This is a genomic window from Streptomyces sp. NPDC023157, from assembly GCF_055560575.1.
On the sequence record NZ_JBVHIL010000002.1, the window covers coordinates 57,672 to 115,342 of the forward strand.

Sequence of the window (57,671 nt, forward strand, 5' to 3'; positions counted from 1 at the left end):
CCTGCTGGCGGATGCCCCGGCCCAACTGCTGCCGGCCCGGGAGCTCATGGCCTTCACTCTGGCGTCCCACATCATCCTGGTGCCGCTGGGCGTGGCCTTCCCCTTCATCACCCTTGTCATGCACTACCGTGGGCTGCGCCGCAAGGACGCCACCGCCCTGCTCCTGGCGCGGCGCTGGTCGGCCGTCATGGCGGTGCAGTTCGCGGTCGGCATCGTCACCGGCACCGTGCTCTCCTTCGAGTTCGGCCTGCTCTGGCCCGGCATGATGGGCAGGTGGGGTGATGTCTTCGGCATCGGATTCGGCGTCGAGGCCTGGGCGTTCTTCCTGGAGGCGGTGCTCATCGCCATCTATCTGTACGGATGGCGGCGGCTGAAGCCCCGGACGCACTTCCTGCTCGCGCTGCCGCTCCCGGCCGCCGCGCTGCTCGGAGCGTTCGGCATCCTGGCCGCCAACTCCTGGATGAACACGCCGCAGGGCTTCTCCCTCGACTCCGACGGCACCCCGGTCGACGTGAACGTCTGGAAAGCGATCTTCACGCCGATGTTCGGGCCGCAGTACTGGCACTTCGTCGTGGGGATGATTCTCACGGCGGGCTTCGTGGTGTCCGGTGTCTACGCCGTGGGCTGGCTGCGCGGCCGCCGGGACCACTACCACCGGCTCGGATTCGCCGTTCCGTTCACGGTCGCCGCGGTGGCCACGCCGGTGCAGTTCGTCCTGGGCGACTCCATCGCCCGGTCGGTGTTCCACAAGCAGCCGGTGAAGTTCGCCGCGATGGAGATCGTCTGGAAGACCGACACCCGTGTGCCGGAGTACCTCTTCGGGCGCCTGCAGGAGGACGGGAGCGTCAAGGGCGGCATCAAGATCCCGCTGCTCGACTCGTTCCTGGCCGGATTCAGCGCGGACACCGAGGTGGTGGGACTGACCTCCGTCCCGGCGGACCAGCGGCCGACGGCCACTCAGGCGACCATCGCCCACTGGGCCTTCGACATCATGGTCCTGATCGGGTCCGCCCTGGTGCTGCTCGCCCTCTGGTACGGCCTGGTCTGGCTGCGGCACCGTCGACTTCCCGCCTCGAAGTGGTTCTACGGCCCGGCTGCCTGCGCGGGCGTCGCCTCCGTCGTGGCCGTCGAGTCGGGTTGGATCGCCACCGAGGTGGGCCGTCAGCCCTGGATCGTCTACCAGAACATGCGGGTCGCGGAGGCTGTGACGTCGACCCGCTCCACCAGTCTCTGGATCATGCTCGGCGTGGTGATGGTCGTGTACGTGTTCCTCTTCGGCTCGTTCCTCGTCATCCTGCTCAAGATGCGCACGCGCTGGCGCCTCGCCGACGAGGAACGGGCTGCCGGCGGGCCACCCCACACGCCGGAGGCGGACACCCCCTACGGGCCGCGGGCCCCCGTCCCCGCGAGTGACATCTCCGCCGCCGGCGGCGCCCGGGCAGAGGACGGCCGCCCGTGACCGCCGACCTCATCGCCGTGGTACTGCTCCTCGCCGTGGCCGCGTACGCCTGCGCGGGCGGCACGGACTACGGGGCAGGCTTCTGGGATCTGACAGCGGGGGGAACGGAGCGCGGCCGACGGCCCCGGTGGCTCATCGACCACGCCATGGCCCCCGTGTGGGAGGTCAACAACGTCTGGCTGATCTTCGTTCTCGTCATCATGTGGACCGGCTTCCCCATCCTGTTCCAGACCGTGTTCTCCGCGATGTGGCTCCCCCTGGCGCTGGCCGCCATGGGCCTGGTGCTGCGCGGCGCCGGCTTCGCGTTCCGCAAGCCGTCCCGGCGGCTCGCGGGCCGGCGGCTGTACGGTGCCGTGTTCGCCGTGGCCTCGGTCGTCACGCCGTTCTTCCTCGGTGCCGCCGTCGGCGGGGTCGCGTCGGGACGGGTGGCGCCCGGTACCGCGGCCTCGGCGGACGCCTGGTCCAACCCCACCTCCATCATGTTCGGGCTGGTCGCCATCGCGACCAGCGCCTTCCTCGGCGCGGTCTTCCTCACGGGCGACGCCCGCCGCTTCGATGCGCCTGATCTGGTCGGCTACTTCAGGCGGCGGGCGCTGAGCACGCTCGGCGCGCTCACCGTCCTGTCAGTGATCACCGGCTTCGTCACCCACGAGGACTCCCCCTACGTCTGGCACGGACTCACCCACGGCCTGGGGCTGCTCTTCGTCGTCGTGGCCGGGGTGGCAGCGCTCGCGACAGCCTGGCTGCTCCTGCGGACGCCGGGCACGTGGGTGCGCGTCACGGCGGTCGGCGTCGTCGCGTCCGCCGTCATCGCCTGGGGCATGGCGCAGCGCCCTTACCTCGTCCCCACCTCGCTGACCGTGGCCGACGCCGCCGGCGCACCCGCCACCCTGACGTGGCTGGCGATCGTCACCCTGGTGGCCCTGGTGCTCGTCGTGCCGGCCGTCGTCTTCCTCTACTGGCTGGACACCCACAAAGAACTGGAAGAGCTCACCGACTCCGAGCTGCGCAGAGGAAGCGGCACGGACGGTGAGGGCGCGGCACCAAGCGGCTGACCATCCGGTCCCCCTCGCGCCTGGAATCCGAAGAAGGAAGCCGCTGTGACCGAAGACGAGATCCTTCTCGGACTCGCCCTGACGGTGGTGCTCGCCACCGGCTCGCAGATCCTGGCGAGCAAGCTGCGCGTCCCGGCCCTGATCATCCTGCTACCGGTCGGGTTCGCCGCCGGCGCGATCACGGACGTCGTCAATCCGGACGAGTTGCTGGGGCCGGCCTTCTCCGACCTGGTGTCGCTGTCCGTCGCGGTGATCCTCTACGACGCCGGCCTGGGGCTCGACCTGCGCAAGCTCACCGGCCGCACCCGCGGGATCGTGGGACGGCTGCTCCTGTACGGCGTGCTGCTGACGTTCCTCGTCATCGCGGCGGTGGCACCGGCGATGTTCGACATGCCGCTGCGCGTGGCCGCGATGCTCGGCGTGATCCTCGTCGTCTCGGGTCCCACCGTCGTGGGTCCGCTGCTCGACTTCGTGCGGCCGACCGACAAGGTGCGACGCATCCTGATCTGGGAGGGGACGCTGACCGACCCGATCGGCGGCATCCTCGGCGCGCTCACCTTCCACGCCATCGCCTCGACGCACCGGGTCGACATCGGCCGGGGATACCAGCTGGGTCAGTTCGCCCTCAGCATGGCCGTGGGGATGGTCGGCGGGATCGTGGGAACCGCGCTGCTGTGGTTCACTCTGCGGACCCTTCGGCTCGGCGAGACCCTCGGTACGCTGGCTCAACTCGCGACCGTGATCGCCGTATCCGCGGGCTGCGACATCGTGCGGGACGACACGGGGCTCATCGCCGCGATCGTCACGGGCCTGGCCGTCGCCAACATCCGAGGCTTCGACATGCCGGCTCGGCGTCCCTTCTTCGAGACCCTGGTCCAGCTGATCATCGGGCTGCTCTTCGTCTCCATCTCCTCCACCGTCACGCCGGCATCCCTGGTGCCGGTGCTCCTTCCCGCGCTCGCCCTCATCGCGATCCTCGTCCTGGTGGTGCGGCCGCTCGTGGCCTTCGTCGCGACGGCGCGCTCGGGTCTGACCCGGGGGGAGCGGGCCTTCATCGGATGGATGGACCCGCGCGGCATCGTCGCGGCGGCCACGGCATCTACCTTCTCCGCCAGCTTGGTCCAACGAGGGGAGAGCGGGGCCGCGAGGATCCTTCCCGTCACGTTCCTGGTGATCGTGGGAACCGTCCTGCTCTACTCGCTGACGGCCGCACCCATGGCCAGACGGCTGGGCGTCGTCAAACCGGCGGGCACGCGCATCCTCCTGGTGGGCGGGGAGCCGTGGGTGGTCGACCTGGGACGAGCCCTGCGGTCTGCGGGATTGGACGTGCTGATGTGGGCGGGGCTCGACGAGGAGCGCGAACTGATCAAGGAAGCGGGGCTCGACCTGGCCAAGGGCGATCTGCTGGCCACGGCCATCAACCCCGGGGCGCGGCTCGAGGGAGTGACGGCCGTGTTCCTGGCCACCGATGACGACGACTTCAACGCGCTCGCCTCGGTCGTGATGCAGGACAACGTCGAGGGGCCGGTCTACCGGGTCGGGCCCCCGCACGACAGCCATGGAGTGGTCGCCCCCTACACCGGCGGCGAGATCCTCTTCGGCCGTTCCCTCGTCCGTCACGTCCTGGCGGAGCGCTACGAACGGGGTGCCCGGTTCGTGGTGCAGCCGGCCTCCGACCCGCTGCCGCAGGAGCACGACGCTCTCTTCGTGGTGCGGGCCGACCAGCGGCTGGACCCGATCACCGAGCGGCAGGAGACCGTCCCGCAGGAGGGCGACACCGTCGTTCTCCTCGGTTCCGTCCTCATGACCGGCGGGCATTGAACCTCGCGGACCGGCTCCGTGCGACTACCTCCCGCCCCTGCGCGCTCCATTGAGCTTCGCGTCCAGGGTGATCGCCGCGTCGATCAGCGCCAAGTGCGTGAAAGCCTGCGGGAAGTTGCCCAGTTGCCGACCCGTCAGGCCGATCTCCTCGGAATACAGGCCCAAGTGGTTGGCGTACGAGAGCATCTTCTCCAGCACCAGCCTGGCCGTGTCGGTGCGTCCGGCCCGGGCCAGGGCGTCGACGTACATGAACGTGCACAGGGAGAAGGTTCCCTCGGAACCGCGCAGTCCGTCGGGAGACGCCTCCGGGTTGTAGCGGTAGACCAGGCTGTCGCTGACCAGCTCACGTTCCATCGCGTCCAGGGTGGACTTCCACATCGGGTCGTCCGGCGTGATGAACCCGACCGTGGGCATCCGCAGCAGCGACGAGTCGAGGACATCGTCGCCGTAATGCTGCACGAAGGCCTGCTTCTGCGGGTCCCATCCCCGGCTGAGCACCTGCGCGTAGATCTCATCGCGGGCGTCCACCCAGCGGCCACCGGCCGCGGGACGCCCGTCGTCGAAGGCAATCCGCAGGGCGCGGTCGAAGGCCACCCAGGACATCACGCGGCCGTACGTGAAGTCCTTCCGGCCGCCACGGGTCTCCCACAGCCCTTCTCCGGGCTGATCCCAGTGGTCGACCAGCCAGTCGAGCAGTGTGTGCAGCGCCTTCCAGCCCCCGTTGTCGAGGTGCATGCCGTGCCGGTGCGCGAAGTAGATGCTGTCGAGCGCCTCGCCGTAGATGTCCAGTTGCAGCTGGGTCGCTGCTCCGTTGCCGATGCGGACGGGGGCGGAGCCGCAGTACCCCTCCCAATGTTCCAGGGTCTCCTCGACCAGGTCGGAGGAGCCGTCGACGCGATACATGATGTTCAGCGGCCCGGTGGCATCCCCGTTGCCGGCCTTTTCCTTCACCCGGTCGTGCAGCCAGCTGATGAACGCCGTCGCTTCTTCCCTGAAACCCAGGCCCAGCAACGCGTACACCGAGAACGACGCATCACGGATCCAGGTGAACCGGTAGTCCCAGTTGCGCTCCCCGCCCAACTGCTCGGGCAGCGCCGCCGTGGGGGCGGCGACCAGGGCGCCGCTCGGCGCGTAGGTCATGAGCTTGAGCGTCACGGCCGAACGTTCCACCGCCTCCCTCCAGCGTCCCGAGTAGACGGACTGCCCCAGCCAGGAGCGCCAGAAACCGACTGTCTCGTCGAAGAGCCGCTCGAACTCCGCCACTCGGACCTCGTGCGGCGGCTCGCCGGGGGACGACTCCATGATCAGGCCGCGCTGCTGACCGGCCTGCAGGGTCAGACTGAAACGCAGGTCCTTGTCACCCGAGAGGACCGTCAGCAGCCGGTCGTCCTGCGGCTCACGGACGGCGTGCACAGCAAGGTCCATGCCCTCCGAAGTGAACAGGGCTCCGTGCTCCGTGATGTGCAGCTTGTGCGGCTTGCGCCCGTAGTCGAAGCGCGGAGCGATCTCCCCCTCGAACGTCATGCTGCCCCGCACACAGCGCAGCATACGGACCAGACGGTGCCGGTCCGTCGCCGTCGTGCCGGTCACCGGCATGAAGTCGACCACCTCGCCCGCCCCGGCCTCGGTCATGAAACGCGTCACCAGAACGGCGGTGTCCGGATGGTAGAGCTGCTTGGTGGTGTAGGCGTCCGCGGCCGGCCTGACGGTGAAGTGGCCGCCCTTCCGTCGGTCGAGCAGAGCACCGAAGATGCTGGGCGAATCGAAGCGCGGACAGCAGAACCAGTCGATCGTCGCATCGGTTGTCACGAGGGCCGCGGTCTGCAGATCACCGATCAGGCCGTGGTTCTCGATCAGGGGGTAGTCGTCCATATTGAGCCCCTTTCGGCCCCGTCAGACAACGTTCGGGCACCGTTACGCGACGCCCGAGGCAGTCCAGGCACCGTTCGGCCAGCTTAGGCCGATGGTGTCGTCCCGTCCTGGCGAGCGAGTCGCACCGGGCGCGGTCGGGAGCTCTGCCGCTGCGCCGCTCCGAAAAGGGCTCTACGGTGAGGGGGCAGCGCTCCCGCTGAGGGAGCCCGCGCACTCATGTGCCTCATGAGCAACGGACTCCTCCGGGTGAAGGAGGCATGGCGTGGGTGTCCGGACGTCCTGGGCAGCCAGATTCAGGCTGCGGCAATACGTCAAGGCGAGCCTGTGGATCGTGCCGTTGTTCGGTCTCTTCCTCGGCGTCCTTCTCTCTGAGCTCGCGCTCACCGCCGACAGCGCGGACTGGCCGCCGAGCGGCTGGCAGTACTCCGCGACGACGGCGAGCGGCGTACTCTCCGCCATTGTGGGGGCGATGGTGGCGTTGCTCGGATTCGTCGTCACCATCGGCGTACTCGTCGTGCAGCAGGCGACGGGAACCCTCTCCCCTCGCTATATGCGCCTGTGGTACCGGGACCGGCTGCAGAAAGCGGTGCTGGCGACTTTCACCGGGACGTTCGCGTTCGCGTTCTCCTTGATGCGCAGCGTCGAGACCGACTCCGTCCCCGACCTCGGGGTCACCCTGGCCGGCGTGGCGGTGGCCGTCAGCCTCGTGCTCCTTCTCATCTACCTCAACAGGTTCACGCACAGTCTCCGACCGGTGGCCGTCGCCGAGCTGGTCACCCGCATGGGAGAGACCGTCTTCACGAGCGGGGCCGCGGCGATCCGCGACGCGGCACCACGCGGAGAGGGAACCGTGTCGCCCGACGGTCCGGTGATGCGCATCCGCACCGGACGCGGTGGAGCCATCCAGGCATTCAACGCGGCCGGGCTGGTCGCGGAGGCGGCGCGCCACGACTGCGTCTTCGTCGCGACCCGTCTGATCGGCGACTTCGTACCGCCCGGCACTGTCCTCATCGAGGTCCACGGGGGCACGTCGCAACCGGACCCGGACCGGGTGACCGGTCTCGTCGCCCTCGGGGCCGAGCGCACCATCGATCAGGACCCCGCATTCGCCCTGAGGGTCCTCGTCGACATCGCCATCAGGGCCCTCTCCCCCGCGGTGAACGACCCTACGACCGCGGTGCAGGTGATCAATTACATCGAGTCCTTCCTGCACACGGTCGGCAGCACACGCCTCCCCGGTCGCTATGTGCTGGCCGATCGCCACGGGCACGCCCGGCTCGTGCTCCCAGGGCGTGACTGGGAGAACTTCCTTCAGCTCGCCGTATGCGAGATCCGCGAGTACGGGGGGTCGTCCGTGCAGGTCTGCCGACGGCTCCACGCCATGCTCGACGGCCTGCTCGACACCCTGCCGCCGTCTCAGCACGCCGCTGTGCGAGCGGAGATCAGCCTGCTTCAGGGGTCGATCGATCGAGAGTTCGCCGACCCGGCCCGCCGGGCCATCGCGCAACAGCCCGACCACCAGGGCATCGGTGGGTAGTACCTCTCGTAGCGGCGCACACGTCCGTCCGTCCTGCGCAGCAGAAGAACCTCGTCGCCGGTCCAACTCCAACGCTTGTGTCTCCCCCACCCCTTCGGCGCACCGACCGCGCGGGAGGCAGGAGGCGCTCATAGCGTCGGGCTCGGACCGAGTTCGCAGAAACGCCTGACGGACGCCGCCGCGTCTCTCCGCCGAGCCGCGCGTACGGGACTGTCGCGCCGAGGAGCCGTGCGAGCGCAAGGCTTCCAGGGGAGCCGGAACACATCCGGACCCTCCCTCCGGATCTCGCGAGGGACCCCGACCACGGTCGGCTTGCGGGACGGCGGCGAAGGTCGCATAGTCCGAGGTATGGACGCGCGTGAGGCGGCGCTCCGACAGGCGTACGACCATGCTGTCCGGTGGCTGGCGAGCCTGCCCGACCGCCGGATTCCCGCCCGCGCTTCGGTCGACGAGATCGTGAGCGCGCTCGGTGCCGAACTGCCTGCCGGCCCCAGCACACCTGCCGACGTCGTCGACCTGCTGGCCACGGCCTGTGAGCCGGGGCTCACGGCGTTCCCCAGCGGCCGCTTCTACGGGTTCGTGGTGGGCGGCACCGAGCCGGCCGCGCTGGCTGCTGACTGGCTGGTCAGCGCCTGGGACCAGAATTGTGTGATGCGCACGGTCTCGCCCGCGTACGCGGCGGCGGAGGAGATCGCCGGCGCCTGGTTGCTCGATCTGCTCGGCCTGCCGAGGGACAGCTCCGTGGGCTTCACCACGGGTGCGACGATGGCGAACTTCACGTGCCTCGCCGCCGGGCGGGACTCGGTGCTGCGCCGCACCGGCTGGAACGTCGCCCGCGACGGTCTCACGAGTGGCCCGCACGTGCGTGTCGTCGCCGGCGAGTCCCGGCACATGGCCATCGACCTGGCCTTGCGCTACCTCGGGCTCGGTCGGCCCGAACTGGTGGCGGCGGACGATCAGGGACGCATCGAACCCGAGGCCCTGCGCAGGGCGCTGACAACGGGCGGGCAGAGCCCCACGATCGTAGTCCTCCAGGCCGGCGACATCCATTCCGGCGCCTTCGATCCCTTCGCCGCGAGCATCCGTGCGGCGCGCGAGGCAGACGCCTGGGTCCATGTCGACGGCGCGTTCGGACTATGGGCAGCCGCCTCGCCGCGCTGCGCCCACCTCACGGCGGGCTGCGCGGACGCGGACTCCTGGGCGACGGACGCCCACAAGACGTTGAACGTCCCCTACGACTGCGGACTCGCGATCGTGCGCGACGCGTCCGCGGTCCGGGCGGCGATGGGCCAGCGTGGCGACTACCTCATCCAGCACGAGCACGGCGACCCCATCGACAAGGTGCCCGAACTCTCGCGGCGCGGCCGAGCGTTCACCGTGTGGGCCGCCCTCAGGTCCCTCGGCCGATCGGGAGTCTCCGACCTCGTCGAGCGGCTGTGTCGCCACGCCTCCGCGTTCGCCGCCGGCCTCGCCGAGATCGACGGCGCGACCGTTCTCAACGAGGTCGCGTTCACGCAGGTCTGCGCCGAGTTCGGCAGCGACGGACGCACCGACCGGGTACTCGCCCGGCTGCTCGACGACGGCACGGCATGGATCAGCGGGTCCACCTGGCACGGCAGACGCGTCATGCGGATCTCGGTGAGCAACTGGTCGACCACCGACGACGATGTGGCGCGCACACTCGACGCGATCCGGCGCGCGGCCAGAGAGCCCTGACGACAGTCGAACCTGCGGACGCAGGACACCTCACGCCGGCCTGCCGAGATCGACATCCAGTCGCGTCTCAAGGGCTGTAGCCCCAAGTCGCCTTCCTCGACACCATCCCACGCCGGTTGAACCATGGCGCAGCTCTTCCTCGCGATTCACGCTCTGCCGCGCCGCAGGAGGTCCCGAGAGAACTCCAAGATCCGGACCATTCCCAGACCATCTCGCCCATCGACGGCGTCAACGCCACCATCTCCGCAGGCCGGCGCCACCGGACATCGGGCCAGGACTCGTACGGAGCCCGGGTATCGACCACGCACCCGTCAACGCGCCGTGAAGGGCGCATGGGCGCGCATCATGAGCTGCCCGGGTGTGTAGGTTGACTGCCCGTCGCTGCCCCGCTCGACGTGTTCCCTCTCCACACCTCACCTCCAGGAGGCGACCGTGTGGGATTCCGCGACTGCCGGGCTGCTCTTCGGGAAGCCGGAGCTGGACCGGGTGCGCGAGGAACGCCCGGCCGGCGGCGAAGGGCCGGTGGAGACCGGGCTGGAGCCGTACGGGCAGGTCGTGGACGTCTTCGGTGACATCGCGGTGCTGCGCTTCTGGCTGCGGGTGGACTTCGCGCCCGACCCGTCGGGCGGTGAGCTGCGCCCCGAGCTGGTCCGAAACACCGCGGTCCTGCAGCAGGGTCTCGACGCGCAGTGGCGCATCGTTCACCTGCACGAGGACGTGCAGCAGGCGGGCGGTGTCCCCGCCGACGATCACTGAACCGTGCGCGGCGCACTGCGGCGGCCAGCCACCCATGCGCCGTGCACAGCCCTGCCCAGAAGCCTCGGGCTAACGTCCTCGGCGATCCCCTGAGAAAGCCGGGAGGCGGCATGACATACCGGGTGGCCATGGACATCGGTGGGACTTTCACCGATGTCGTCGCCTATGACGAACACAGCGGTACCTATTTCGCGGCCAAGGCGCCCACGACGCCGGGTGACCTGGCCGGGGGTACTGGCTCGGCATGGCGGCCTTCCGCTACGGCTTCCCGCTCCTGGAGATGCACCGCAGCCTGTGGGAGTGGCACGTCGACGCGTCCGCCCCGACGCACCGCGGCGCGATCAACGAGATCCACCACACCCGGCGACGCGCGGAGCCGAAGGACACGTACTTCGTCACGCCGATCGTCGACGCCCCGTACTCGCGCACGTTCGTGGACCTGTCCGGCGGCGCGGTGGTCCTCACCGTCCCGCCCGTCACCGACCGCTACTTCACCGTCCAGCTCCTGGACATGTACACCAACAGCTTCGGCTACGTCGGTACGCGCATGGGCGACACCACCGGCGGCGACTACCTGCTGGCCGGGCACGGCTGGCGCGGCACCGTCCCTGACGGCATCACCCGGGTCATCACCGCCCCCACCCCCCTGATCTGCCTCCTGGCCCGCGTCACGATCCTCGACGACGACGTCCCCGCCGCCGTGGCCCTGCAGAAGCGGATCACCCTGCGCCCCGCCGACCCCGCCACCCCCAAGCCCGACCCCGCCGCCAACCCGCCCGCCCGCGACTGGCGGGGCGAGGGCGGCGACCCCCTGGACTACTACCGCATGCTCGCCGACCGCCTGAGCGCGAGCCCGCCCCCGGCCGCCGACGCCGGCGTCCTCGGCCTGATCGCCCGCGTCGGCATCACCCCGCACCACCCCTTCGATCCCTCCCGGCTCCACCCCGCAGCCCTCGACGGCCTGCGGCGGGCCGTCGCGGACGGACTGTGCGACCTGTACGCGGACATGCCTTTCGCCGGCCCGTCCCGCAACAAGCTGGGTGATGGTCGACGTCGACACCATCGGCGACTGGGGCACCGACTACTTCTCCCGCCTGGAGATCGCCCAGGTCGGTCTGCTCGCCAACAGCGCGAAGGAGGCGTACTACATCGGCGCCATCCTCGACGGCGACGGCGACCCGCTCTCCGGCGAGCACCGCTACGAACTCCGCTTCGGCCCCGACGACTTCCCGCCCGTGGACGCCTTCTGGTCGGTGACCATGTACCTCAACCCGCAGGGCTTCCTCGTCGAGAACCCGATCGGCCGCTACCACCTCGGCAGCCTCACCAAGGACCTCACCTACGGTCCCGACGGCTCCCTCACCCTCTACCTCCAGCGCGAGAACCCCGGCCCGGACAAGGAGTCCAACTGGCTCCCCACCACCGAACCCGGCGTCCTGTTCCGCCTCATCCTGCGCCAGTACCTGCCCACCCCCGACATCCTCACCGGCCGCTACGCACCCCCGGCCGTCATCCGCGTCGACCGCTGAGCGAACGCGGTCGCTTTGTCTACGAGAACCCGTTCTAGCGAACAGAGCCGAACGCGGCGGCGGTCATCGGACCTCCCTGCGTCGTGTCGTCGCGCCAGGCCACGAGCCGCTCCTCGAGCGGCCCGTGGCCGTCCAGTACGTGCCGGGTGAAGGCGTCCCGTTCGTGAGCCAGGACCGCCGCTTCCCACACGCAAGGGGCGAGTCCTGATCGCCCGGGTCGGAGCCGGTCGGCTCCACCGGCCGGACCGACGTAGACGGCGAGGTCGGACATGTACCCCTCGATCCACGTGCGGACGAGGACGTAGTCGCCGTCGCCACCGGCGTGGAGAAGCAGCACGGCGAGCCCGAGGGAGCCCCGGAGCTGCCCCGTCGCCAGGTGATCGGCGGCGACCCGCAGCACGGTCCGCACGTACTCGTCTGTCACGGTACGGCCCGGCGCCTCGATCACGTAGGGCTTGACCCGGTGACCGGCCACCGTTCGGCTGCCCAGTGATCGCACGGTGCGGGCGTGGTACTCGTCGGACAGTGCCAGCAACGCACCCGGATCGACGGCGGTCTACGTCTGTATGGACTGCGGTGCGCCAGGATCGATCATACGGCCATGATGTATGCCGCCGGCCGGGGCATGGGGGGTCTTGTTCTGGCTGGTCAGGTTCGGGAGAGGGGCGTCGGCGTCCGCAGGCCGGGCACCCCACTCCGAAGGGCTCGGCCGTCAGGCTTCGAGCGACTCGAAGTCACCCGGCTTCCACGACCCGTCGAACGCCGCCTGCTCCGGTCCGTAGAGGCGGAAGTACGTGAACCAGCCGCGGCCGGGGACGGTCTGGATCCACCGTCCCTCCGCGCCCGGAGGCTCGACCGGTCCGAAGTACACGTCCACGCTGTCGGCGCCGTCCGCCGGCTCCAGCATCTCGAAGAGGGACCGCAGCGCCGCCTGCCCCTGTTCGGCCACGACCTCGGACCGGGTCCGCGCGTCGTAGGCGGTCACGGACCAGAACAGGCCGGCCGGTACCGGCAGCGGAACGGTCAGCCGGTACGTACGGCCGCCGTCGAGGTAGTTCCCGGCGGCGTCCCGCAGGCCGAGCCAGTACAGCGAGCCCTGCCCCACGGCCCGGCGGAACATGGCCGGGGAAGCCACGATCGCCTGGGCGAACCACCGGTCCTTGGCCTCGACGTCCAAGGACTCCTCCCTCTCCTCGGCACGCCGGCATGCCAAGGAGCACACCCCCGCACAGGTCGTCGTCCATACCCGCGACGGGCACATCAGAGCCGCCTACGACTACGGCGACGCCCCCCGCGGCATCCCCCGATGAACGTGGCCGTAGGGCAGGGGAACGCGCGGGCCTCCTCCAGGGCAGCCTCACTCGCCGGCCGCTCCCGCTCCGGCGCCCCCGCCCTGGGCCCAGAGCCGAAGCTGTGAAGCTCGACTGCCGCGATCCGGGGGAGGCAGGTGCACATCTCTCACCGCAGCAGGACAGCGCTCACGACGCGTTGCAGCCGTGCTCACTGCGCCACGCCGACGGCGACCGACCCTGCGCGGGACGCAGAGCAGGAGCTGCTGGCCCGCGGCCCGCCCCGCTCTGGTGAAGCCAACACGTTCAAAGCAGTCGGCTGATCGGCGAGGACTCCGCAGACGGCCGCCTTGCACGGCGAACATTGAACCCTGGTTGCCGTCGGGTGGGGTGACGCCGCGGCGTCTTGATCGTTGGCGGTAGGTGATCACACTACTCAGGCGCGTCTCGTCCCCCATTGCCTTGCTGTCCCGCACTGCTACGTCCCAGACCCAGTGGTCGGGTTCCGCCCGTCGAACGTCTTTGCGGGAGCTGTGTGCGCGCGGCGGCCTGTGCGCCGGCCGCCTGGCCGGAGCGCTGCTGTGATCCCGGCGCAGAGTGCGCGGACTGTCAGGGACGTGCGAGCCGTGGTCGTCGGAGCGGGGTTCTCCGGGATCGGCGCCGCCGTTCGGCTTCGCGAGTCAGGGTTCGACGACGTCCTCGTTCTGGAGAAGGGGACACACATCGGCGGTACCTGGAGGGAGAACACCTACCCGGGGTGCGCCTGCGATGTGCCCTCGACGCTCTACAGCTACTCCTTCACCCCGGATGCCGCCTGGAGCAGGGTCTTCGCCGGACAGCAGGAGATCCTCGCCTATCTGCAGGCCACGGCCGAGCGCTACCGGCTCGGCGACGTGCTGCGCTGCGGTGTGCAGGTGCTTGCGGCACGGTGGGACAGGGCAGCCGGCCGCTGGCTGCTGGAGACCAGCGATGGACCGTACAGCGCGGCGGTACTGGTCCTGGCCACCGGCCCGTGGCACCTCCCGCGCCGCCTGGACGCCCCCGGCATCGAGGACTTCGACGGTCCCGTGTTCCACACCGCCCAGTGGGATCACAGCGTCGACCTGGCCGGCCGACGGGTGACCGTGGTGGGTACCGGCGCCTCCGCCGTCCAGATCGTCCCGGCCATCGAACGCCGGGCCGCGACCGTGAACCTCTTCCAGCGCACCGCCCAGTGGGTGCTGCCCAAGCCCGATCTGCCACTCCCCACGGCGCTCAACCGGCTCATGGACCGCTTACCCGGAGCGCGCGGCGCCCTGCGCGCCGGCCAGTACGCCTTGCAGGAGGGCTTCGGCTACGCCTTCCGCCATCCGCAGGCCACTCGCCTCCTTGAGGCGGGCGCCCGCGTGCACCTGCACGTAGCGGTCCGCGACCGGCAGCTGCGCCGGCACCTGACACCGGATTACCGGTTGGGCTGCAAGCGCCTCCTGACGTCCAGCTCCTTCTACCGGGCCCTGTCCCAGCCGCACGTGAGCCTGCATCCCACCGCAGTGAGCGCCGTACGCGCCAACGAGGTCGTCGGCGCCGACGGCACCACCGTCCCCACCGACGTGCTCATCGAAGCCACCGGCTTCCGCGTCGGCGAGCTGCCGCTGGCCAAGACCCTCCACGGCACGAACGGCCAGACACTCGACGAAGCCTGGGACGGTGAACCGCAGGCGTACCTGGGCACCACCGTGAGCGGCTTCCCCAACCTCTTCCTGCTCCTCGGACCCAACCTGCTCGGCGGCTCCACCTCCGCGATCACCGTCCTGGAAGCGCAACTGACCTACCTCACCGCCGCCCTGGCTCACCTCGACCAAGGCGGCCATCGTGCCCTGAACGTCCGACCGGCCGCGCAGGCCGCGCACCAGACCGCCGTCCAGGAGGCGCTCGCGACCACGGTCTACAACACAGGCGGCTGCACCAGCTACTACTTCACCTCCACCGGGCGCAACGCGTTCGCCTGGCCGTGGTCCACCGGACGGCTGGTACGCCGTCTGCGCCATTTCGACGCCGGCGCCTACACCTTCGACACCCCGGCCCGCCCCCTGTCTCTCCCCGCTCAGGCAAGGCCGCGGCCTGGAGACCGTACGGCAGCCGCGAACACGGAGCAGCCATGACGCGGCACTCGAAGCCGCAGCCCCGTGTTCATGCGGTACCGGGCGAAGTACTCTCTGCAACCCGGCCCCGCGGCATCACGGCCCTACGCCGCCGCTTCGTGTGGTTGTCCGCACGCCGTGGCCGTCGTCCAGCCCCTGAGCCGGCATGAATTGAGCGCTGACCGCGCTGGGTGAGCCGCGGTGAACGCAGCGGGCACGGCTGTCGCTCGGGCCGGGCCGTCCTGCTGGGGGCTTCCTTCTCCGGCCGGACCTGCGGCATGCCCGGGAGCAAGGATGAGCACCGGCCCGGCGGGCGTGTGAGCGCCCGCCGGGCCGGTGCCGGTCTCTCCCGTTACGGTGCGTCGGCCTTCGAACCGGCCTTCGGGCGGGCCGCGGCGACGGGGCTGCGGAGGTCGTCCCATGCGCAAGCCGGCCGGTCTGGGGCAGGGGTGTTCGTGACGGCCCCACAGCGGGCGGGGTCGGTTCCGCGTAGGCGGATGAGAGCGTTGCGGGCTGTGGACGGTGAGTTGTTGACCAGCCTCTTCTCGCGGCTCGTCCGGGCGGGGCGCGGCGCGGTCGTCACGGCTTCATCTTTTCGGCCTCCCGGATTTCGTGGAGGTGGATGAGAATGTCGAAGGACTTGACGAGCGCGATGTCGCGGGGCTTCTCGGGGAACTGCGTGCCGATGTTGAGCGTGGGCCGGGCGACGTTGAGCCAGGCGCGAGCGGCGGCCGGTGCCTTGCGGACGTCGAGGTAGAAGTCCTGGTGACGGACCTGGTCGAGGGTGTGCTCGTTCCTGCCGGGCTCGGCGGCGCCCACGGTGAACTTCTTCCACTCGCCGCCGAGGGCGGCGTCCTTCGACAGGAACGAGCCCTGGTTGAAGGTGAAGCCGATGGGCAGGTAGTTCTCGCCCATGGTGTCGCGCAGGAACGACCCCTGCGTCTTGGGGTACAGCTCGGGGTTGTCGGAGGCGTAGCCGACGTGGTTGTTCTGCGCCGACACCAGGATCTTGTCGCCGGTGTGCTTCTGCCACCACGTGACGTTCTGAGCCATGACCTCGTCGCGGAAGCGCTGAAGGCTCTTCATGGACTCCCGATCGGCCGGGTTCAAGGTGAGGAACTTGGCGGTTTGGGCGATCGAGCGGGCGTTCTGCTCGGCCCAGTCGAAAGCGTCTCCGCCGGAGCCCTCATGGCTGCTGACCAGTTCCAGGGCCTGCTGCGCCTTGGCGGCGAGCTGCTGCCGCTCCGTGAGCGGCTTGGCCAGGTAGGCGAAGGCGTCGTCGAGGGGCCGCAGGCCTGCGTAGAGCTCGTTGAGCCGCGGCAGGGCCTCGGGGCGGTTCTTCATCACATAGCCGGTCACTCGTTCGAAGAACGCGTCGTTCAACGAGGGGGCACCGATGTCGTCGCCCATGAAGTGCACGGGACGGTCGGGGTGGTTGCGGTTGTAGTCACGCATCCACTCGATGAGACTCACGAATTCCTCGCGTTCCCAAGGAGAGTTGGCGAGCGTCTGTGCGGCGATCTCGCGGGCGTCGCCCTTGCCGGTCTGGAGGTAGTCGTCGATCTGGAGGCCCGCGGACCAGCTCAACTCCAGGGCGAAGGTGGTGAAGCCCTTCTTCTCCACCAGGTGGCGGAAGACCCGCTCCTTCATGGTGAAGAACTCATGGGAGCCGTGGGTCGCCTCACCGAGGCCGACCACCTTGGCGTCGCCGATCATCGCGGACAGCGCTCGCAGGTCGGCCGTGCTTCCACCCGGCTCGGTCGCACGCAGCGGATGAGCAGCCCGCTCCAGTACGTGTACGGGGTCCTGCTTCCCCCTGGCCGCCGGGACCGTGTCGACGGTGGCCGCCTTGACCGCCACCGGAGCAAGGACCGCCCCTGCCGCGATCGCCACCGCCACGAGGAGCCGCGTGCGGCTGATCCGCTTCTTGTGAGTAGTCATCTGCTTGTACCTTTCGATCAACTTGCGTTCGGGTCGTGAGAAATAGGGCCCCGGGGTCCCGTTGCCGCGTCCTGAAGGCAGCCGCCGGCCCCAGAAGGTGGACGAGACCTGGTGCCGCGTGTCGCCGTCCGAGTGCTTGACCGGGCGGAGGTTGAGAGGGGGGGGTGTTCACCGCCGAGGCCGCGACCCGTACACGCGGGGCGGCGCCGCCCCGGGTGGATGCGGCCTTCATCGCCGAAGCCGGGGTATGCGGTGACGGTGGTGGCGGCTTGTGCCGGCAGCCACGCTCGCGGTGCTCGCTCGCGGCTTTGCGGGTCGTGCGGGAGTGCGAAGGCGGCGGCGCGGCGTTCAGTTCGTGCTGACGCGGTCGTACGGGACCGCAGCGGGACCCGGCTCGCCGGCCCGCCGCCCGGGCTCGTACGGCGAGGGCCGCCTGGCGGTACGGCGTGGCCGGACGGGCCACCACAGGGAGCGGCCGAGCAGGGCGGCGAGCGCCGGGATCAGCGCCACGGACAGGACGGACGCCGACAGCAGGATGCCGAGGGCCGTCGCGAAGCCGATCTGCTGGGTGGACGGGGCGGGGTTCACCGCGAGGCTGCCGAAGGAACCGGCCAGCACCAGCCCGGCGGTGGCGATGGCCGGTGCCGTATGCCGTACGGCGCGGGCCACCGCCGAGCGGGCCGGGCCCGGGCGCTCCATCTCCTCCCTGATGCGGTCGCTCATCAGGATGTTGTAGTCCGTGCCCAGGGCGACCACGAACAGGAAGAGCACCAGCGGCAGGGTGAAGTTGACGCCCGCTTCGCCGCGCACATGCTGGAACACCAGGGCGGAGGCGCCGAGCGTGGCGGCGAAGCCGAGCCCTACGGAGACCATGAGTACCACCGGCGCCAGGACGCTGCGAAGCAGGACGAGCAGGATCAGCGCGATGAGCGCGGCGGCCATGGGAAAGACCAGCTTCAGGTCCGCCGTGACGGCGGTGGAGATGTCCGCGAAGATCGCTGCCGTGCCGCCGACGTGTGCCTCGGCGCCCGTGGGTGTGTGCCGTGCGACGGCTGCCCGCACCGGCCCGGACACCAGGTCGCGTGCCTTCTGGCTCTGTGGGTCGGCGGTCAGGTAGAGGCCGATCCGAGCGGCGTCGCCCACCTTGTCGTAGACGACCGGAGTCACCCGGCCCACGCCCTGCGTGCGGCCGAGTGCCTTGGCCAGGACGTCGACGCCGTGCCGGTCGAGGGCGCCGCCGTCGCGACTGGTGACGTAGACCTCGGTAGGGTCGGACACCCCGGCGGGCAGGGCGCGGGAGATCTCTGCGGCGGTGGCCGCGGCCGGTGTGCCAGTACTGCCGCTGCCGGTGCCGTAGTCCATCTTCATGCCGGCCATCCCGGCGGCGAGCACACTCAGCAGAACGATCGCGCCGACCGTGACGGCGAGCGGTCGCCGGGCGACGGTGTCGCCGAAGCGTCCGGCCGAACCCTCGCGCGGCGTGTGCTTCAGGGCTCGGGAGGGCCAGAACATCCTGCGTCCGGAGACCGCCAGCAGGGCAGGCATGAAGGTCAGGCTGGCCGACAGCATCACCATCACAGAGATCGCGACGGCCGGGCCGAGCACGCGGAACTGCCCGAAGCTGGCGACACCGAGAGTGGCGAAGGCGGCGACGATGGTGAGCGCCGCCGAGGTGATCGCGGAGCCAACCCGCCCCGCCACCTCCCCCGCGATCTCGCGGGCGTTCCGCTCGGGCTGCGCGCGCAGCCGCTCACGGAAGCGGAACAGCAGGAACAGGAAGTAGTCGATCCCGATGCCGAGCAGCACCACACTGATCAGCTGCGGTGTGCTCGGGTCCACTTTGATCCCGGTGAGCAGCGCCGTGCCGACCACCGCGCCCGCGGCGGCGCCGCCGACGAGGCTGACCGCCAACAGCGGCAGGACGGCCGCCAGGGCGCTGCGGAACACGAGCAGGTTCAGCAGCACGATCAGGCCGATGGTCAGTGCCCCGGCCACTGTGCTGGTGGTCTTCTCCGCCTCCGCGCTGTCGACGAGGTCGGCCAGACCGCCGGCGAATCCGATGCGCAGTCCGTCCTGCGCGTACCTGTCGGAAGCGGTTTTCCGGAACTCCTTGAACACATTCTGCAGACCGGGGTCGGTCGAATTACCGGAAAGGCCGACAGAAAAGAGAGCGAAAGTGCGGTGGGGTGCGACCGTGCCCGGCGTCACCTTCGGCGTCTGGGAATATTCCTTCGCCAGAAAGTCGGGGGCGTCCTCGGACTTCGGCATGGTCACCCGCTGCCTGGCGAGCGCCGCTGCCGCTGTCTCCGCGCGCTGCTGGTCGGCCGCGCCGAGCGGCTTTCCGTCGGCCCGCTTCACCAGCATGGTCACCGCATTGGCGTCCGGCTTGATCCCGAACTTGCCCTCGGCGACGCTCAGCGCCACCGCCGAGTCGTACTTCTCCGGCAGGAAGTCACCGAGCTGGCTCTCGGTGACCCGGTACATCAGTGCCTGACCCACCATGGCCAGTCCTATTCCCAGCAGCACCCACAGGGTGATGACTTTCCATGGATTTCTCGTGGAGAATCCGGCCAGGGTGCGAATCACGGGGACTCCGGTTCGAAGGCTTTCTCGGACAGTTCCCTTCCAGCACATCACCGGAGTTCGCGCAGATCGTCGGAGTGCGGGACGAGAAGCGGTACGGGGCTCTGGACCTGGCCGTCCACCGGACCGGGACCCTGGTCCTGGTCCGATCTCGCCCCAGGGGCGGAGCCGGCGCCGCGGCAGGCAGGGACAATGGCATGAGCCAGGTGTCGATGCCGGGCGGGCCGTCCGGCATCACGGCGGGGAACAGCGAAGAAGGGACCAACATGGCGCGTCGCAGCGCTTTGCCGTCGCGCCAGGAACTGCGCGGGCGTCTCTTCCCGCCGGACGCCGACGCGTTGCCGTGGACCCGCAACGACGCCCTGCTGACCGTTGGTGCAGCCGTCGTGGACCTCGTCGGATACACCGCGTTCTCACAGGTTTCGGGCGTGCCCATGTCGAGTCTCGGCATCCTCCTCCTGACGGTGACCGCGATGCCGCTGCTCATGAGGCGCCGCTTCCCGCTCACCGTCATGGCCGTCAGCCTGGTGCTCGTTGCGCTGGTGAACCTGACGACGTCCATCAGCCATCACTTCGGCGCCGCCCTCGCGGTCGCCCTCTACTCGGCTGCCCGGACGGGCCGTCCGCGGGCGACGGCCACCCTGACGATCGGGGCGATCGGCGTCACCCTGCTCACCCCGGACCTCGCCGCCCCACACGGGTTCCTGAACGTGACCAGCGCCGGCCTCGCCGCCTGCCTCGTTGCCGCCACCGGTCTCGCAGTCAACCGGTGGCACCAGAAGACGGAGGCCAACCGCCGGCTCCTCGCCGACCGGGCGCTTGCGGAGGAACGCCGCCGCATCGCCAGGGAGCTGCATGACATCGTCGCCCACCGCATCACCATCATGCAGCTGATGGCGGGCGGCGCCCGCGCCAACCTCGACCACGACACCGGTGTCGCCCGCGACGCCCTGGTCACCTTGGAGGAGTCGGGGCGGCTGGCCCTGCGCGAGATGCGGCAGCTCCTCGACGTCTTGCGGACCGACGAGGACACGGCGACCGACCGGCATGGCACCCCGGAGTCGCCGCAGCCCGGCCTGGCCGACCTCGACCGTCTGATCAAGGAATCTCGGCAGGCCGGACAGCCCACCGAGCTGACCGTGGACGGCGAGCCCGGACGACTGCCGCCGGTGGTCGGTCTCACTCTCTACCGGGTCGTCCAGGAGGCACTGACCAATGCCCGCAAGCACGCGGGTCCCGACGTGCCGGTGAAGGTCCGCCTCACATGTCGACCCGAGCGCGTCCATGTGTCCGTCACCGACCAGGGCGCGATGGACGCGGCCGACTTTCCTTCGGGCCCCGGCATCAGGCGTGGCTCTGGATACGGTCTGGTCGGCATGCGTGAACGGGTCGCCCTGCACGGCGGCGTACTGGAGGCCGGTCCGCTGTCCGAGGTCGGCTTCCAGGTCGTGGCCAGCCTGCCGCTGGAAGCTCCGACGGGCGAGGATGAGGAGGACTGACCGGTGAGCGGGACGAACACCGAAAACGAGGCCGTGGGCGAGCGGACGATCCGGGTACTGATCGCGGACGACCAGCCGCTGGTGCGGCGCGGGCTGGCCCTGATCCTCGGCCCCTCTCCGGGCATCACCGTGGTTGCCGAGGCCGAAAACGGTGAGCAGGCTCTTGTGCTCGCCCGCGAGTACCGGCCCGATGTCGTGGTGATGGACATCCGGATGCCCGTCCTCGACGGTGTGGCCGCCACCGAGCGACTGGCTCGTGACCTTCCCGAGTGCCGGGTGCTCGCCCTCAGCACCTTCGACATGGACGAGTACGTGGTCGCCGCACTGCGCGCCGGCGCATACGGTTTCCTGCCCAAGGACAGCTCGCCCGAGGACCTCGTGGCCGCGATCCGCACCGTCCGTGCGGGCGAGGCCGCCGTCGCTCCCCGTCTGCTGACCCGGCTGATCTCCGCCTATGTCAGGAACGAGCAGGTTGCGCCCCCGTCCCGTCGGCGGCCCGCCGCAGAGGACACCCCCGGTCTCACACCGCGCGAGGTGGAGGTCTGGCGCCTGGTGGCTACCGGCCTGGACAACAACCAGATCGCACGCACCATGGAGATCAGTGTCTCCACCGTAAAGAACTACATCACCAGCATCTTTGACAAACTCGGCGTCCGTGACCGGGCGCAGGCGGTGATTGCGGCCTACGAGTCGGGCCTGGTGGCAGCCCTACGGTCCGCCGACCCGGACTGAACCGAGCCCTTCGGGCCGGGACGACGTCCTGCCGTGTCATCTGTTGCCCCGCGTCGGGCCGGAGTCGACATGCGCTCGGCGTGGCCGACCGACAGCGCGCGGAGACAGCGGCAGCGGCGCTCGGCAGGCAGGTGGACTGGCTGGTCGCGATCGACTCCACCAACGTGCGGGCCCACCAGCACGCGGCCGCCGAAGGGGGCTCGAAGAACGCGGCCTCGGACGCTCCCGCGGGGGACCGACCCGGCATCGACATGGAAATCACCGCCCGCAAGCCCGGGACCAGGGGATTCACCCCGATCCCGAAACGATGGGCGGTCGAGCGGACCTACGGCTGGCTAATGCTCCACCGCCGTCTTACCCGCGACTACGAAACCCTGCCCACCCGCTCCGAGGCCGTGATCCACATTGCCATGACCGACCTCATGGCCCGCCGCCTCACCGGCGAGAACACCACCTCCTGGCGCGACCCGATACCACAGACCAAACAGCCGATCCCGGGATAAAACATCGGGCGAAAACGACCTCTCAGCCCGCAGGGGCCTCACCTCGGCTGACGCGGTCCCACTCCTCCATGGACTGCTCGATGAGGCGGTTGGCCTGCTCCCGCACGCCGTCCAGGAACTTGGCGTAGTGGCGGAAGGGAACCTCGATGCTCTGACCCGCGCGGCGAGCGCATTCGGCTGGGTCCACACCGGAGTACAACCAGAACGAGATGCCGGCGTGCCTGAGATCGTAGGGACGCTTGGCCAGCCCGGAGCTGAGCTCCATGCGTGTCAGTACGTACTTCCGCGCCCGCGCCCACGTCGTGCCATAGGCCGCTGGGTCCACGTAGTTGCCGGCCTGGTTCCGGAACAGCCGACCGTCCGGTGCCACGCCGAAGCGGTCGATGTGTGCACGGAGGAGATGTACGAACTGCGGCGGGATGGGCACGGGCCGAGTCGCGGTAGCTGCGCGGCGCTTGAGCGAGTGCACCTCGTGCACCGCGCCGTCATCTGTCCACTCCTTCCACAGCACCTCGCCGGCGGGGTCGGTGACGACCTGGACGTTCACGCCGTGCCAGCGGTGTTTGGCCGCGTAGTCGGCGCGGCTGTCGCCGACCCGGTCGCATTCGGCGAGGGTCCCGTCCAGCAGGACGAAGTCCGGATCGTGCTCGCGCAGTGTCTTGAGCAGGCCCGATGCCTGGTCGGCGAGCAGGCCGGTCACGGTGGTGACGTTTGCGTGTGCGGTGCCGACGGATATCCCGAAGCCGGCCGCGATCCGGGTGAGTGTGTCGTGGCGGCGCAGGTAGACCAGAGCGACGAGCGCGCGCTGGTGTGGCGGGAGTTTGCATCGCCGGTCACCCTCACGGGTGACGATGAGCATCGTGACCCGCTCGACCAGGGCGTGCGGGAGGTCGAGTGCGACAGGATAGGGAACCAACAGGGCTCCTGTGCCGATGGGTTGAGACGTCGAACACCTCCCTCAACGGCACGGGGGCTTTGTGTGTTGCGGCCCTCATCTCGATCTGACCGGCGCCACCCGATCAGTGGCCACGCTGAAAACGCTCATTGACGCACAGGAGTGGCTCACCGCCTACTACTTGCCGCCATACGCACCCGACCTCAACCCCGTGGAAGGCATCTGGTCGATCCTCCGCCGGACCAGCCAGGCCAACACCGCCTTCGCCGACCCCGACCACCTGATCCATCGCCTGCGACACGACCTCCGCCAGATCCAGTGCCGCAGCGACATCGTCCACGGATGCCTCACAGCGACCGGCCTCACACCGGCGACACCACGCGTACACCCTCAGTAACGGCGGGTGGTGGCCGGAGCGCATACGCAACGCCCACGACCCACTGTTCGGTGCGGAGCTCGGCCTGAACTCCGGGCCCAGCGAGCCGCGTGGCTCGTGTTCGGTGACGAGGCGAGAGTGCGGGAGCGCAGCCCGCGTCTGCTGACGGTGGCCCGTGGTGTCCGGGACCTTCGGAGTCTCGATGCCGGGTACGACCGGGCCGGGCGCTTCCGTGGCCTCCCCAGCGCGGAGTGACACGGACTCCTCGCTCCCGGCCGGCACTTGGACTTGGAGCCGTTCGAAGCACCCGGAGGCAGCGGGTGGAAGCCTCATGGCAGCGGTACCCCCCTCGGCGTTCTCGCGGACGTCCAGGTGTACGCGGTCAACTCCGGCCCTCGGTTCCAGGGCAAGGGCACTCACCGTTCTGCCTCCACACCCGCGAACGCGGCGTCCTCGCCGACGACGATCTGCTCACCGTCGCGGCCCTGCTCAGCGGCAAGGACTTCGACTGCACGCCGGTCTGCGCGGTGCGCCGACAGCCGCCCTGCCAAGCGCCGTCGACGGAGCAGGTGGCCTGGCCGAGCCCTGGCGCCTGCCTGTCCGTGGAGACGATCCACCTTCTACCCGGCAGATCGCACAGGCTGGCGCGGCACAGCAGATCCGAACGATCCCAGGGGCGGCCGAAAACGATCAGCCCGCGCACTCGGTGACGGTCGGGAGAAGGCCCTCCGAGGGCGACGGCCCCTCAGGGTTTCGATGGTTGGGCGAGGGATGCGATGCCGGCTTCGAGGAAGGCGAAGCCGGTCCGCAGGGCCTGTTCTGCGTCCTGGTTCTCGGCTGTGGCGTATGCCTGGGTGATGACGGCGACGATGGCAGCGGCGGCGAGGGCGGGCCCGGCATCGTCGGGGGCCGCTCCGATGTCGCGGGCGATCGACGTGGTGCCCGCCCGGACTGCGTCGGAGTAGTGAATGCTCCGCAGGGCCTGGAGTTCGGGGTTGGCCTCGAACATGCGATGTTCCAGGAGGTCGAGCTCTGTGGCTGCCTTGATCTCCTGGTCCAGCCACGCCTTGACGGCGTCCAGCGTGCTCACGCCGTCGGGGCGGTCCGTCAGGGCGTCCGTCAGGCGCTGGAGTGAGTCGGCCGTGCGGGCCAGGGCGAGATCCTGCTTGCTGGGGAAGTACAGGGTCACGGTACGGCGCGCGACCTCGGCGGCCTGAGCGATGTCGTCGATCGTCGTGGGGCCGTAGCCGCGTTCGGCGAAGAGGCGGTAGGCCGCTCGCGTGATCGCTTCCCTGCGGCGCTGCTTTCCGCGCTCCCTCAGCCCCGGTTGGTCCATGGCGGAACCCTACCTCCAGAGCGGTAAATGCCATGCAGTGCATTTTTATCCTAGGATGCATAAATCTGTTGTTGCTGGGAGAAGGAGCGATGGGCGTGGCCGGACGGCTGTATGAACTGGGGCGCTGGGCGGCGCGGCGTCGGGGCCGGGTGCTACTGGCGTGGCTGTTGCTGGTTGTGGTGGTCAGCACGTTGGGTGGTGCGCTGGGTGGACAGCTGGGCACCACGTACTCCGTGCCTGGCATTGAGTCGCAGCAGGCGCAGGAACTCCTCGCCCGGAAGTTTCCGGCTGCCTCCGGTGGTTCCGCGCGCGTGATCATCGCCGCGCCTGAGGGGCGCACGCTGACGGAGGCTGGCGCCCGCGAGGCGTTGGCGGGCGCGTTGGATTCCGTTGCCCGGGTTCCGGGGGTGGTGCATGTCGCCGGGCCGGAGACGGGAGGGGCGCTGTCGGCGGACCGTCGGATCGGGTACGCGGATGTCCAGTTCGCTCAGCCGGCCTCCGAGGTGACGGAGTCGGCCAGGTCGGCTCTGTCCGGGGCGGTGGAGCCGCTGCGTGAGGCCGGTCTGCAGGTCGAGTTCGGCGGTTCGGTGCTGCCTGTCGCGGGTGGCGGGATCGGTGGCGCCGGAGAGATCGTCGGTGTGATCGTCGCGTTCGCCGTGCTGGCCGTCACCCTCGGTTCGCTGTTGGCCGCCGGACTGCCCCTGCTCACCGCACTGGTGGGTGTCGCCGTCGGTGTGATGGGTGTCCTTTTCGTGTCGGGCTTCGTGGAGATGACCAACACGGCCACCGTGCTGGCCCTGATGATCGGCCTGGCCGTGGGAATCGACTACGCCCTGTTCGTCATCTCCCGCCATCGCGAACTGCTGGCCGATCCCGGCACCCGTGTGGAGGAAGCGATCGCGCGGGCCACCGCCACGGCCGGGACCGCAGTCGTCTTCGCCGGCCTGACCGTCGTGATCGCGCTGGCCGCGCTGGCGCTGACCGGGATCCCGTTCCTTGCCGTCATGGGTCTGGCCGCCGCGTTCACCGTGCTCGTCGCCGTGACGGTCGCGGTCACCCTGGTTCCGGCTCTCCTGTCCTACTCGGGTGAACGCCTCCGGCCCCGGCTCCGCCCGACCACGAGGAAGCCGGCCGGAGCGTGGAGCATGGCCTGGGCCCGGGCCGTCACCCGCCGCCCCGTCATCGTCCTTCTCACCGGTACCGTCCTGCTGACCGCGCTCGCCCTGCCCGCGCGCAACCTCCGTCTCGGACTGCCCGGCAACGAGAGCCAGCCCGTCGCCAGCACCCAGCATCGTGGATACCAGCTGCTCGCCGAAGGCTTCGGCCCCGGCTTCAACGCCACTCTGGCCGTGGTCGTCGCCGATCTTCCCGCTGCCGAACGCCAGCAGGTCCTCGACGGCCTGCGCACCACACTGGCCGCCGAGAAGGGCGTCGCCGTCGTCGCTCCTCCGGTCACCAACGCGGACGGATCCGTCGCGCTGCTCGGCATCGTGCCCACCACCGGCCCCGACGACGAAGCCACCACCGACCTCGTCCACCGTCTGCGCGACGACCACCAGACCGTGACCGATGCCGGCGGCACCATGTACGTGGCGGGCGCGACCGCCGCCACCATCGACATCTCCGCCAAGCTCGCCGACGCACTGCCCCTGCTGCTCTGCATCACCGTCCTGCTCGCCCTGCTCCTCCTGACCATCGCCTTCCGGTCCCTGCTCGTCCCCCTCAAGGCGATCGTGGGATTCCTGCTGTCCATCGCCGCCAGCCTCGGAGCGGTCGTGTGGGTCTTTCAGGACGGACACCTCGCCGGCGTCGTCCAGCTCGCCGCAGCCGCCCCGATCCTGTGCTTCCTGCCCGTCCTGGTCATCGGCGTGCTCTTCGGACTCGCCATGGACTACGAGGTCTTCCTCGTCTCCCGGATCCGTGAGCACTACCAGCACACCGGCAACGCGCACGAGGCCATCACCCACGGCCTCGCCCGCAGCGGACGCGTCGTCACCGCTGCCGCACTCATCATGGCCGCCGTCTTCGGCGGATTCATCTTCAGCCCCGACCCCGTCATCAAGTCCATCGGCTTCGCCCTCACCGTCGGCGTCCTCATCGACGCCTTCCTCGTACGCCTCACCCTCGTCCCCGCTGCCCTGGCCATCCTCGGAGACCGCGCCTGGTCCCTCCCCGCACGCCTGGACCGACTCGTCCCCCACGTCGACATCGAAGGCACCACGACGACCGTCGCACCCACGGTCCCGGACTCCAAGGAGCCCGTCGCCGCCACCCGCACCTGACCGCCCACCTGCCACGGCGTGCCTCTGGGGCCAGAGGCACCGGCCATCGGCTCCCGGAGGCCGCTGCCCCGCCCGCTTGCACCGGGCTGGGCAGCGGGCCCGGGTGTACTCGGCGCCCCCGGTCCCGGCACCAACGGCCCCTTCGGCCGCTGGCCCGAGCCGGACAAAGACGACCCGGCACAGGGTCCACCACCGGAATCACTGCGAACGCACACCCTCGTGTGCCCACACTGCGCGGCGGGACCGGCCGACGGTCAGGCCCGCGCCCTCGCCCTGGACGGGGACCGACTCAGCCTGACGTGGCATGCCGCCTCCTGCCCCCACCACGCCGCCGACCGCGTCCTGGCAGGACGTCCCCCGGCCGCTGGACCTGAGGGGCAGCCGCCGGCTGTCTCCAGGTCGAAGGCGACCGGTTTCGTCGCGGGGTCCGCGCGGTCCAGGGCGAGTGGGTGAGGTCAAGAGGCGGGGACGGAGTCCTCGAAGGCTGTTCCGTTCGAGCGGTACGTGGCGACCTTCGCCGCCACTTCGGCGGGGGTGAGGACCTGGTCCTTCACGTGAAGGACGTAGTCGACCTGCTCCTCGTAGGCGCGAGGGGTAGTGGAGGTCTGCCCGGCAAGGTCGATCAGCCACTGGTTGAAGTGGATCGACATGGGCCGCTCGGGCAGGTAGCGGGCGTCGTGCCGGGCGAACTCCTTGCCGTCGAGGTAGTAGACGAGTGCCGTGTCGTCGATGGTCAGGACGAGGTCGTGCCAGCCGGCCTGGCTGGTGCGGGCCTCGGTGTGCTGGTTGACCGCCTCCCACGGGTCGGGGCGGAAGGTCTCCCAGGAGGTGGTGTAGAGGACGTTCGCCGTCTCGCCCCAGCCGCCGTTGGGGAGGTACTCGAAGTCGTACTCGGCGTAGTCGTCCGCCATCGGAGCGGTGAGGTCGTTGATGGTGAAGAAGCTCTGGACCAGGTGGTCACCGTCCGGACCACTGGCCGGAGCGTCCGCGAAGCGCACGCGGGCGGCGTACGTACCGCTCTTGAACTTCCGCACGCCCGTGTGCACTTCGGTTTGCCGGGTCGACGCGCCCGAGCCCTGGGTCGACGTGCGCAGCGTCATGACGGAGTTCGTGCCCTGCTTCGCGAAGGTCACGTTCTCCGGCGCCCAGACCGCCTCGCCGACACCGGGGCCGCCTCCGCCGGAGCGGATGGTCCAGCCATGTGCGGCGATCGCCGGATCGGTGTGGCCGGTGTAGTCGAAGTCGTCGAAGAGGACACCCCGGCCGGCCGGGGGCACGGTCGGACCGGTGGGGAGCGGATCGGTAGGCGTCGGAGTGGTGGGAGTGGGGCCGGTCGGGGTCGCGGGTGGGGTCGGCGTCGGCTCGCTTCCGGCCGGGGCCGTGCCCCAGACCTGCACGCCGCCGACGGTGGCGGTGATCTTGCTCCAGTTCCCGTACGCGGACTGCGCCGGGCCGAACGAATAGTCGTCGAATTGGTCGAGCGGCTGCCAGTCGGAGCGGTGGAAGCGCAGCTGTACGTCGCCGGTGTCGGCGCCCGGCTCGAGGGACCCGGCGCCTGCGGCGAACCCGACCTCCAGGTACCGGTCCGCCGTGGCGGTCGGGTTCGCCAGCGTGCCGAACGTGCCCGTCACCTGCGTACAGCCCCTGACCGCCCAGTCGCACGCGTAGCTGTAGGAGGCGCCGGGGTCACCCTTGAAGTAGTAGCGCAGCTTGACCTGGCTCAATGGGACGCTCGTCGACCCGGTGTTGACCACCGTGAACCACGGCGCAGCCTGGTCAACGCCCGTGCCGCCATGCCGGTACCGGACGGCGACGCTCTCTTCCGCGGCGGCGGCCGGAAGGGCGGTCAACGCCGTGGCACCGAGGCCGATGACGGTGGCGGCTGCGAGGGCGGTGCGTATCCGCAGCTTGCGGCGGCCTGTTCCGTTGCGCATGGGGATTCCTCTTGGAGAGGCGATGGGGGGAAGGCAGCACGATGCCGAGGGCGAAGCCTGCTGCTTCAACGCCCTTGGTGGGGACGGCTGGTCATGCGCCGAGGAGAAGTTGGCATAGACCAATGGGGGCGTCAACCCCTGGCTGCCCTCAGGCGCGTACGAGGGGGCCGCGCTCGACGTCGCCCGTGCCCACCCCCTTCCGGGAAGGGGCCGCGTCCTGGGACCTGCAGGACGAACGGATGAACTCGGCCCGCTCGGTGGCCACTTCGCGGCGATCCGGCCCCGCGCCACGGGAGGGTGCGCTCAAGGCCCACACCGAGCCGGACCACAAGAGGTGCTCGCCCGGCGGCCTGAGCCGTCGGGCGGTCCGGCTCGTTCAGGACGTGCCCTGCGTCCGGTCGCGCAGGGCGTCCACCAGGACCCTGTGCAGGCGGGCGAGGTCGGCTGCCATGTCGATGTCGGGTTTGAGAAGCCACTGGAGCTGGAGGCCGTCGGTGACGGCGAGCAGGACGCGGGCCGCCCAGTCGGCGTCGAGTTCCGACTGGTCGACGGCTGCCGCGGGGGCGTTGGATGCGGCGGTCTCGGCGAGCATGCCGGCCAGGCCGTCGCGGTACCGCTCGTAGCGCCGGGTGAAGAAGTCGTGGGCCGGGTGCTCCGGTTCGGCAGCGGCGGCGGCCACATCGACGAAGAGCTTCACCAGCCCCGGCGTGGCGGCGTTGCGGGCCAGGATCTCCAGCGCGGCAGGCGGGTTCTCGATGGGGTCGCCGAAGGAGGCGACGGCCTCGGCGTCGCGGGCTTCGAGTACGGCCGTGAGCAGTCCCTCACGGTTGCCGAAGTGATGCAGCACGCCGGCGTCGGTCATCCCCACGCGCTGGGCGATGTCACGTACGGACACGCTACGGCTGCCCGCTTCCTCGTAGGCGGCGAGGGCGGCTTCGAGGATCTTCTGGCGCTTGGCCGAGGTCTTGGCGTAGGGGCCCCGAGGAGTACTCATGCGGGCAGTCTACGAACCCCAGCCGAAAACCTTGAAGCTCTAGGGTTTCGTGGCTAGGGTGAGCCGACCTTGAGCGCGGGCACAGCAAAGGAGCTGTCCATGACGTCGCCGTCTGCCGGTCCGGTCCTGCCGGATGTGCCGGTCCCCGAGAAGGAACCACCCGCGAGAGCAGGCCGCCTGGGCCCCGTACTGGGCATCGCGCACCTGAGCTGGATGCTGCCGGTCGCCGCGTCGCACACTCTGCTCCTGGCGCTCCTTGAGCAGTTCGACGAGGGGACCAAGACCGGCCGCTACGCCGTCCTGGCGGGGGCCGGTGCGGTCGCCGCGATGGCGGCCAACATCGTGATCGGGGTGCTGTCGGACCGCACCCGCTCGCGCTGGGGGCGGCGTAACCCGTGGATCCTGTGCGGCGGGTTCACCACGGCCGTTCTGGGTTGCGCGGTGTCGTTCACACAGAGCTTTCCCGTCCTCGTACTGCTGTGGATCGGATTCCAGATCGGCCTCAACGCGGTCGTCGCGCCGCTCAACGCGGTCATGCCCGACCGGGTGGCCCCCGCCCACCTGGGCAAGGCGTCCTCCTGGGCCGGTATCGGCTCGCTGCTTGGCATGGGAATCGGCGGTGTGGCCGCCGGGCTTCTGGTCGCGGCGCCGGTGCTCGGGCTTCGCTGGATCTTCTGGACCATCCCGGTGGGCGGGCTCGTGCTGATGCTCGCGGCGCCCGACCGGTCGAGCACCCGCCTGCCCCGGGAACGCTTCTCGGGCCGCCTCTTCGCCCGGAGCCTGGTGCCGCCACGGGACGCGGACCTGTTGTGGGCGATGGCCGGCAGGCTGCTGACCCTGCTCGGCATCAACCTCATCCTCGTGTACCAGCTCTACGTGCTCAAGGACTACCTGGGCATGTCCACCGAGCGGGCCGGTTCCACGATCGCGCTGGCCAGCGTCATCCACGTGGCCGTCTCCGGCGTCGCGATCGCGGTGTCCGGTCCGCTCTCCGACCGGCTCGGGCGGCGCAAGGCGTTCATCGTCGTCTCCGCCTCGATCGGAGCGGCGGCCGTCGTACCACTGTCCGCCACCACCTCGCTGTGGGCGTACTTCACGTTCGTCGTCGCGGCGGCCCTCGGGTTCGGCTGCTTCCTCGCCGTCGACCAGGCCGTCATGGCCCAGGTACTGCCGCAGGCGGAGAACCGGGCCCGGGACCTGGGCTTCCTCAACATCGCCAACACCGTGCCCTCCCTGATCGCCCCGATCCTCGCCGCCGCGGTGGTCCCCGCCTTCGGCTACCCGTTCTTGTTCCTGCTCGCGACCGTCATCGCCGTCGCCGGCGGCCTGTGCATCCTGCCGATCCGCCGCGTCGCATGACCGCGGCCCGTCCGGAAGGACCCCACCACCCCATGACGCGAACGTCCGCCCGCCCGGCGAGGTGTCCCGACGGATTCCTCTGGGGCGCCTCCACCTCCGCGCACCAGACCGAGGGCGCCAACACGGCCAGCGACTGGTGGGCCCTGGAACACAGCGGCCTCACCGACCACATCAAGGAACCGAGCGGGGACGCCTGCGACAGCTACCACCGCTGGCGTGAGGACATGGACCTGCTCGCCGGACTCGGTTTCACCGACTACCGCTTCAGCATCGAATGGGCCCGCATCGAACCCGCGCCGGGTCTGTTCTCCCGCGCCGCGATCGCCCACTACCGGCGCATGGTCGAGGGCGCCCTCGCGCGCGGACTGCGCCCCATGATCACTCTCCATCACTTCACCGCACCGCTCTGGTTCGCCGAGCGAGGCGGCTGGACCGCACCCGAAGCGCCCGAGGCGTTCGCCCGGTTCGTCCGGTCCGCGGCGCCCGTCTTCACCGACGGCGTCGAGCACGTGTGCACCATCAACGAACCCAACATGGTCGCCGTCATGGCAGCGGTACGGCAGACACTGACCGTCGGCGGCACCCTGCCCGCCCTCGGGCTCCCGCTGCCCGACCCGGCCACCACCACGGCCCTCGTCGCCGCCCACCGCCGTGCCGTCGACACGATCAAGACACTCGCACCCCACATCCGTACGGGCTGGTCCGTGGCCAACCAGGCGTACCAGGCGGTGGACGGGGCCGACGACGTCACCGCCGCCCACCGTCACCCCAGGGAGGACGTCTTCCTGGAGGCCGCGCGCGGGGACGACTGGCTCGGTGTCCAGTCGTACAGCCGTAACCTCGTCGGCCCCGACGGTCCCCTGCCCGTCCCCGAGAACGCCGAACGCACCGCCATGGGATGGGAGTTCTACCCGGAAGCGCTCGGCGAGGCCCTGCGTCACAGCGCCGCCGTCGCCCCCGGCGTACCGCTCGTCGTCACCGAGAACGGCATCGCGACCGATGACGACAGCCGGCGCATCGACTACACCACGCGTGCCCTCGCCTCCATGGCCGCCGCCATGGCCGACGGCGCCGACGTGCGCGGCTACTTCCACTGGAGCGCCCTCGACAACTACGAGTGGGGCACCTTCACGCCCGCCTTCGGACTGATCGCCGTGAACCGGCAGACCTTCGCCCGTTCGCCCAAGCCGTCCGCGGCCTGGCTCGGCTCCCTCAACCCCGCCCGCACGACCGCACGTGACCTCGCATGACCGACACCGACCGCGGCGACCGTACGTCCCCGCGCGACCCCGGCCCGCTGAACCACAGACCCGCACCCGCATCTCACCGAGGGGAGACGACATGACGGCCGACGCGGCAACCGACCGGCTCACGCTGGAGGAACAGGCGTCCCTGACCTCCGGCAGCACCACCTGGAACACCACACCGGTACGGGACGTGGTGCGCGCCCTCACCCTGTCCGACGGTCCCCACGGGATCCGCCGACAGAAGGACGTCCCGGGCGATCCGCTCGGCATCCAGGGCAGTCGGCCCGCCACCTGTTTCCCGCCCGCCGTCACGCTCGGTTCCTCCTGGGACCCTGCGCTCGCCGTCCGCGTCGGCGCCGCGATCGCCCGCGAGGCGTCCGCCCTGGGCGTCGACGTCGTCCTCGGGCCGGGCGTCAACATCAAGCGCAGTCCGCTGTGCGGCCGGAACTTCGAGTACTTCTCCGAGGACCCGCACATCAGCGGGGTGATGGGCGCGGCGATCGTCGAGGGCATCCAGTCCCTGGGCGTCGGAGCGTGCGTCAAGCACTTCGCCGTGAACAACCAGGAGACGGACCGCATGCGGGTGAGCGCGGACGTCGACGAGCAGACGCTGCGCGAGATCTACCTGCCCGCGTTCGAGCACATCGTGCGCGAGGCGAAGCCGTACGCGGTGATGTGCTCGTACAACAGGGTCAACGGCGTCCACGCAAGCCAGCACCGTCGGCTGCTCACCGAGGTCCTGCGCGAGGAGTGGGGTTTCGACGGCCTGGTGATGTCGGACTGGGGCGCCGTGAACGACCGTGTCGCGGCACTGGCCGCCGGGCTCGACCTGGAGATGCCGCCCACCGGCACCGACGACCAGATCGTGACAGCGGTGCGCGAGGGCCGGCTGGACCCCACGGTGGTGTCCACCGCGGCGGGTCGGCTGCTGACCCTGCGCGACCGGGTCGACCGGGCGGCCCGCTTCGAGGACTGGGACGTCGGCGCCCACCACGAGCTGGCCCGCGAGGCGGCCCGTTCCTCGGCCGTCCTGCTGAAGAACGACGGCGGCCTGCTCCCGCTGGACCCGACGGCACGTCAGCACATCGCCGTCATCGGTGAGTTCGCCCGCACGCTCCGCTTCCAGGGCGGGGGCAGCTCCCACGTCGAGCCCACCCGCACCGACAGCCCCCTGGACGCGCTGCGCGAAGCAGTCGGCCCGGACACGGAGGTCGCCTTCGCGCCCGGATTCACCCTCGACGGGGAGCGCGACCCCGCACTCGTCTCCGAGGCCGTCGCCCTCGCGGCCCGCGCGGACGTCGCACTGGTCTTCCTCGGCCTGCCCGAGGCGGCCGAGACCGAGGGCCTGGACCGTACGCACATCGGTCTGCCCACAGCGCAGCTCGACCTCCTCCGCGAGATCGCCGGTACGTGCGCACGGGTGGCCGTGGTCCTGGCCAACGGCGGTGTCGTGTCGGTCTCCGAATGGGAGGAGCACGCCCAGGCCGTCCTCGAAGGATGGCTGCCGGGCCAGGCCGGCGGCGCCGCCCTGGCCGACCTCCTCCTCGGACGTCACAGCCCCTCGGGCCGGCTCACCGAAACCATTCCCCACCGACTCGAGGACGTCCCCTCCCACCTGTACTTCCCCGGCGCTGACGGGCACGTCTTCCACGGCGAGGGCCGTTACGTCGGATACCGCCACTACGACACCCTCGACCGGCCCGTCGCCTACCCCTTCGGCCACGGCCTGACCTACACCACCTTCGCCTACAGCGACCTGACGGCGGAGCAGACCGGCGACAACCGGTGGACGGTCGAAGTCACGCTCACCAACACCGGCACCCGCCATGCCCACGAGGTCGCCCAGCTGTACGTCGCCCACGACGAGGCCCGTCCGACCCGCCCCCGCCATGAACTCCGCGGCTTCGCCAAGATAGGCCTGGAGCCGGGCGCGTCCGGCCGCGCGCGCTTCGAGCTCACCGGCCGCGACCTGGCCCAGTGGTCCACCGGCCGCAACCGCCGGCGCATCAGCCCCGGAGCCTTCACCGTCGAGGTCGGTGCCTCCTCACGCGACATCCGGCTCCGCACCGTCCTGACCACGCCGGGCGACGGCCGGGGCCACGATCTCACCGCGATGTCCACCCTCGGCGAATGGCTCGACCACCCCGTCGGCGGACCGGCCGTCCGCCAGGCGCTGGAACAGGCGTCCGTCCCCATCGAGCTCGCGCAGGACAACCCCGAACTGCTCGTCCTGGCCCGAGGTGTACCGCTCCTCAAGCTGTGCGGACTCGTCCCGGAACTCACCCCGGAGACCGTCGAGCGATTGGCCGCGCACCTGGCCGAGGAGGGAGCGCAGCACGCCCGGCCCTCGTGATCGAGCCTCGGCCGGGAGACAGGCAGGGCACGCCGCGGACATGAACCGTCCTCCGCCGTTCGGCCCCTGAACGAACAGCACCGAGCCCTCCACGCACACGCGGGTACCGGCCGTGACCTGGACGGACTGTGATCGTTGCACGGTCCGTCGAGTACTGGTCCAGTTCCTCAGTCATCAGGGAGTCAGCGCGTGAGCAGTGGTGTCGTCAAGAACACGGCCGTAGCGGGTACGGGATCGGGTGCCTCGTCCGGCGTCCCGGTGGGCTCCTGCGGCGAGGGTGAGCTTCCCGACCTGGCGACGCCTGTGGCGCCGGTCGGTGGCATGGTCGGGTCGGTCGAGAACCTGGTCGCGTGGGAGCCGACCATCTTCGGGTGGGGCGTCTCCGACGGCGGTGAGAAGCAGTAGCGATGGCTGATCAGGTCACCTCGCCGAGGGACTCCGGTCCTTCGGCGGGTGACGGGCTGTTCGCCGCGTTCGGTGAAAGGGTCGACCGGCAGCTGGCTGCCGACGGCGCACGGCCGTCGCTGGCCGGCTGCCGTGGCCTGTTCGGGGAGCTGGCACGGTCAGGCACGGTGACGGAGACGGTGCACCGGCTGTTGCGCCGCGCTGTCGAGGCCGGGCACCGGCACCGGGTGGCAGGGTTCGACGGCGGGTCCTTCGTGCTTGCGCGGGGGTCGGGCTGGTCTCTGACGCTGCGGGCGACAGTGCCTTCGCTGCCGGAGAATCTGCTGGTCACCTCAGCGGCCGACTACATGCTCGCCGTCCCCTCCGGCGCACGGGAAGGCGGGAGCATGGAGTGCTTCGACCGGCCGGCCGGGAACCGCCCCGATCTCCTCGCCCCGGCGGCTCGGCTCACACCCCGTGGCCGGCACCTTCTGCGGCCGGGGCAGGTGTTCACCCTCAGCGCGGGTTCCCAGGTGGCGCTTCTGACGGCAAGTGGCAGAGGGCTGGTGCACCTGGTGTTCGCCGCCGATCCGCATCTGTCCTACCGGTTCGCCTACGACCGGGCCACGCTCAGGCCGGTGCGGATGATCAGCACGGACGGCACGGCGTCCCGCCTGACGTACACCGTCCGCCTGCTCGCCGCCTGCCGCCGGCCCTCCTCCCTGCCCGTCCTGCGATCGCTCGCCGGGCACCCGTCGCACGAGGTGCGGTGGGAAGCGATCCGCGCCGTGCACCGCATCGATCCGGCGGCCGGCCGACAACTCCTCCACGACGCCGCCCACGACCCGCATCCCGAGGTCCGCCAGGCCGCCGTCCAGGCCCTGGTCCCGAAATCCCAGGCCCCCGCGTGACCCATACCCTGCCCCCGGCCGAGTCCGGAACCCTGGACCTGGCCGACTACCTCGACCACATCCGCGCCACCGTCGACCCCCACGACCCGGACTCCGTCCTGGAATCCGCCGGCGCGCTGCGCGCGCTGAGCGACAACACCGACCTGCTGGTCGACCACCTCAACCAGGAGCTGGCCGACCTGGCCACCTGGCAGTCCGACAACCGCTACGCGGGACAGAGCCTGCTCCTGGGCCGCGGGGAGGGCTTCCTGGTCCGCGCCAACATCTGGATGCCGCCCAGCTCACTGACCGCCGACGAGGAACAGGCCCTGCACTCCTACGAAACCCCGCACGACCACAACTTCTCGTTCCTGACCGTCGGACACCTTGGCCCCGGATACGCCACCACCATCTGGGAGTACGACCCCACAGCCGTCGACGGCCACCCCGGCGAACCCGTCGACCTGACCTACCTCGAACACACCACGCTCCCGCCCGGCAAGATCATGTACTACCGGGCAAGCCGTGACATCCACACCCAGCACCACCCCGCCGAACTGTCGGTGTCGCTGAACCTCCTGCTCGACAACCCCGACCCCCTGGCCGAGCAACGCTTCTTCGACCCCGCCACCTCCACCATCACCCGCACGAACCACAGCCGGGCCGTCTCCGCGCACCGCCTGCTGTGCGACCTCGCCGGCCACCTCGCGGACGACCGGAACACCTCGCTGCTGGAACACCTCACCGCCCACCACCCCGCGCCCGCGGTCCGCCACGCGGCCCTGGAGAACCTCGGCCGGAACACCGGAACCCAGGCCCTCCCCGCCCTCGAACGCGCCGCCCACGACCCCCACCCGGCCGTCCGCGCCCACGCGCTGCGCACCCTGGACGAGTGGGACAGGAAGGAGGGGACCCCATGAGTGCCCGTCTCCGTCAGGTGGTGCGGTGGTTCTGCAGGCGCGCGAGCGTGAGTTGCAGCCACGTGATGTAGGAGGCGTGCTGGGAGAACCCGTATTCGTGGGCCGAGATGAACAGCTGCCGGGCCCACGCGGGGTCGATCTCGGGAAGCTGTGGCCGGAAGTCCGCGGAGACCTCGTCCAGGGTCCCGGTCGGACTGGCGTCGTTGAGCGGTACTCCAGTTCGGTGCGTACGACCGAGATGGCGATGTCCCGGTCGAGAAGGCCGGCGAACAGGAAGCGCAGCACGAAGTCGGGGTCCGCCAGGCGCGGCGACGGCTGATACGGCGAGCGGGCCCACTCCCACAGCGCCTCGCGGCCCTCCTCGGTCAGCGAGTACACCTTCGCGTCGGGCCCGCCGTCGCGCTGGCGGACCCCACCCCGACGACGTGCGCCCAGCTGGAGGAATGGGGCGTCACGGATCTGTTCTGCGCGCCCTGGATGAACGACGTCCACGCGCTGACGCCGCCGGGGCCTTCGCTGGAGGCGATGGTGGACGCCCTCGCGGACTTCGCCGAGCGATACGTGAGGTAGCGGCGCCCGCAAGTCTCCCTCGCCCCCATTCGAATCCCGGAGGATGACCATGCCCGCACCTGCAGAGCTCGAAGGGCGCACGGCACTCGTGACCGGCGGCGCCAGCGGGATCGGCGCGGCCCTTTGCGCCGAGCTGTCCGACCGCGGAATGGCGATCGTGGTCGCCGATATCGACTACGAGGGCGCGCAGCGCGTCGCCGCCGGGCTCAGACAGCGCGGCGGCACGGCACTGGCGGTGGCCGTCGACGTCAGCGACCCCGATTCGGTCGAGCGGCTGGCTCAGGCCGCGTACGAGGAATACGGATCGGTGGAACTGCTCTGCAACAACGCCGGCGTGCTGCTCTTCGGCACCATCGAGGACTCCTCCCTGGGCGACTGGCGATGGCTGGCGTCCGTCAACGTCGAGGGGCTCCTCAACAGCCTGCAGTCATTCCTGCCGCGGATGCGTGCGCAGACCGGCTGGAAGCACGTGATGAACACCGCGTCCACGCACGCGTTCCTGGCAGACCCCTCCTTCACCGCCCTCTACACCGCCACCAAGCAGGCCATCGTCGCCGTGACCCAGGGGCTGAGACACGAGCTGCGGGAGCAGGGCTTCGGCGTGACCCTGCTGTGCCCCGGCCAGGCCGACACCCGCATCCTGGACTCCCAGCGCAACCGCCCCGGACGGTTCGGCCGCCGCGCCGACGAACCCTTCGGGACCGGCGACGTCCCACTCGCGATCGGCGTCGACGAGGTGGCCCGGCGAGCGGTCGCGGGCCTCCTCGCCGACGCGGAGATCGTCTTCGCGCTGCCGTCCGAGGGCCTGGAACAGTTCCGTGGCCAGCTGGAGGAGTGGTGGCGGCTGGCGGACGACGCTCTTGTCCGCCACACCGAGCCGCTGACCTGACACAGGCCGGACGCCCGCCGGCCCGGGCCCCGCAGGCGGCGGGTCCCGGGCCGTCAGTATGCCCGCGTCGGAGCGGGTGGCCCGCTCGCGTTCAGGCGGCGTTCTGGAGGGCGGGCAGGTAGGCGCCCGACTGGCCGGCCGCGTTGGGGTGGAAGGACTGCCCGATGGGCCAGTTGAGGGCATGGAGCCAGGGTGCGCTGTCGCACAGTTGGTGGCCCGTGAAACGGTCGGCGACGTCTTCGTAGACGAAGCCGCTGTGCTGGGCGACCTCGTCGCGGATCACGCTGTTGAGGACGTCGGCCCCGTTGTTGAGCGCGGTGCGCTTGGTGGCGCTGATGCCGGGGCAGGCGGTGGCAGCAAGGTCGTAGAACCTCGGGTAGCCGAGGATCACGACGCGGGCCTGTGGGGCGCGGGTGCGGATGGCGTCGTAGACAGTGTCGAGTTTACCGGGGAGTTCGGCGTGTGCGGTGGTCTCGGCGGTGGCGATGGCGTCGAGGCAGGCGCTGTCAGTGCCGAACAGGCAGGTGGCCATGACGGTGCCGAGACCGATGTCATTGCCTCCGATGGTCATGCTGACCAGCGTGGTGGTGTCGCCCAGCGGAGCCAGCTGCTTGTCGAGGACGTCGGTGGTCTTCGCGGCGCCGCACGCCTGGAAGTCGAAGCTGGCGGGGGCGGTGAGTCGGTTGTAGAGGTAGGGGTACGAGTTGACGCTCTGGTTGCAGTCGTTGAGGTAGGTGGTCGAGGAGCCGCCGCCGGCGGAGTAGGAGTCGCCGAGGGCCACGTAGTGGACCCCCGTGGCGGGGGCGGCGTGTGCGGGGTCGGTCGTGGTGAGGCCGAGGGCCGTGGTCGTCAGCGCGGCGAGGACGGCGGCGAGGGCACGGACGCGGGTTCTGGGCGTGCCGAGGGTACGGCTCTTGCGCATGGGGTCTCCTGGCGGTGCGTACGGGACGGGGTGCTCAGGTGCTGCGGGCGCAGCGGAATCCGGCGTGGCCGCTGGTGCTGTCGGGGGTGTTCGCGGTGCGGGCGGCGACGCGGTAGCGGTTGCAGTACGAGCGGTGGCACAGGTGGGATCCGCCGCGGATGACCTTCGCGGTTCCGGTGGCGGGGCCGGCCATCCCGTCCGGCGGGCGCCGGGCGGGATGGCTGGTGGTCCACCAGTCGGCGCACCACTCCCATACGTTGCCCGAGGTGTTGTACAAGCCGTATCCGTTCGGCTCGAAGGCGTCGACCGGCGCGGTGCCGCGGAAGCCGTCGGCGGCGGTGTTCATCGTGGGGAAGGTTCCCCGCCAGATGTTGCAGCGGTGGATGCCGTCCGGGTCGAGTTCGTCGCCCCAGGGGTAGCGCTTCTGCTCCAGGCCCCCGCGGGCGGCGTACTCCCATTCGGCCTCGGTCGGCAGACGCTTGCCGGCCCAGGCCGCGTAGGCGGCCGCGTCGTTCCAGGAGACGTGCACGACCGGGTGGTCTCCGCGCCCTTCCAGGGTGCTTCCGGGTCCCTCGGGCCTGTTCCAGACGGCCCCGGACACTCCGCACCACCACGGGGTGCGTTCCGGGCGTGGTGCGCCGCGCCGCAGTGTGGCGGGCAGAAAGCCGGCGAACACGTATGACCAGCCGAAGCGTTCGGCTTCGGTGACATGACCGGTGTCGGCGACGAACCGGGCGAAGGCGTCGTTGGTGACGGCGCAGGTGTCGATGAGGAACGGCTTCAGCCGCACCCTCCTGATGGGCCCCTCACCGTCGCCGGGAAATCCTTCCGCGTCGTCCGTGCCCATGAGGAACTCGCCTCCGGGCAGCATCACCATCCCGACGGCCGAGGTGTCGTGCCGTGGCCTCGGTGGCGAGAGCAGCCGAAGAGGCGCGTCAGGCAGGCCGGGCCGCCGTCCGGGTGCGCAGCAGGCGGCCGGGGTGCCGGGGGCGTACCGTTCCGCCTCCTCGCCCTGCACCAGCGCGAAGGGTCCCTGGTTCATGACAGGGCCTGCTCGCGCCGCTGGTCGAGTTCGGCCTGCAGTCGGGCGGTGTCGCGGGCGTACGTGCGGTGCAGCAGGGTCAGGAACGCCCCGTTGACCAGCATCAGGATCACCAGGACCCACAGGAAGACGGGCCGCAGCCCGATCGCGTCGCCGAGGAAGCCGGCGCCGAGCCCGAACAGGGCCCAGGCGATCGCCTCGAAGACGGAGATGTAGAGGGTGAAGGCGGCCGGCCGCAGCTCGGGCGGAACCACGGCCATGATCATCGGCCGGTTGATGCCCGGGTTGACGCCCTGCGCCACCCCCATGAGGCCGAAGAACAGCGCGTACAGCCCGATGCCGCCGTAGTGGAACTGGGTACCGAGGAATGCCAGGGCGGCGAAGAGGATCTGGGCCGCCTGGAGCACGGCGGGCAGGCCGTGGCGCGGGCTGAGGCGGGCGGCCCGGTCGGCGGCCAGACCGCCGAGGATCGTTCCGGCGAAATAGCCGATCCCCAGGGGCATGAGGACGACGGACGCGGTCTGGGTGGTGAATCCGTAGACCTCGACGAGGAAGACGACGGCGAAGGAGAAGACGAGGAGGTGGCCGGAGAGCAGCCGGGAGACGAGGAGGACCACCAGGGTGGGGATCTTCAGGAGGGAGGCGACCTGGCGTCGGTTCACCAGGCCGGTGGCGTTCCGGGTGGCGGGGTCGAGGTCGGCGAGCTGCGGCTCGGAGGCGCCCCGGCCCGGGTCGTGCAGGAACCGCCACAGCACCAGGCCGAAGAGGATGCTGAACGTGCCGATCGCCCACAGGCCCCAGCGCCACCCGTCCTCCACGCCCGCCAGCTGGCCCTTGAGCGCGGCGAAGACCGACGACGCCAGCGCGGTCGCCCCGAAGAGCATGCCGACGGCCCGGCCGCGGGAGGCGCTGTCGAACAGGTCACCGACGAAGGTGGTGATGATCGGGTGGGCTCCGGCGTATCCCGCGGTGAGCAGCGTCGAGAACAGCAGGAGCTGGGTGAAGTTCTGCGCGAAGCCCGCGGCGATGCCCCATACGCCCCACATGCCGGCGCAGAGGACGAGCACCGCCTTGCGGGACCAGCGCTCGGCGGCCCACACCCACAGCGGTGTGGTGATCACGCCGATCAGTTTGCCGGCGGCGGTCAGGACTCCCAGAGCTCCGAGCGAGAGCCCGAGGGCCTGCCGGATCACCGGGAAGAGGCCGCCGATCATGCCGGCCTCGGTGTTGTCGACGAGCATGGCGCCGCCCAGGAACGACAGCTGCCGCCAGCGGCCGGGAACTCTGGTGTTCGGGGCCCGTCCGGTTCTGGAGGGATCGTGGATAAGCTCGGGCATGGCGCCTCGCTTCCTCTAGGTGTGTGGTCTCTTCGCTGGAGATGCACGGGGAAAAGGGGTGTGTCGGCCGGTGACGGGGCTGCAACCCCGTCACCGGCCATTTCTTCGGTGGCTCAGAGTGTGGCGAGTTCCTCGGCGACCGCCATGAGCGCGTCACGGGGCATGGCCCCGGCCGCTACCGCCGCGACGTCGATCAGCGGCATGGGCCCGAGGAGCTGGAGGAGCTCGGAGTCGAACAGGCTCGGCAGATGCCTGCGCAATACGACGGAGGTGACCGGGTCGGACATCAGCGTCCGCATCGGCGTCCGCAGCGACACCCGCCCGGCCGGGAACTCCTCGGGACGCGGCAGCGCTTCCGCGGCCCGCTCGGCCTGGGCGCGCTGGGCACGCACCAGCAGGTGCTTCTCGGTCACCGGGCCGTCGGCGGGCAGCCCGAGCCTCTCGTACTGGCTCGGCGGCGCGTCACTCTCCCGCAGCCGGCCGACCAGCAGGGAGGCCATGCGCAGCTCGGCCTCGTCGTCGACCAGCGGGGCCAGTTGCTCCGGATCGCTCTCCAGGTCGAACAGGAGAGTGCCGTGCTGATAGGGGTTGAGGAGGCTGCGTCCGGGCGTGCGCAGGGTACGGACGCCCTTGGTGAAGCCGAACGGCTCGGCCAGCTCCGCGTCCACCAGCTCGGCCGGGCTGAACCGGCCGCGCATGTGGGTGGGCATCAGCGTGTGTTCGTACAGCGGGGCGTTGTCCGGGGAGACGGGCGCCCGCATGTACACGTACCGGCCGTCGGTGACGTTGACGTGCCCTCCGTGCGCGCCGAAGAGACCGGCTTCTCGTACGGGAGTGTCGTCGGCGACCGACAGCGGGACGCCCTGCATGTCGGCCGGGCGGTCGACGCCGAAGTACTCCAGGATCGTGGGCGCCAGGTCGATCGTCTGCACGAGCGCCGAACGCCGCTCGCCCGCCGCCCCCGGATGCCGCGGGTCCCAGGCGAACAGGGGCAGATGGACGAGCTCGTTGTACCAGGGCTGCACCCACTTGGCCCACCAGCCCTTCTCGCCCAGCAGGAACCCGTGGTCGGTGTTGACGATCAGGAGCGTGTCGTCCCACAGTTCCAGTTCGTCCATGGTGTCCAGGACGCGGCCGAGCGAGCGGTCGCACATGGACAGCAGCGCCGCGTATTCGAAGCGGGCGTGCGCCACCTGATCGTCGGTCTCGGTCACCCGCTTGTAGTCGGGCCAGTCGAAGTGCGGCCCGTCGTACGCGTGCGGGTAGAGGTCCTTGTACCGCTGGTGGGAGAAGAAGGGCTCGTGCGGGTCGAAGGTCTCGATCTGTACGAACCAGCGGTCGGCGTCCTTGTTGGTGCGGACGAACTCCAGGCCGGCGTCGAAGGTCAGCGTCTGCGGATGCCGGTCCTCCGTCGCCATGTAGGAGCGGTTGATCCAGTCCTGGCGGTACGCGGGCGTGCGCATCCGCTTCAGCCCCTCGGGCATCTCGGGGTCGGCGACGTGGCCCTTCCACGGGTCGCCCTCCTGCCCGCGGAAGAACTCCCAGGTGTTGTACCGGCCGTGGTACGTCGCTCCGCCGTCCTCCCAGTAGTGCGGATGGTCGCTCGCGAGATGGGTGTAGACGCCGTTCTGCGAGAGCAGTTCGGGCATCGAGTCGTCGAACGGCTCCAGCGGTCCCCAGCTGCGGTGCAGGAAGTTGTGACGGCCGGTGTGCAGTTCCCTGCGGGCCGGCATGCAGGGCAAGGAGCCCGCGTACGCGTTGTCGTACGTGACCGCCCGTTCGGCGAGGCGCGCGAAGTTCGGCGCATGGGTCCAGTCGGATCCGTATGGCGGCAGCATGCGCCGATTGAGGCTGTCGAACATGACCATGATGGCCTTCATGCGGGGGAATCCCCTCTCTCGGTGTCCGGCGTCCGGTGGTGTTCGAGGCGGTGTCGCATGCCCTCAAGCCAGTCCACCCACGTGTCGACCGCCGACGAGCCGTACGCGTGCAGCTCGTCGAAGACCTCCTGGGCCAGCCTCTTGTCCATCTCGGGGAGCGGGCTCTCGAAGCGCAGGACGCGGTCTCGGTCGCGGTTGCGGGCGATCTGGGCGCGCCGGTAGGCGAGTTCGGTGTCGATCAGCTCGATCGCGGCCTGCCGGTCGAGGGGTGCGGTGAAGGCGAACCGGGCCAGGAAGTCCGGATCCTGGAACCGGCTGGTCGGCTCGTACGGCGAACGAACCCACTCCCACAGCACCTCACGCCCGCGCGGGGTGAGCCGGTACACCTTCGCGTCCGGCCGCCCCTCCCGCGGATCGACCTCGAACTCCACCCAGCCGTCGGCCGTCATCCGGCCGAGCAGCCGGTAGATCTGGCTGTGATGCGCCCGCGACCGCAGGAACTGCCCCTCCGACTCGACCCAACGCCCCAGATCGAAACCGCTCCGCGGACGTCCCGCGATCAAAGCGAGCAGCACGTACTCGAACTTCACCGACCCACCGCCCCTATGTGCACTGTCACCTATGTGTCTAGTGTTGTAGGGCCTGCGGAGGGAGACGTCAACGGATCCGGCACGCACTTATCAAGGCCGTATCTCGCCGTTCATGTTCAGAACCGGCCGATCCCGACAGGACAGCGGGCGAACGGAGCCCTCAGATGCCGACACGCGATGAACTGCGAGCGGGCGGCCGTTGGCAGATCCCCGACCAGCTCACCTGGCACGTCGCCGGCCCCGTCCCCGGCTTCGTCGTCGGGCACCTCCCGTGGGCCTCAGCGCGGATCCAGCGGACGCCGCGGACCAGCACTCTTTTGGGTCAGAACGAACCGTTCCTCCCGTCCACCCGTCATCTCTCGACGGGCCGCTCCTGCACCGACGTGGCGGCCGCCTTCGCTCTTCACGACGCCGTACTGGCCCGACCGACGCCGCCCTGCCCCGCCGGATAGCCCTCAAGAGTGCCCGCAAGATCTCCGCGTACGGCGACTGGCGCTCGGTCCTGGCCGTGCGCACGCGTCCTGATGCGCCGTCACGACGACCCTCTCCAGCCCCTGGACCTCGGGAAAGGACGGATGCTTGCTCGGTTCTTCACCCGTGCCACCCACCGCGGCTCCAAGATCCGGACCATATCCGGTCCACGCTCCGGTATCGCCACGGAGAAACCGACGTTCGTGCTGGTCAGAAAGATGCCAAGTCTGTACCGCCAGCAGACGAAGAACCTGCTGGTGTCGTACTCGCCGAAGAAACTCGGCTTCTTTTAAGAGCACAAAAAGGGTGCCTGCCCTGGGCTTCCGCCCGGCAGGCGCCTCTCGCTCGCCCCGTTTGACGAGGGGTCGCGCTTACGCCGAAACTCCCAGTTCATCCCACCGGTGTCCCGCGCCCGCACACCCCGGTCTGCGCCTGGTGTGCGCCGACGCCGTCGACCACCTGCAGGAGTCCAGCCCTTACGACCTGGTCTACTCCGTCAGCGACATGCCCTTCCTGGGTCCGCACCGCCTGCTGCCTGCCGTGGCCACCCGCCTCAAGCCCGGCGGACGGCTGCTGTTCAGCGCGCTGCACACCAACTCGCGCGGCGACGGGCCGTCCGACTCCGTCATCGCACGGCCCGAGATCCTGCGGCTGCCCGGCACGGGCACGGAGCACCGTATGCCCACGTGGGTCCTCGAACGCCGCCTGTGGGAGACCTCCTCGTCGACCAGGGCCTCGTCGTGGACACGGTGACGACGATCGACTCCCCGCAGGCCGACCAGCCCCTGTCGTACCGGCTGCACGCGGCCCGCCGCCCGGAAACGAATCCGCAGCCGGCCCCGGACACCGGCTGCGTGATCATGAGCAGCGGTAACGTTCAGTAGCGGTCACGGGCGCCAACGATCTCCTGGCTCGGGCGGCGCGCTCGCTTGGCACCAGGACCCGGCTCCTGGACATCGAGGACGGGCTCATCGTCCGGCGCGGGCCGCTGCCAGAAGGCCCTCACCCTGGTTCGAGTGGGCCGAGCCGGTGGTCGAGCGCGGCGCCGACCTCGGGGCAGTTCTTTCGGATGACGTCGAGGAAGGCGTTCAGTGCAGGGAAACGGTCCCGGGCACTGAAGGACAGGACCAGATCGGGCAGAGGCGTGCGCGGGGTCACCTCGCAGAACCACGTGCCCCGTCGTGGGGCCGTCAGCATGCGAGAGGGTCCCAGACCGACGCCCACCCCGCAGGCTGCGAGGCCGATGATGGTGTGGATGTCCCTCGCGATGGTCGCGCCGGAGAGCGCCGGGGAGTCCTTGCCCAGGAGGGCCTGCAGCCCGGCGACAACGGCCGGCTCGTCCTCTCCCGGCGCAACAATCAGCGGCTGTCGCCGCAGCTGGTCCACGTCCACCGACGACTGACCCGCGTACGGGTGCGTGCTGCTCACGACCGCGACCAGGTGGTCGTGTCCGATCGGGACAGAAACCAGCTGCTCGGCCCCGACGCCCCCTGGCCGGCCGAGGCCGATCGCCACGTCCAGTTCGCCGGCGACGAGCGCGACCGTGCTGCGCCTGGTCGCCATCTCGTGCAGTTCCAGCCGGACGTCGGGCCGTTCGCGGCCGAACCGGCCGAGGACGTCCGGCAGGGGTTCGAGCAGCGCCGAGGCAATGAACCCCAGGCGCAGCTGTCCCGTCTCGCCGCGTGCTGCCCTGGCTGCGTCGACCGAGGCCGCCGCGATCTCGTCGAGCGCCCTGCGCGCCCTGGAGAGGAAGGCCGCACCCGCAGCCGTCGGAAACACCCCCTGGCGGGTGCGATCGAACAAGCGGGCGCCCACTTCCCGTTCCAGGTCGGCGATCTGTTTGGACAGCGGAGGCTGCGCGATGCCCAGCGCACGGGCCGCCCGGCCGAAGTGGGCGTGCTCCGCGAGGGTCAGTGCATACCGCAGGTGCCGCGCCTCCATGTCGGCCTCCCAGCCATACCTCACATGTATCGCCAAACAGCTTGTCAGATCTTTCACTGGATGATCGGGGTCGGGTCGCGTGGAATGCGGTCATGACCGATTCTTCCTCCACAGACACCGTCTTCGTCTTCGTGCACGGCGCCTGGCACGGCTCCGGCCAGTGGGCGGCGACGCAGCGCGCACTCGCCGCCCTCGGTGCCGCGAGCATGGCCATCGACCTGCCGGGGCACGGCTTCGACGCGCCACTGCCCACCGGATACCTCCAGCCGGGCCAACCGGGCCTGCTGACCGAGAAGTCCGCTCTCGCCACCGTGACGATGGACGACAGCGCCGAGGCCGTCCTTGACACGCTGCGCCGGGCCCGCCACCACCGTCGCGTCGTGCTTGTCGCGCACAGCGCGGGCGGCGGCCCCGCGTCCTTGGCTGTCGAGCGCGCACCCGAACTCGTCGACGAGATCGTCTACCTTTCGGCCTTCGTGCCTGCCGGACGGCCCCGGTTCTTCGACTATCTCGGCGCACCCGAGAACGCCACGGCACGGGGCCAGAGCCTCAACCTCGGTGACCCCGGAGAACTGGGCGCTGTGCGCATCAACCCGCTCTCGCAGGATCCCGCCTACATCGAGGAACTGCGGCAGACTCACTACCACGACACTGCTCCGGACCGCTTCGACCGCTGGCGCTCGGCACTGAGCCCCGATCTGCCGCTGGCGATCCCCACCTCCCCGGTCACCCTGACTCCACAACGCTGGGGGCGCGTCCCGCGGACCTTCCTGCGCTGCGCGGACGATCGGGCGCTGCCGACGGCCGTACAGGATCTGATGATCGCGGAAGCCGATCGGGCCATGCCCGGCAACCCGTTCACCGTGCGCACCCTCCCGGGCAGCCACAGCCCGTTCGCCTCCCGGCCCCGCGAGCTCGCCGCGGTTCTGCTGCCGTGAGCGGCGGACGCCTCGTGCTGCCGGTGGTGCTCAGCGCCACTTTTGTGCAACTGCTCAACGTCACGGTCGCCCAGGTGGCTGCGCCGGCGATCCAGGCCGGCCTGGGCGCTGGTCCCGGCGCCGTGCAACTGGTCCTCGCCGGATACACCCTGACGTACGCGTGCCTGCTCATCCCCGCCGCACGGCTGGGCGACCGGTACGGATACCGCCGGCTGTTCGTGGCGGGCACCGTGGTCTTCACCGCGGGTTCGCTGGCCGGCGCGTGTGCCCCCGACGCCGCATCGCTGATCATTGCCCGGCTGGTGCAGGGCGCGGGCAGCGGTCTGGTCGCCCCCCAGATCCTGTCGCTCATCCAGGCCGCCACTCCTGCGACGCGCCGGCCGCGTGCCTTCGGCCTGTACGGCGCCACCATGGCCGTCGCGTCACTGGCCGGGCCGCTGATCGGCGGACTCGTCCTCAGTGTCGATCTCTTCGGCCTCGGCTGGCGGCTGGTGATGCTCCTCACCGTGCCGGTGGCGCTCGCCTCGCTGGCAGGATCTACCGCGCTGCCCCGCACCCGCGGAGCGGACGGACTCCGCGTCGACAAGCTGGGTGCACTGCTGGTCACCATGGGAGCCGGCGCGGTGGTCCTGCCCCTGGCGCTGGGGCGGGAAGCAGGCTGGCCCTGGTGGACGTGGGCCGGCTTCGCCGTGGCTGTGGCCGCCCTCGGCCACTTCGTCCGGAGCCTCCCGCACCGGCCTGATCCGCTGATCCATCCCGCGGTGCTGCGTGACCGGTCGGCGCGGAGAGGCACGTTGCTGGTGTTCGTGTTCAACACGGGCGTGCCTTCCTTCACCTACCTGCTCTTCCTCCACCTTCAATCCGCTGTCGGGTACTCGGCCCTGACGGCCGCACTGGCGTCGGCACCGTTCGCCGCCGGCGCCGTCGTCGGCAGCAGAGCCGCGCCCGCTCTCACCCGCCGGCACGGGCCGTCGGTGCTCACCGTCGCGTCCCTAATCCTCGCCGGGATGTGCCTGGCGCTGGTGCCCCTCATCGGCTCGGCGGCGGGACGTCAGGCGGCACTGCCCGTGCTGGCCGTCGGCGGAGCCGCGTTCGGCGCCTTCACCGCGTCGGTGTTCACCCTGGTCCTGGCCCAAGTGCACGGCCCCGCAGCCGGTTCGGTCTCCGGCCTGCTGCCCACAGCACAGCAGCTCGGCGGATCCATCGGAGTGACCGCGGCCGGACTCGCCTACTACGCCCCCGCCGCCGATGCGGACACCGCGTCCCGGCACGCCATGCTCTACCAGGTCGCCGCCTTCACCATCACCGCGCTGATCAGCCTCCGGCTCCACCACCGGCCTGGCACCGAGCCCGTTCACGGCCACAGCACTCACAGCGGAAGGGCACGTAGACAAAGCGCCGGCCTTCAGCGGCCTTCGCCTCCCCCTGTCGGCCGTGCCCGCTCCAGATCGCCGAGGGAACATGGACGACGATCGCCGGTTTGAGAAGCTGTCGATCGTCGCGGCACTTGAAGCTCTCCCCCCGACTTCCGCTCGGCCAACGCGCTTTCTGCCGAGCGGCACGGCACTCAGGAGAGCGCATCCGAAAGCAGCGCCACCCGCCCTCAGCGGCCGGCAGCACGCCGTACTCAGAGCGACGGACAGGTGAGAGCCTCTCGTGCGTTCTGCTCATGATCGGCTGTCGAAGGCGGGGCTCACGGGGCGCGGAAAGCTGGATCGCAGCAGAAGCCACTACTCACGGAACCGCGTTCCCCACAGCGGCGTCGTCCGGCTCACCGTACCCGCGCCGGTCACCCGTTGGTCCGGCACACCCCGGGAGCTTGAGAAGACCATCGGCTCGTGACGGTTCTGGAGCCTCGACGCACTGCCCCAGCCCCTCTTCGAGCCCAGCAGCCAGTGCCTGACGGCCTGGAGACAGGACCTCCCCCTCGACCACCCGCCCGCCGACGTCCAGCCCTACAACACCCACCTCTCGCCCGACTCGCGGCCGACCCCGGACAGCTGATCCCGCCGTGACCACCACCCGAATCACCGTCGCTCTTCGCGCACCCGACCCGATCTCCCAGGCCGGAGTGATCAGTCAGCTGCGGCCCCGTCCCGAGATCACCATCGCCGACTGGCCCGAGGACGCCGTCCCGGCGGCCGAGGTCGTCGTGCTCGTGGTGGACACGGTCGACGAGGACGTGTTGCGGTTGCTCCGCCACATCAATCGGACCAGCACCTCCCGCCCCGTCCTCGTGACCACCGGCATCGACGAACAGAAGCTGGTGAGTGCGGGGTCGCCGGGGTGATCCGGCGCGCGGAGGCGACCCCCGAGCACCTGGTGCACGTCATCCGTACGGTCGCGAAGGGCGCCGGCCACTCCCCTCGGACCTCGTCGGACGCCTCCTGGAGGAGATCGGCCGGCTCCAGGGCCAGGTCCTCGGCCACGCGGGCTGCACTTCACCGGTCGCGCTGCGCGCGAGGTCGACGTGCTGCGCCTGGTCGCGGAGGGCTGCGGCACCGCGGACATCGCCGCGAAGCTTTCGTACTCCGAGCGGACCATCAAGAATGTCCTGCACGCCCCATCATCACCCGGCTGCAACTGCGCAACCGGTCGCACGCAGTCGCGAACGCGATGCGGCAGGGACTCATACGACCAGCCCACCATCACGCCCGCCAGCGCTCCCGTCGGCGGACGCTCGCCCCTGCAGAGACCAAGGAGTTCCGTTTTGAGCACTGCCCCGTGGGAGACCATCGGCCGGCTGGCTGAGTTCTTCACCCGTCTCGACACCGCGCGCGGGATCCCCGCAGAGCAGCAGTGGACCTTGCAGGTCCTCAAACTCACCGAGGAGGTCGGCGAGTCGGCCCAGGCCGTGATCGGCGCCTGGGCGACCAACCCCCGGAAAGGGCAGAGCCACACCTGGGGCCATGTCCAGGAAGAGGTCGCTGATGCCGCGATCACCAGCCTGGTCTCCCTGCACCGGATGCTGGGTGACGAGGCGCCTGCCTTCTTCGAAGCCGTGCTCGCCCGGAAGGCCGCGAGGTTCTTCGAGCTGGACGATGACACCGGTGCGCAGCCTCGCGAAGGGGCGTGAGAGACAGTGCGAGCGACCGGGGAGTCACGAGGCAGAGGACCTGGCGGCAGGCGCGCTCTCCAGGTTTCGTCAACCGGCGGCCAGTACCAGGAACTCCTCGACGCCTTCGGCGGCCGACGCTCGCCGGAAGACGGGGACGAGGTGGACCAGGGCTTCGCAGCGCGGTGCTCCGATGCGGCGGGCGAGCCGGAGCGCTTCCCCGGCTGTGCGGGCGGCGATCTCCGGCTCCTTGAGTTCGAGGTGGCTCTTGGCCTGGTAGGCGAGGAAGACCCCTTTGGTCTGGTCGCGCTCGAGGGGGCCAGAGGGCACGCCCTTCGGTGGTCAGCCGGTGGGCGCGGGCCGTGTCGCCGAGGTCGAGGAGGGCCTGACCGGTGTCGACGGCGAGATCGGCTTCGCCGTAATGGTCCCCACGCGAGCGGGGGTGGTCCGTCGGCAGGGGCGCACCGGGTTGATCCCCGCAGGTGGTCCCCGCGCAGGTGACCTCGTCCTTCGCTGTGCCATGACATCCACTCGAGAGCCTTCGGTCGCAGCCGGCCCCGGCGCCGGCGCCCGACGGCGTCCACCGTGCCGGTGAGCCCGCCGATCTGACCCGCCGGCGCGCTTTGCGCCGTCGTCGCTTCCACCTCCCCGCCGGGACGCCCTACGCCGGGCCCGCCCAGGCGTGGGCGGCCGACGCGTTCCGAAGCCGGCCCCCGGGCGGCACATCCGACTGCCGATGACGCGGGAACGCCATCGGCATGGCTGCCCACACGCCCGCGGCGGCGCCCACGTGCGAGCCGCCCGGGGGTGCCTGACCCGAGCATCAGCCCGACCACAGTTCCCGGCCCGCGTGGGTGGATCCCGTCCCAACCGCCGTCCTTGCACCCGTGAAGCGGCGGAACCATCTCCCGACGCATGAAGGAAACGCATGAACAAGCGCACGTCCGTCGGCGCCCTGCTGGGCGCCACCATCCTGGCCACCACCACTGCCCTCACCCCAGCGGCAGCGGCCGGGAACCTCATCAAAGAACGGCACCTTCTCCGACCCGAACGCCCCCGCCGGGGGCTACGTCGAGTACGAGGACGGCGAGAACATCGGCCCGTGGCAGGTCGGATCGTCCACCCCCCGCGGCGGGGTGACGCTGTACAGCCGCGCCCTCACCCCGTACACATACCAGGCAGTCGACATCGGACCCGGCACCCTCTCCCAGGACTTCGAGGCCGACTCCGGCTCCGTCGTCAGCGTCACCTGGAAGCACGCCCGCAACACCGACCCCGCCTGCGCCAAGGACATGGGCGACCAGTCCTACAGCGCCCAGGTCATCCCCCTCCCACCTCGGACCCCGTGGGCGACTCCTCCACACCGATCGGCCCCCGCTTCGCCGCGATCAGCAGAAGCCTTCAGTTCCTCGCCGGGGAAGACCACTTCACCTTGGAGTTCGCCGGACGCGCACCCGCCGGACGCGGCCCGCTGATCACCACGTCGTCGCCAAGGTGGTCGGCCACGTTCAGCCCTGACGCCGCAGATACGCCTAGGTTCTGTCGTCAGACTCCCGCCTGGCACACGCTCTCGCCGCACCGGGCGAAAGGGCGAGTACGTCCAGTACAAGGGCTTTCACCCGGCACGCCGAGAGCACGCAGACGCCGCGGGGCCGCCCTTCGGGCGACGGTGGGAGTTCGACGGCAGCCCCTCGGGCCGGATGCTTGGCTCGCGGGAGGCGGGGGAGGCGGTCGTCGCATAGCGTCGACGTAGGCGCACGGATGGACATGCCGACGGACACGAGTCCGCACCCGCGTGCGGACAGGACGGCGGGCGGGTCGAGCGGCGAGCCGGTCAGTCGGGGGCCCGCCCCCGTACCGCCATGCGCCGGACGTTCGGGGGCGCGTCCCCCAGGTGAGGAGGAAGACCGGTGGACCAGACCCTGCCGGAGCGCGCGTCCACGGTGGCGCTGCGCGTCAACGGAACGGACCGCTCGCTCACCCTGGACCACCGCACGACCCTGCTGGACGCGCTGCGCGACCACCTCGACCTCACCGGCACCAAGAAGGGCTGCGACCACGGGCAGTGCGGTGCCTGCACCGTCCTCCTCGACGACCGGCGTGTGAACAGCTGTCTGCTGTTCGCCGTCGCGTGCGCGGGGCGTTCCGTCACCACCGTGGAGGGCCTCACGGACGGCGAGCGTCTCCATCCGGTCCAGGAGGCGTTCGTCGCCCGGGACGCCCTGCAGTGCGGCTACTGCACACCGGGCCAGATCTGCTCGGCCGTGGCCCTGCTGGACGAGACGGCGCGCGGCGAGCCCTCGCGCGTGACACCGCCGGAACGACTGCCGGGTGAGCCCGTCGCCCTCACACCGGACGAGATCCGGGAACGCATGAGCGGGAACATCTGCCGCTGCGGCGCCTACCCGAACATCGTGGCCGCGATCGAGGAGGTCGCCCGGTGAAGCCCTTCGCGTACGTGCGCCCCGAACGCACCGAGGAGGCCGTCGCGCACCTCGCGGCCCACCCCGGCGCCCACTTCCTGGCGGGCGGCACCAACCTCGTGGACCTGATGAAACTGGGCGTCACCGACCCGCCGCTGCTCGTCGACCTCGGCGCCTTGCCCCTCGACGGCATCGCGGAGACCTCCGACGGCGGCCTGCTGATCGGGGCGACCGCGAGCAACAGCGACGTCGCCGCCCACCCCGACGTGCGCACGCGCTACCCCGTGCTGTCCCAGGCCCTGCTGGCCGGCGCCACACCCCAGCTCCGCAATGCGGCCACCACCGGAGGCAACCTCCTTCAGCGCACCCGTTGCCTCTACTTCCAGGACACGTCCACGCCGTGCAACAAGCGTCTGCCCGGTTCCGGCTGCCCCGCCCGAGAGGGCGTCCACCGGGACCTCGCGGTCCTCGGCCACTCCACCCACTGTGTCGCCACACACCCCTCAGACATGGCCGTCGCCCTCGCCGCCCTTGACGCGGAGGTCCGGCTGCGCGGGGCGGACGGCGAGCGGACGGTGCCCGTCGCCGCGTTCCACCGGCTGCCCGGCGACCGCCCGGACCTGGACACCGTCGTCACACCCGGCGAACTCATCACGGGCGTGACGCTCCCCGCGCCGCCGCCCGGCGCCCTCAGCGCCTACCGCAAGGCCCGCGACCGCACCTCGTACGCCTTCGCGCTCGCCTCTGTGGCTCTTGTCCTGACCGTCGAGGACGGCCAGGTGGGGCACGCCGCCCTCGCTTTCGGCGGTCTCGCCCACAAACCCTGGCGGGCGCGGGCGGCGGAGGAGGTGTTGCGGGGCGCGCCGGCCACCACCGAGACCTTCCGGCGGGCCGCCGACGCCGAACTCGCCGCCGCCGAGCCCCTCCGCGACAACGGCTTCAAGGTGCGGCTGGCCCGCAACCTCGCCGTGAGCCTCCTGGGTGACCTCGCGTCCCGCGCCGCCGCGGCCGCCCCCTGACGACCACGACGCGCCCGCACCCTCTGCCCTGCCGCCTGACGTCCTGCCCGGCGTCGCCCCGCCCGCCAGGCATCCGTCTGCCCGCCGAACGTCCGACCGCGCACACCCCGCCGTACGCCGACCGGAGGAGGCACCCCGCCATGACCAGCCATGAACCCGCGACCGCGCAGCCTTCGGCGGACGTCAGGCGTGACGCCCGTCAGAAGGTGACGGGCGAGGCCCGCTACGCCGTCGACCGGACGCCGCCCGGCTGCCTCCACGCCTGCCCCGTGCCCGCCGCCGTCGCCCGCGGCCGGGTCACCGCCGTCCACGCTGACGAGATCCTGCAGCACCCCGGCGTATACGCCGTCCTCACCCACGAGAACGCCCCGCGCCTCGGCGACGCCGACGACCCGACGCTCGCGCTGCTCCAGGAGGACCGGGTCCCCCACCGGGGCTGGTTCGTCGCCGTCGTGGTCGCCGACACGCCCGAGAACGCCCGCGCCGCCGCTGACGCGCTGCGGATCGACTACGCGCCGAGCGAGCACGACGTCCGGCTGACCGCCGACCACCCGCGTCTCTACACGCCCGAGAAGGCCAACGGCGGCCACCCGGCCGTACGCGAGCGGGGCGACTTCGACACCGCCTTCGCCGCGTCCCCGGTCCGCATCGACGCCACCTACACCATGGGCGCCCTGCACAACCACCCGATGGAGCCGCACGCCGCCACAGCCTGGTGGGACGACGACGGCCTGACCGTGTACGACTCCAGCCAGGGCGCGACGACCGTACGGGACGTCCTCGCGCGCCTGTTCCGGCTGTCCCAGCAGAAGGTCACCGTCGTCTCCGCCTACGTGGGCGGCGGCTTCGGCTCCAAGGGCACCCCCCGGCCGCCGGCCGTCCTCGCGGCGATGGCCGCCCGGCACACCGGCCGACCCGTCCGGCTCGCCCTGCCCCGCCGCCACCTGCCCGCCACCGTGGGGCACCGCGCGCCCACCATCCAGCGCGTCCAGATCGGCGCCGCCGCCGACGGAACGATCGCGGCCCTCGCCCACGCCGTGGTCACCCAGACGTCCACGGTGAAGGAGTTCGTCGAACAGGCCGCCGTCCCGGCCCGCACCATGTACACCTCTCCTCACAGCCGCACCACCCACCGGGTGGTCGCCCTGGACGTGCCCACCCCGTCGTGGATGCGCGCCCCCGGCGAGGCGTCCGGGATGTACGCCCTCGAAGCGGCCATGGACGAACTCGCCGAGGCGGTCGGCGTCGACCCGGTGGAACTCCGGCTGCGCAACGAACCCGACACCGAGCCCGACAGCGGCAAACCGTTCAGCAGCCGGGGCCTCGCCGCCTGCCTGAGGGACGGCGCGCGCCGGTTCTCCTGGGCGGACCGGGACCCGCGCCCCGGCGTCCGGCGGGACGGGGACGTGCTGGCCGGTACGGGTGTCGCCTCCGCCACCTACCCCGCACTCCTGAGCCCGTCCCGCGCCTCCGCCCACGCCGCCCCGGACGGCCGCTTCGTCGTCCGCGTCAACGCCACCGACATCGGCACCGGTGCGCGGACCGTCCTCGCCCGCATCGCCGCCGACGCCCTCGGCGCCCCGCTCGACTCCGTGGGCGTCGAACTCGGCAGCAGCCGACTGCCCGACGCCCACGTCGCCGGCGGCTCCTCCGGGACCGCGTCCTGGGGCTGGGCCGTGCACAAGGCCTGTACGGCGCTGCGCGCGACCCTGGCCGCCGACCCCGGTCGTCCGCTGCCGCCCGAGGGCGTCACGGTCGAGGCGGACACGGATGAGGAGGCGGGGCGGACGTCCCCGTACGCCCGCCACGCCTTCGGCGCCCACTTCGCGGAGGTCCGCGTCGACACCGTCACCGGCGAGGTCCGGGTGAGCCGGCTGCTCGGCGTCTATGCCGTGGGCCGGGTCCTCAACGCGCGCACCGCCCGCTCCCAGTTCATCGGCGGCATGACGATGGGGCTCGGGATGGCGCTCACCGAACACAGCACGATGGACCTCGTCTTCGGCGACTTCCGCGAACGCGACCTGGCCTCCTACCACGTCCCTGTCTGCGCCGACGTGCCGGACATCGAGGCACACTGGGTGGACGAGCACGACCCCCACCTCAACCCGATGGGCAGCAAGGGCATCGGGGAGATCGGCATCGTCGGCACGGCGGCGGCGATCGCCAACGCCGTCCACCACGCTTGCGGCGTCCGTCTCCGAGCCCTCCCCCTGACCCCCGACCACCTCCTCCCGCTGCTCACCGCCCGGGCGACCACTCCCTAGGCGTATTGCCCCGCAGGGTTGTTGACGCGGCTGATGGGCGGGACCCGAGCAAGCCGGCGCTTCCTGGCACGTCGAGGGTTCTCCCTCTGCGAGCACTGACCGTCAGCGCCCTCGGGGCTTCAGGGTGCGGCCCGCGCGGATGAGGTCTCCCCCGCCCGGGATCCGGCCGAGTTGCCAAGGGTCGCGGTGGGCCGGACCGGCGCGGCCCGGGGCCGCGGGTCAGGCGGTCAGGCGGTCAGGCGCCAGCCTGCGTTCAGCGCCGGTTCAGCGGCAGTCGCCCGAGCAGCACGGCCATTCCGCAGGTGTCGGTGACCGCGGAGAAGACCAGGCCCGCCGCGATCGCCCCGGACAGCAGCTCGAAGGCCGGGTGGACGAGCAGCCCGAGTGGCGGAACGAGTCCTTGCGGAGGGGGCGGAGGAGGGCGGGGAAAGGGGAAGGGGGACGGGGCCGCGCGATGCGCCGGGTGGGGGCCCTGCCGCGGATACTAGGCACTGCGAACGCCCCCGTCCGGGACCTCGCGCGACCGCCACGAGTTCGCCATGTCGCGGCAACAACCCCACGGCCCCGGCCGCCGTGGCGGGCGTGGCCGCCGTAGCGATGGGTCTCGGCATGCGGAACGGGATGGTCCAGCACTCGGACTCCGCTTGCACGCTCCGGAGCCGCGCCGACAGGATGCGGCCATGGCCCCCGTACTGGTTTCGCGTCGTCACGTAGATCTGCTGCGTGTTTCGACCATGCTGTGTCGGGCCGATTCCCCTCGTGCGCACGGCTGTTGATCCGCAGGTCCGCTGAGGACCAGGCGATCCGCCGCTCCTGATCCCGCACGGAACGACCGCGCACCGCCCTGCCGTCTCCTTCCGTCTTCCCTGCTCCTCGCGTACACGTGTCACCTCCCTCGGTGGTGGCGCGTGCCGCGCTGCTGCTTCGACGAGGTCCCCTCATGCCGGA

Annotated in this window: 47 protein-coding genes and 5 pseudogenes (2 of these 52 cut by a window edge); 35 read left to right on the forward strand and 17 right to left on the reverse strand. The window is 70.7% G+C overall.

Translation table 11 applies throughout. The features are described from left to right. The 3 genes in view from ACZ3ZE_RS06005 to ACZ3ZE_RS06015 are tightly spaced (at most 45 nt apart) and all read left to right on the forward strand, a layout consistent with a single transcriptional unit that may run on beyond the window. Positions 1-1,459, forward strand: partial view of a cytochrome ubiquinol oxidase subunit I gene (locus tag ACZ3ZE_RS06005; RefSeq protein ID WP_361625646.1) — the 3' portion only. It extends 17 nt beyond the left edge of the window; the window shows 1,459 of its 1,476 coding nt (coding positions 18-1,476); the start codon falls outside the window, past its left edge; its stop codon occupies positions 1,457-1,459. Beyond that, positions 1,456-2,514, forward strand: coding sequence for a cytochrome d ubiquinol oxidase subunit II (locus ACZ3ZE_RS06010; RefSeq protein WP_361171169.1), 1,059 nt, complete (start codon positions 1,456-1,458; stop codon positions 2,512-2,514). Before ACZ3ZE_RS06005 ends, ACZ3ZE_RS06010 begins: the two co-directional genes overlap by 4 nt. A gap of 45 nt (positions 2,515-2,559) precedes the next feature. Continuing rightward, positions 2,560-4,335, forward strand: coding sequence for a cation:proton antiporter (locus ACZ3ZE_RS06015; protein WP_467257592.1), 1,776 nt, complete (start codon positions 2,560-2,562; stop codon positions 4,333-4,335). 24 nt (positions 4,336-4,359) lie between these two features. Here ACZ3ZE_RS06015 and ACZ3ZE_RS06020 read toward each other — a convergent pair whose 3' ends face one another. Further along, a complete protein-coding gene (locus tag ACZ3ZE_RS06020) occupies positions 4,360-6,207 on the reverse strand; it encodes a glycoside hydrolase family 15 protein (RefSeq protein WP_361171163.1) in 1,848 nt (615 codons plus the stop codon). 262 nt (positions 6,208-6,469) lie between these two features. On the opposite strand from ACZ3ZE_RS06020, the gene ACZ3ZE_RS06025 reads away from it, so the two are divergent. The 6 genes and pseudogenes from ACZ3ZE_RS06025 to ACZ3ZE_RS06050 all read left to right on the forward strand — a co-directional run bounded on the left by ACZ3ZE_RS06025 (position 6,470) and on the right by ACZ3ZE_RS06050 (position 11,745). Further along, a complete protein-coding gene (locus ACZ3ZE_RS06025; protein ID WP_361171160.1) occupies positions 6,470-7,744 on the forward strand; it encodes a DUF2254 domain-containing protein in 1,275 nt (424 codons plus the stop codon). 348 nt (positions 7,745-8,092) lie between these two features. Then, complete coding sequence (locus ACZ3ZE_RS06030) at positions 8,093-9,460, forward strand: pyridoxal phosphate-dependent decarboxylase family protein (RefSeq protein ID WP_467257595.1); 1,368 nt, start codon at positions 8,093-8,095, stop codon at positions 9,458-9,460. 432 nt (positions 9,461-9,892) lie between these two features. Beyond that, positions 9,893-10,216 (forward strand): Cif family virulence factor, encoded by a 324-nt coding sequence (locus tag ACZ3ZE_RS06035; protein WP_467257598.1) that lies wholly within the window; start codon positions 9,893-9,895, stop codon positions 10,214-10,216. A gap of 128 nt (positions 10,217-10,344) precedes the next feature. Then, a pseudogene (locus tag ACZ3ZE_RS06040) lies at positions 10,345-10,440 on the forward strand (hydantoinase/oxoprolinase N-terminal domain-containing protein); the annotation flags it as partial. A 56-nt stretch (positions 10,441-10,496) separates the two neighbouring features. Further along, a pseudogene (locus ACZ3ZE_RS06045) lies at positions 10,497-10,937 on the forward strand (DUF1254 domain-containing protein); the annotation flags it as partial. Positions 10,938-11,259: 322 nt separating this feature from the next. Beyond that, on the forward strand, positions 11,260-11,745 hold the full coding sequence (locus tag ACZ3ZE_RS06050) for a DUF1214 domain-containing protein (protein ID WP_467257601.1): 486 nt from the start codon (positions 11,260-11,262) through the stop codon (positions 11,743-11,745). Between the two features lie 34 nt (positions 11,746-11,779). On the opposite strand, the gene ACZ3ZE_RS06055 is transcribed toward ACZ3ZE_RS06050, so the two are convergent. Beyond that, positions 11,780-12,280 carry a hypothetical protein gene (locus ACZ3ZE_RS06055; RefSeq protein WP_467257604.1) on the reverse strand — a complete coding sequence of 167 codons (501 nt, stop codon included), beginning with the start codon at positions 12,278-12,280 and terminating at the stop codon, positions 11,780-11,782. A 177-nt stretch (positions 12,281-12,457) separates the two neighbouring features. Next, positions 12,458-12,922, reverse strand: coding sequence for a DUF1214 domain-containing protein (locus ACZ3ZE_RS06060; RefSeq protein WP_467257607.1), 465 nt, complete (start codon positions 12,920-12,922; stop codon positions 12,458-12,460). On the opposite strand from ACZ3ZE_RS06060, the gene ACZ3ZE_RS06065 reads away from it, so the two are divergent. Together ACZ3ZE_RS06065 and ACZ3ZE_RS06070 are read left to right on the forward strand one after the other, a co-directional pair. Then, on the forward strand, positions 12,906-13,055 hold the full coding sequence (locus ACZ3ZE_RS06065; protein ID WP_467257610.1) for a DUF2188 domain-containing protein: 150 nt from the start codon (positions 12,906-12,908) through the stop codon (positions 13,053-13,055). The genes ACZ3ZE_RS06060 and ACZ3ZE_RS06065 overlap by 17 nt on opposite strands. Before the next feature lie 605 nt (positions 13,056-13,660). After that, on the forward strand, positions 13,661-15,175 hold the full coding sequence (locus tag ACZ3ZE_RS06070; RefSeq protein WP_467258532.1) for a flavin-containing monooxygenase: 1,515 nt from the start codon (positions 13,661-13,663) through the stop codon (positions 15,173-15,175). A gap of 558 nt (positions 15,176-15,733) precedes the next feature. Here the strand turns inward: ACZ3ZE_RS06070 and ACZ3ZE_RS06075 are convergent. Together ACZ3ZE_RS06075 and ACZ3ZE_RS06080 are read right to left on the reverse strand one after the other, a co-directional pair. After that, complete coding sequence (locus ACZ3ZE_RS06075) at positions 15,734-17,095, reverse strand: erythromycin esterase family protein (protein WP_361171154.1); 1,362 nt, start codon at positions 17,093-17,095, stop codon at positions 15,734-15,736. 348 nt (positions 17,096-17,443) lie between these two features. After that, positions 17,444-19,597 (reverse strand): MMPL family transporter, encoded by a 2,154-nt coding sequence (locus ACZ3ZE_RS06080; RefSeq protein ID WP_467257613.1) that lies wholly within the window; start codon positions 19,595-19,597, stop codon positions 17,444-17,446. A gap of 278 nt (positions 19,598-19,875) precedes the next feature. On the opposite strand from ACZ3ZE_RS06080, the gene ACZ3ZE_RS06085 reads away from it, so the two are divergent. From ACZ3ZE_RS06085 to ACZ3ZE_RS06095, 3 genes and pseudogenes are all read left to right on the forward strand, one after another. Next, positions 19,876-21,177 (forward strand): sensor histidine kinase, encoded by a 1,302-nt coding sequence (locus ACZ3ZE_RS06085; protein WP_467257614.1) that lies wholly within the window; start codon positions 19,876-19,878, stop codon positions 21,175-21,177. A gap of 3 nt (positions 21,178-21,180) precedes the next feature. Continuing rightward, positions 21,181-21,909 carry a response regulator transcription factor gene (locus ACZ3ZE_RS06090; protein WP_361171147.1) on the forward strand — a complete coding sequence of 243 codons (729 nt, stop codon included), beginning with the start codon at positions 21,181-21,183 and terminating at the stop codon, positions 21,907-21,909. 242 nt (positions 21,910-22,151) lie between these two features. Further along, positions 22,152-22,412, forward strand: a pseudogene (locus tag ACZ3ZE_RS06095) (transposase); the annotation flags it as partial. A 466-nt stretch (positions 22,413-22,878) separates the two neighbouring features. Here ACZ3ZE_RS06095 and ACZ3ZE_RS06100 read toward each other — a convergent pair. Further along, a pseudogene (locus ACZ3ZE_RS06100) lies at positions 22,879-23,328 on the reverse strand (helix-turn-helix domain-containing protein); the annotation flags it as partial. 106 nt (positions 23,329-23,434) lie between these two features. Between ACZ3ZE_RS06100 and ACZ3ZE_RS06105 the strand changes: the two are divergent. After that, the gene (locus tag ACZ3ZE_RS06105) at positions 23,435-23,704 is read left to right on the forward strand and encodes a transposase (protein WP_467257616.1); all 270 of its coding nucleotides are present in this window, start codon (positions 23,435-23,437) and stop codon (positions 23,702-23,704) included. A gap of 724 nt (positions 23,705-24,428) precedes the next feature. On the opposite strand, the gene ACZ3ZE_RS06110 is transcribed toward ACZ3ZE_RS06105, so the two are convergent. After that, positions 24,429-25,019: a TetR family transcriptional regulator gene (locus ACZ3ZE_RS06110; protein ID WP_363291318.1), complete on the reverse strand. Its 591-nt coding sequence runs from the start codon at positions 25,017-25,019 to the stop codon at positions 24,429-24,431. 89 nt (positions 25,020-25,108) lie between these two features. Between ACZ3ZE_RS06110 and ACZ3ZE_RS06115 the strand changes: the two genes are divergently transcribed. Next, positions 25,109-27,301, forward strand: coding sequence for an MMPL family transporter (locus ACZ3ZE_RS06115; RefSeq protein ID WP_361171139.1), 2,193 nt, complete (start codon positions 25,109-25,111; stop codon positions 27,299-27,301). A 455-nt stretch (positions 27,302-27,756) separates the two neighbouring features. Here ACZ3ZE_RS06115 and ACZ3ZE_RS06120 read toward each other — a convergent pair whose 3' ends face one another. Then, positions 27,757-29,235: a cellulose binding domain-containing protein gene (locus ACZ3ZE_RS06120; RefSeq protein WP_361171136.1), complete on the reverse strand. Its 1,479-nt coding sequence runs from the start codon at positions 29,233-29,235 to the stop codon at positions 27,757-27,759. 376 nt (positions 29,236-29,611) lie between these two features. Then, complete coding sequence (locus ACZ3ZE_RS06125) at positions 29,612-30,229, reverse strand: TetR/AcrR family transcriptional regulator (protein WP_361171133.1); 618 nt, start codon at positions 30,227-30,229, stop codon at positions 29,612-29,614. Positions 30,230-30,328: 99 nt separating this feature from the next. On the opposite strand from ACZ3ZE_RS06125, the gene ACZ3ZE_RS06130 reads away from it, so the two are divergent. The 7 genes from ACZ3ZE_RS06130 to ACZ3ZE_RS06160 all read left to right on the forward strand — a co-directional run bounded on the left by ACZ3ZE_RS06130 (position 30,329) and on the right by ACZ3ZE_RS06160 (position 38,841). Continuing rightward, a complete protein-coding gene (locus tag ACZ3ZE_RS06130; RefSeq protein ID WP_467257619.1) occupies positions 30,329-31,588 on the forward strand; it encodes an MFS transporter in 1,260 nt (419 codons plus the stop codon). Between the two features lie 32 nt (positions 31,589-31,620). Further along, positions 31,621-32,838 carry a glycoside hydrolase family 1 protein gene (locus ACZ3ZE_RS06135; RefSeq protein WP_467257622.1) on the forward strand — a complete coding sequence of 406 codons (1,218 nt, stop codon included), beginning with the start codon at positions 31,621-31,623 and terminating at the stop codon, positions 32,836-32,838. Between the two features lie 91 nt (positions 32,839-32,929). Beyond that, a complete protein-coding gene (locus ACZ3ZE_RS06140) occupies positions 32,930-35,188 on the forward strand; it encodes a glycoside hydrolase family 3 C-terminal domain-containing protein (RefSeq protein ID WP_467257625.1) in 2,259 nt (752 codons plus the stop codon). Between the two features lie 189 nt (positions 35,189-35,377). After that, complete coding sequence (locus tag ACZ3ZE_RS06145) at positions 35,378-35,593, forward strand: hypothetical protein (protein WP_361171121.1); 216 nt, start codon at positions 35,378-35,380, stop codon at positions 35,591-35,593. A gap of 2 nt (positions 35,594-35,595) precedes the next feature. Continuing rightward, positions 35,596-36,483, forward strand: a complete 888-nt coding sequence (locus tag ACZ3ZE_RS06150) for a HEAT repeat domain-containing protein (RefSeq protein ID WP_467257627.1) — start codon at positions 35,596-35,598, stop codon at positions 36,481-36,483. Then, positions 36,480-37,382, forward strand: coding sequence for a HEAT repeat domain-containing protein (locus ACZ3ZE_RS06155; RefSeq protein WP_361171115.1), 903 nt, complete (start codon positions 36,480-36,482; stop codon positions 37,380-37,382). Before ACZ3ZE_RS06150 ends, ACZ3ZE_RS06155 begins: the two co-directional genes overlap by 4 nt. Positions 37,383-38,001: 619 nt before the next feature. Continuing rightward, complete coding sequence (locus ACZ3ZE_RS06160; RefSeq protein WP_467257629.1) at positions 38,002-38,841, forward strand: SDR family NAD(P)-dependent oxidoreductase; 840 nt, start codon at positions 38,002-38,004, stop codon at positions 38,839-38,841. Positions 38,842-38,932: 91 nt separating this feature from the next. Here ACZ3ZE_RS06160 and ACZ3ZE_RS06165 read toward each other — a convergent pair whose 3' ends face one another. The 5 genes from ACZ3ZE_RS06165 to ACZ3ZE_RS06185 all read right to left on the reverse strand — a co-directional run bounded on the left by ACZ3ZE_RS06165 (position 38,933) and on the right by ACZ3ZE_RS06185 (position 44,612). Further along, positions 38,933-39,763, reverse strand: coding sequence for an SGNH/GDSL hydrolase family protein (locus ACZ3ZE_RS06165; protein WP_363291311.1), 831 nt, complete (start codon positions 39,761-39,763; stop codon positions 38,933-38,935). A 34-nt stretch (positions 39,764-39,797) separates the two neighbouring features. Beyond that, positions 39,798-40,640: a formylglycine-generating enzyme family protein gene (locus ACZ3ZE_RS06170; RefSeq protein WP_442304552.1), complete on the reverse strand. Its 843-nt coding sequence runs from the start codon at positions 40,638-40,640 to the stop codon at positions 39,798-39,800. A 161-nt stretch (positions 40,641-40,801) separates the two neighbouring features. Continuing rightward, on the reverse strand, positions 40,802-42,142 hold the full coding sequence (locus ACZ3ZE_RS06175; RefSeq protein WP_467257631.1) for an MFS transporter: 1,341 nt from the start codon (positions 42,140-42,142) through the stop codon (positions 40,802-40,804). Positions 42,143-42,255: 113 nt separating this feature from the next. Further along, positions 42,256-44,022 carry a sulfatase gene (locus tag ACZ3ZE_RS06180; protein ID WP_363291309.1) on the reverse strand — a complete coding sequence of 589 codons (1,767 nt, stop codon included), beginning with the start codon at positions 44,020-44,022 and terminating at the stop codon, positions 42,256-42,258. Continuing rightward, positions 44,019-44,612, reverse strand: a complete 594-nt coding sequence (locus ACZ3ZE_RS06185; RefSeq protein WP_361171080.1) for a PadR family transcriptional regulator — start codon at positions 44,610-44,612, stop codon at positions 44,019-44,021. Before ACZ3ZE_RS06185 ends, ACZ3ZE_RS06180 begins: the two co-directional genes overlap by 4 nt. A gap of 164 nt (positions 44,613-44,776) precedes the next feature. Between ACZ3ZE_RS06185 and ACZ3ZE_RS06190 the strand changes: the two genes are divergently transcribed. The 3 genes from ACZ3ZE_RS06190 (at position 44,777) to ACZ3ZE_RS06200 (ending at position 45,967) form a co-directional block, all read left to right on the forward strand. After that, the gene (locus ACZ3ZE_RS06190; RefSeq protein ID WP_467257634.1) at positions 44,777-45,064 is read left to right on the forward strand and encodes a hypothetical protein; all 288 of its coding nucleotides are present in this window, start codon (positions 44,777-44,779) and stop codon (positions 45,062-45,064) included. A gap of 454 nt (positions 45,065-45,518) precedes the next feature. Next, positions 45,519-45,836 carry a hypothetical protein gene (locus tag ACZ3ZE_RS06195; RefSeq protein ID WP_467257636.1) on the forward strand — a complete coding sequence of 106 codons (318 nt, stop codon included), beginning with the start codon at positions 45,519-45,521 and terminating at the stop codon, positions 45,834-45,836. Continuing rightward, entirely contained in the window at positions 45,824-45,967 is a 144-nt protein-coding gene (locus ACZ3ZE_RS06200; protein WP_361171072.1) for a hypothetical protein, read from the forward strand. Before ACZ3ZE_RS06195 ends, ACZ3ZE_RS06200 begins: the two co-directional genes overlap by 13 nt. A gap of 118 nt (positions 45,968-46,085) precedes the next feature. On the opposite strand, the gene ACZ3ZE_RS06205 is transcribed toward ACZ3ZE_RS06200, so the two are convergent. Beyond that, positions 46,086-47,024: a LysR family transcriptional regulator gene (locus tag ACZ3ZE_RS06205; protein ID WP_361171069.1), complete on the reverse strand. Its 939-nt coding sequence runs from the start codon at positions 47,022-47,024 to the stop codon at positions 46,086-46,088. Between the two features lie 92 nt (positions 47,025-47,116). On the opposite strand from ACZ3ZE_RS06205, the gene ACZ3ZE_RS06210 reads away from it, so the two are divergent. The 4 genes from ACZ3ZE_RS06210 to ACZ3ZE_RS06225 all read left to right on the forward strand — a co-directional run bounded on the left by ACZ3ZE_RS06210 (position 47,117) and on the right by ACZ3ZE_RS06225 (position 51,038). After that, a complete protein-coding gene (locus tag ACZ3ZE_RS06210) occupies positions 47,117-47,962 on the forward strand; it encodes an alpha/beta hydrolase (RefSeq protein WP_363291308.1) in 846 nt (281 codons plus the stop codon). After that, positions 47,959-49,446, forward strand: a complete 1,488-nt coding sequence (locus ACZ3ZE_RS06215) for an MFS transporter (protein ID WP_467257639.1) — start codon at positions 47,959-47,961, stop codon at positions 49,444-49,446. Before ACZ3ZE_RS06210 ends, ACZ3ZE_RS06215 begins: the two co-directional genes overlap by 4 nt. A gap of 527 nt (positions 49,447-49,973) precedes the next feature. Then, positions 49,974-50,252, forward strand: a complete 279-nt coding sequence (locus ACZ3ZE_RS06220; protein WP_467257641.1) for a hypothetical protein — start codon at positions 49,974-49,976, stop codon at positions 50,250-50,252. Positions 50,253-50,672: 420 nt separating this feature from the next. Continuing rightward, positions 50,673-51,038 (forward strand): MazG-like family protein, encoded by a 366-nt coding sequence (locus ACZ3ZE_RS06225; RefSeq protein WP_442304553.1) that lies wholly within the window; start codon positions 50,673-50,675, stop codon positions 51,036-51,038. 69 nt (positions 51,039-51,107) lie between these two features. On the opposite strand, the gene ACZ3ZE_RS06230 is transcribed toward ACZ3ZE_RS06225, so the two are convergent. Beyond that, entirely contained in the window at positions 51,108-51,347 is a 240-nt protein-coding gene (locus ACZ3ZE_RS06230; protein ID WP_467257644.1) for a hypothetical protein, read from the reverse strand. An 806-nt stretch (positions 51,348-52,153) separates the two neighbouring features. On the opposite strand from ACZ3ZE_RS06230, the gene ACZ3ZE_RS06235 reads away from it, so the two are divergent. From ACZ3ZE_RS06235 to ACZ3ZE_RS06250, 4 genes are all read left to right on the forward strand, one after another. Further along, entirely contained in the window at positions 52,154-52,492 is a 339-nt protein-coding gene (locus ACZ3ZE_RS06235; RefSeq protein ID WP_467257646.1) for a hypothetical protein, read from the forward strand. A gap of 435 nt (positions 52,493-52,927) precedes the next feature. Continuing rightward, positions 52,928-53,461: a 2Fe-2S iron-sulfur cluster-binding protein gene (locus ACZ3ZE_RS06240; protein ID WP_467257649.1), complete on the forward strand. Its 534-nt coding sequence runs from the start codon at positions 52,928-52,930 to the stop codon at positions 53,459-53,461. Next, entirely contained in the window at positions 53,458-54,459 is a 1,002-nt protein-coding gene (locus tag ACZ3ZE_RS06245) for an FAD binding domain-containing protein (protein WP_467257651.1), read from the forward strand. Before ACZ3ZE_RS06240 ends, ACZ3ZE_RS06245 begins: the two co-directional genes overlap by 4 nt. Before the next feature lie 140 nt (positions 54,460-54,599). After that, positions 54,600-56,723, forward strand: coding sequence for a xanthine dehydrogenase family protein molybdopterin-binding subunit (locus ACZ3ZE_RS06250; protein ID WP_467257654.1), 2,124 nt, complete (start codon positions 54,600-54,602; stop codon positions 56,721-56,723). 253 nt (positions 56,724-56,976) lie between these two features. Here the strand turns inward: ACZ3ZE_RS06250 and ACZ3ZE_RS06255 are convergent. Beyond that, positions 56,977-57,108 (reverse strand): annotated as a pseudogene (locus ACZ3ZE_RS06255) (rhodanese-like domain-containing protein); the annotation flags it as partial. Positions 57,109-57,663: 555 nt separating this feature from the next. Here ACZ3ZE_RS06255 and ACZ3ZE_RS06260 point away from each other — a divergent pair. Further along, positions 57,664-57,671: the start of an LLM class flavin-dependent oxidoreductase gene (locus ACZ3ZE_RS06260; protein WP_467257657.1), read on the forward strand. It continues 1,108 nt past the right edge of the window; only the first 8 of its 1,116 coding nucleotides appear in the window; the start codon lies at positions 57,664-57,666; its stop codon lies off the right edge, out of view.

What these genes read in the sequence shown, in the direction of transcription:
- ACZ3ZE_RS06150 (WP_467257627.1), top strand. Translation starts at nt 35,596, where the DNA reads ATGGCTGATCAGGTCACCTCGCCGAGGGACTCCGGTCCTTCGGCGGGT.
- ACZ3ZE_RS06075 (WP_361171154.1), bottom strand. Translation starts at nt 17,095, where the DNA reads ATGACTACTCACAAGAAGCGGATCAGCCGCACGCGGCTCCTCGTGGCG.
- ACZ3ZE_RS06085 (WP_467257614.1), top strand. Translation starts at nt 19,876, where the DNA reads ATGAGCCAGGTGTCGATGCCGGGCGGGCCGTCCGGCATCACGGCGGGG.
- ACZ3ZE_RS06020 (WP_361171163.1), bottom strand. Translation starts at nt 6,207, where the DNA reads ATGGACGACTACCCCCTGATCGAGAACCACGGCCTGATCGGTGATCTG.
- ACZ3ZE_RS06165 (WP_363291311.1), bottom strand. Translation starts at nt 39,763, where the DNA reads ATGCGCAAGAGCCGTACCCTCGGCACGCCCAGAACCCGCGTCCGTGCC.
- ACZ3ZE_RS06050 (WP_467257601.1), top strand. Translation starts at nt 11,260, where the DNA reads ATGGTCGACGTCGACACCATCGGCGACTGGGGCACCGACTACTTCTCC.
- ACZ3ZE_RS06080 (WP_467257613.1), bottom strand. Translation starts at nt 19,597, where the DNA reads ATGGTGGGTCAGGCACTGATGTACCGGGTCACCGAGAGCCAGCTCGGT.
- ACZ3ZE_RS06030 (WP_467257595.1), top strand. Translation starts at nt 8,093, where the DNA reads ATGGACGCGCGTGAGGCGGCGCTCCGACAGGCGTACGACCATGCTGTC.
- ACZ3ZE_RS06205 (WP_361171069.1), bottom strand. Translation starts at nt 47,024, where the DNA reads ATGGAGGCGCGGCACCTGCGGTATGCACTGACCCTCGCGGAGCACGCC.
- ACZ3ZE_RS06250 (WP_467257654.1), top strand. Translation starts at nt 54,600, where the DNA reads ATGACCAGCCATGAACCCGCGACCGCGCAGCCTTCGGCGGACGTCAGG.
- ACZ3ZE_RS06170 (WP_442304552.1), bottom strand. Translation starts at nt 40,640, where the DNA reads ATGGTGATGCTGCCCGGAGGCGAGTTCCTCATGGGCACGGACGACGCG.
- ACZ3ZE_RS06160 (WP_467257629.1), top strand. Translation starts at nt 38,002, where the DNA reads ATGCCCGCACCTGCAGAGCTCGAAGGGCGCACGGCACTCGTGACCGGC.
- ACZ3ZE_RS06210 (WP_363291308.1), top strand. Translation starts at nt 47,117, where the DNA reads ATGACCGATTCTTCCTCCACAGACACCGTCTTCGTCTTCGTGCACGGC.
- ACZ3ZE_RS06175 (WP_467257631.1), bottom strand. Translation starts at nt 42,142, where the DNA reads ATGCCCGAGCTTATCCACGATCCCTCCAGAACCGGACGGGCCCCGAAC.
- ACZ3ZE_RS06120 (WP_361171136.1), bottom strand. Translation starts at nt 29,235, where the DNA reads ATGCGCAACGGAACAGGCCGCCGCAAGCTGCGGATACGCACCGCCCTC.
- ACZ3ZE_RS06110 (WP_363291318.1), bottom strand. Translation starts at nt 25,019, where the DNA reads ATGGACCAACCGGGGCTGAGGGAGCGCGGAAAGCAGCGCCGCAGGGAA.
- ACZ3ZE_RS06140 (WP_467257625.1), top strand. Translation starts at nt 32,930, where the DNA reads ATGACGGCCGACGCGGCAACCGACCGGCTCACGCTGGAGGAACAGGCG.
- ACZ3ZE_RS06125 (WP_361171133.1), bottom strand. Translation starts at nt 30,229, where the DNA reads ATGAGTACTCCTCGGGGCCCCTACGCCAAGACCTCGGCCAAGCGCCAG.
- ACZ3ZE_RS06180 (WP_363291309.1), bottom strand. Translation starts at nt 44,022, where the DNA reads ATGAAGGCCATCATGGTCATGTTCGACAGCCTCAATCGGCGCATGCTG.
- ACZ3ZE_RS06115 (WP_361171139.1), top strand. Translation starts at nt 25,109, where the DNA reads ATGGGCGTGGCCGGACGGCTGTATGAACTGGGGCGCTGGGCGGCGCGG.
- ACZ3ZE_RS06135 (WP_467257622.1), top strand. Translation starts at nt 31,621, where the DNA reads ATGACGCGAACGTCCGCCCGCCCGGCGAGGTGTCCCGACGGATTCCTC.
- ACZ3ZE_RS06190 (WP_467257634.1), top strand. Translation starts at nt 44,777, where the DNA reads ATGCCGACACGCGATGAACTGCGAGCGGGCGGCCGTTGGCAGATCCCC.
- ACZ3ZE_RS06130 (WP_467257619.1), top strand. Translation starts at nt 30,329, where the DNA reads ATGACGTCGCCGTCTGCCGGTCCGGTCCTGCCGGATGTGCCGGTCCCC.